Raw genomic sequence first — 57,453 nt, forward strand, 5'->3', positions numbered from 1 at the left:
AGGCCGCAGAGAAGAGGCCCAAGCGACTGTTTACCAAAAACACAGGTTTCTGCTAAGTCGAAAGACGAAGTATAGGAGCTGACGCCTGCCCGGTGCTGGAAGGTTAAGGGGAAGTGTGAAAGCACTGAACCGAAGCCCCAGTGAACGGCGGCCGTAACTATAACGGTCCTAAGGTAGCGAAATTCCTTGTCGGGTAAGTTCCGACCCGCACGAAAGGCGTAACGACTTGGGCGCTGTCTTGATGAGGGGCCCGGTGAAATTGTAGTACTCGTGAAGATGCGAGTTACCCGCGATTGGACAGAAAGACCCCGTGGAGCTTTACTGCAGCTTGCCACTGGATTTTGGTAATTTCTGTACAGGATAGGTGGGAGACAGGGAAGGTGGTGCGCCAGCATCACTGGAGTCGGCGTTGGGATACCACCCTGAGATTACCGAAATTCTAACCTAGCACCGTAAACCGGTGTAGGGACACTGGCAGGTGGGCAGTTTGACTGGGGCGGTCGCCTCCTAAAGAGTAACGGAGGCGCCCAAAGGTTACCTCAGCGCGGACGGGAATCGCGCGAGAGAGTGCAAAGGCAGAAGGTAGCCTGACTGCGAGAGAGACATCTCGAGCAGGGACGAAAGTCGGGCTTAGTGATCCGGCGGCAGTGAGTGGGAACGCCGTCGCTCAACGGATAAAAGCTACCCCGGGGATAACAGGCTGATCTCCCCCAAGAGTCCACATCGACGGGGAGGTTTGGCACCTCGATGTCGGCTCATCGCATCCTGGGGCTGAAGTAGGTCCCAAGGGTTGGGCTGTTCGCCCATTAAAGCGGTACGCGAGCTGGGTTCAGAACGTCGTGAGACAGTTCGGTCCCTATCCGTCGCGGGCGAAGGAAACTTGAGAGGCACTGCCCCTAGTACGAGAGGACCGGGGTGGACGAACCGATGGTGTACCAGTTGCACCACCAGGTGCACAGCTGGGTAGCCAAGTTCGGAGGGGATAAACGCTGAAAGCATCTAAGCGTGAAGCCCGCCTCAAGATAAGGTTTCCCACCCGTAAGGGGTAAGACACCTCGAAGACCACGAGGTAGATAGGCCGGGGGTGTAAGAGTGGAAACACTCTTAGCTGACCGGTACTAATCAGTCGAGGACTTGACCTTTGGCTTTGTGCAGTTTTGAGGGTCTAGATTTCCGGTGGCGATAGCGGAGGGGAAACACCCGTTCCCATTCCGAACACGGAAGTTAAGCCCTCCAGCGCCGATGGTACTGCTTTCGCGGGAGAGTAGGTCGCTGCCGGTAAAATTTTAATAAGCCCCCTTTATAAACTCCTTTTTAGGAGTTTATTTTTTTATATAAATTTCCCATACGCCAGTTAATACTTCATTTATTTTTAAAATACTACCTTGCACATAATCTTTTTTATAAAAGTATGATTCTATATTATCTAAAGAACATCTATGGTCTACGACTACTTTTAATATATCACCTTCTTTCATTTCTTCCAGTTTTTTTATAGTTTTTAAAAGAGGCAAGGGACAAATTTCACCCATACATATAATTTCTTGTTCCATTTTTACCACCTCAACAGAATAGATTTTGTCCGTTGATTTTTATAAAATCAATAAAATCTTTTTTTGATTTTTTATATATTTTTTTATTGTAAATGATAGAATAATTGTAAGTAAAGTCTATATCATCGACGTTTACTATAGATAAAGTTTTTGTATATAATTCTTTTTTTATTGCAATATAGGGCAAAATTGATAATCCATGTCCAGCTGCTACAGAAGATTTGATTGATTCGATTGATGGGGATTCCATTTCAATTTTTAATTTTTTAATATCAACACCATGTGACAAAAGTGTTTCTTCAATTATCTTTCTTAAGCTACATTTTTTGTGTATTACAAAAAAATTGTAGTGGAATAATTTGTTTTTTGACAACTTTTTATTTTCCCAACTACCATTAGCAACAAAATGCATTTTATATTCTCCTAATGATATACAGTCAATATTCTCATCTGAATAGCATCCTTCAATGAAACCTATGTCTATTCCTGCTTCTTTTACATTATAAATTACTTCCGGTGTAAAATTATGCTCAATATGCACAACCAGATTTTTCTGCCTTTTTTTAAACTCATGAATAGCACATGGGAGGGCATATTGTCCAATAGTAGGACAGCAGGAAATTGTGAGTCTATTTACACAGTCATTTTCATAACATTCTAAGTCTTTGATCATATTGTCATATAAATTTAATATTCTCTCGGCATATTGATATACTAATTCTCCTGCTAGAGTGGGGACAACACCTCTATTACTTCTTTTAAGGAGAGTGGCTTTTAAGTCTTTTTCTAAAGCTTTTATTTGCTGGCTTATGGCAGGTTGAGAAAGATATAATTCCTTTGCTGCGGAATAAATGCTTTTATAATATACAGTCTTATAAAATGCTTTTAAATTATCAATATTCATAAAAAACTCCCCCCTATTGTTAAAAACATATCTTTATGTAACGTTTAATTTTATTATACTATAATGTTTGTTATAAGTAAAACTAATGTTATATAAGAAAAACAAATGATAAAGAGCGAAAATTTTATAGTATAATAAAATTGAAATGTTAAAAATATAACAAAATTAAGAGGTGAAGTAAAATGAGTAATGAAGTTAAACCCACTTACACTTTAGATGAAAGAGGTGAAGTTTGTCCAGTTCCGGACGTGGACACCAGAAGAAAACTCAAAGAAATGAAGTCAGGTGAAGTTCTTGAAGTGCTTATCGATTATGCACTTTCAAAGGAAAGGATTCCAGCAGGAGTTAAAGACGTAGGTGGGGAAGTAATTTCAATTGAGGAGATTGGACCAAGCGAGTGGAGACTTCTCATTAAGAAGTTATAATTTAAGCTAAGGGGGAAGATGTATGGATCCCAGGTGGCAAGGACTTTTAGTTGGAATCCTCTTTGGCATAGTTTTACAAAGAGGAAGAATATGTTTTAACTCTGCTATTAGGGACGTTAAAATGACAAAAGATAACTACCTCATGAAGATGGCTTTGGTAGCAATACTTGTGGAAACAATTGGCTTTCAGCTGGCTGCGCAATTGGGTTGGATTAAATTAAATCCCCTTCCATTGATTCCTCTTGCGCAAATAATTGGCGGCTTTCTATTTGGCATGGGAATGGTTTTGGCAGGAGGATGTGCCAGTGGTATTACTTATAGGATAGGTGAGGGTTATGTAACTGCTTTTGTTGCTGCTGTTTTCTTTGGAGTTACAGCATCAGCAGTAAGAGGTGGCCCTCTTTCCTTTATAAATAATTGGCTTGGGAAGCCTATTACAACTACTAATAATCCAAATGGATTTTATGCAGCAAAAGATGGAGCAGTGAATCTGACAATTGCAAACTTGCTTAATATAAATCCATGGATTATTGCCATTATTTTTGCAATTTTGCTTTTAATAATAGTTATTTATTGGAAAACAACTGAAAGAAAAGTATCTGGGCTCAATTGGATTACCGGTGGCATTTCTCTTGGAATTGTAGGAATTATAGCCTATCTTTCACAAAAGACATATCCTCTTGGTATTACAGGCGGTTGGGTGAACCTTTTTAGAACAACTACTGCCAATCTTGACCTGACACAACCCATTCCATATAATTGGATGGGTATGGAAATAGTAGGAGTTATAATCGGAGCTTTTGTAGCAGCACTTATAGCAAAAGAATTTAGATTTAGAGCTCCTAAAGACCCAAAAACTTTTGCTCAGGTAGCTTTAGGTGGAATTTTAATGGGTATAGGTGCAGGAAGTGCAGGAGGCTGTAACATAGGCCATATTCTTTCTGGACTTCCACACCTCGCAATTAGCTCTATTATATTTACAATATTTGCTGTACTCGGCAACTGGCTGATGGTTTGGTATCTTTTTGAGAGGAGATAATTTTGGGAAGGGTTCTGCCCTTCCTATGAAATTTTGATAAATAGGAGGGAAATGTATGCATATAACGATACAGTTAAATGTACCGCCTTATACAAATGAAGATGTAGATACAGCGATCCATTTAGCGGAAACGCTTCTAAAAAAAGGACATAAAGTTTCAATATTTTTATTTGCTGATTCTGTTCTTGCAACGAATAAACTTGTTAAACCTATGAGGGCTGATAGAAATCTTCCTTCTAAGTTGCAAGAATTATCAAACAATGGAGCGGAAATTCACATTTGTGGTCTTTGTGCACAGTACAGAGGTATTACAGAAGACATGAAAATAGACAATTCAGTATTTTCAGGTCTACCAGAAATGGCCTCACTTATTTACAATTCTGACAGATATATAAATTTAATGCCCTAGGAGGTTAGAAAAATGAAAAAGGTATTGTTTGCAGTGTTCAATTCTCCTGTAGGAAGTATATGGATAAATGAGGCATTTAGAAGTGCATTTGGAATGTATGGAGAAGACTTAGAACCTACTGTGCTTTTTGTAAATGAAGCAGTTCTAGCAGTTAGAACGAGTTGTAAACCTTTTCTGTCTCTCTTTCAATTTTTTAAAAGATTCAGTTCTAGCAGTTAGAACGAGTTGTAAACCTGAGCTGATTGGATGCTTGCCATTATCCATGACCTTTAAGTATATAGAAAAATATAAGACAGAAGTTTATGCGATAAAAGAAGACATTGAAAAATATAACATACAACAAAGTGAAATTGATCCTCATTGGGATTTAAAAACAATAAAGGCAGAAGAACTGCCAGAATTTGTACATTCTTTTGACAAGGTAGTATTCTTTTAGGAGGGAAAAATATGGCATTAATAATTGTTAAGAAAAGTCCTGAGAATAAGATTTCGGAATTTTTATTAAAACTTGCTTTGCCTCATGATAAAGTTATTTTCATACAAGATGGGGTCATCTTTGCCATTGAAAAGAATTTGAAGACAATGGTAAAAGATGGGGTAGAACTCTTTGCACTTAAGGAAGATTTTATTGCAAGAGGATTTGAAGAGAGTGAAAGCCAAATTCCTTTGATAGATTATGAGGGATGGGCTGATCTTATAGAAAGGGATGAGAAAATAATTTCTTAGAGGTATGATTGGCTATCACGCTGGAGGTATGTCAAATGAATGGAGAGATAAAAGTGGCTGAATTCTCAGATGTCAAAGAATATGATTTAGCTGTAATAGGGGCAGGTCCTGGAGGATATGTTGCTGCTATTAAAGCTGCTAAAAAAGGTGCAAAAGTAGCTTTATTTGAAAAAGATAAATTAGGTGGTACCTGTTTAAACAGAGGATGTATACCGACAAAAGCTTATGCAAGAATTGCAGAAGTTTATGACATTTTAAAAAGAGCAGGGGAATTTGGATTTGATGTAAAAATAAACACTTTTGAATTTGCACAAGCTGTGAAAAGAAAAAATGAAATTGTAAATGAACTTACTGAAGGCATTAAGGCTTTACTTAAAGCCAATGGAGTAGATGTTTTTAATGCTGAAGCAAAAGTTGACAAAGAAAAGAATATACTATTTGGAGAAAATAAAATTAAAGCGAAAAACATTATTATTGCAACTGGGTCATCACCTGCTGAACTTCCTATTGAAGGCATTAATTCTAAAAATGTCATGAATAGTGATACTATTCTTGAAATGACTTCTTTGCCACAAAGTTTATGCATTATAGGTGGCGGAGTAATAGGCATGGAATTTGCTTTTATAATGAATCAATTTGGAGTAAAAGTGTCAGTTGTTGAAATGATGCCTAATATTCTTCCTACACTTGATAAAAAGATAAGTTCCTCTATTAAATTCGTTGCACAAAAAAGAGGAATCAAGATATATACTTCTTCAACGGTTGAGAGAATAGATGAAGAAGAAAACGGAGGGAGTATAGTAACAGTTAAAAATGGTGAAAATATAAAGCGCATATACGCAGACAAAGTATTTGTGTCTATAGGGAGGAAGTTAAATACGGATATTGGTCCAATTGTAGAACTATTAGAATTTGAAGGAAAAGCTATTAAAGTTGATGAGCACATGAAGACAAATGTAGAAGGAGTTTATGCAGTAGGTGATGTCACAGGCAAGATGATGTTAGCTCATGTTGCTTCAGCACAAGGGGAAGTAGCAGTTGACAACATTTTTGGTGAATCATCTACCATAGATTATATGAAAATACCTGCTGCAGTATTTACAGAACCAGAGATTGGATATTTTGGGTATACAGAAGAAGAGGCAAAAAAGAAATTTGGGGAAATAAAAGTAGGGAGATTTGATTTCAAGCACAACGGAAGAGCTAAAACCTATGGAGAAACAGAAGGATTTGCAAAGATAATTTCAAATGAAATTGGAGAAATAGTTGGTGCATGGGTAGTAGGAAATGGAGCTTCTGAACTTGTTCATGTACTTTCAACGGCTTGCCAAAGCGGAATAACTGCAGAAAATTTAAAGGAAGTTGTTTATGCACATCCAACCAGAAGCGAAACTATTATGGAAGCTGTTAAGGACATCTTTGGGGAGTCTATACACAAAGTGTAATTTTCTTAAATACAACTATTATTAAAAACTAAAGTTTGGTAGTTTTTTAAATGGACAAAATATTTCATGAAATAGGAGGTTTTCCAAAGTGGAAGTTTTGGAAGGATTGTACTATTCGAAAGACCATGTATGGCTCAAAATAGAGGGAGATAAAGCATATATAGGAATAACTGATTATGCACAGGATTCGGTTGGAGATATAGAATTTATTGATTTGCCTGAGGTTGGTGAAGAACTTGCAGCTGGCGATGTTTTAGGTGTAGTAGAATCTGCGAAAGCAGCTTCTGATGTGTATATGCCGGTGGACGGTAAAGTGCTTGAGATAAACAATAATGTTGTTGATGACCCTTCTCTTGTAAACAGCGATCCATATGGGAATTGGCTTATTGTAGTAGAAATTAAAAACAAATCACAACTTGAGGATTTGATGACGGCCGAAGAATATAAGAAATTATTAGATTAAAAAGGATGCCTGAGAGGCATTTTTCAGACTGTAGCCAAACCTTTTTTCATATAGAAGGGGCATTTTGCATTTGTGAAACGACTTGTTACAAAGCGGCAACTAAATTTAGTGAGACCGAAAGACGAAGGCAGGGCCGAAGCCAAGGATGGCGAAGGCGGGCACCTGAAGCATGGAAGCCGATTGTGCCCGGAACCTTGCCGGAATTTGAGGCCGAGCTTTAGTTTAGTCGCTTTGTAACTCTGGAGTGAACGATGCAAAATGCCCCTTTAAAAAATAATTTTGTCGACAAACCAAAAAATGCCTGAAATGGTATTCTTTTTTGTTCTATTGACTTTATTGATGATTTTAGCAATAATATAATTACTTTAAAGTTATTTTATTCAGTAAAATATACGAAATTCTTAAAAATAAGGATGTGGGCAATGGAGGGATAAAAATGGGGAAAATCCTATGCGGTGTGGACTTAGGGGGGACAAAGATAAGTACAGGGCTTGTAGATGAGAAGGGCAATATCATAAAGAGCATCAAAATACCTACTATGGCAGAAAAAGGGCCAGAAGAAGTAATTAAGCGAATCGAACAAAGTGTTTATGACGTTTTAAAAGAAGCAGGATTAAAAATATCTGATTTAAAAGGAGTTGGGATTGGATCTCCAGGGCCCCTTGATGCCAAAAGGGGGGTAGTTATAAGCCCACCTAATCTTCCAGGTTGGGACAATGTTCCCATTGTGGATATTTTATCTCATAAGCTGGGAGTTGAAGTAAAATTAGAGAATGATGCAAATGCCGCAGCTATTGGAGAACATTTATTTGGCGCAGGAAGAGGTATAGACAATTTTGTTTATATAACTGTAAGTACTGGGATTGGTGGTGGCGTGATAATTCAAGGAAAACTTTATAGCGGAGAAAATTCTAATGCAGCTGAGATTGGGCACCATACTATAAATTTTAATGGGCCTCGATGTAATTGCGGAAATTATGGGTGCTTTGAGGCTTTTGCTTCTGGTACGGCTATTGCGAGATTTGCTCAAGAAGGAATTCAAAATGGGAAAGATACAATGATAAGGGATTTAGCCAAAGATGGAGTAGTAAAATCGGAACATGTATTTGAAGCGGCAAAATTGGAAGATGAGTTTGCGGAAGAATTGGTTGACAATGAAGCTTTTTATCTTGGAGTGGGAATTTCAAATATCATGGCTTTTTATAATCCAAAAAGAATTGCCATAGGTGGTGGCGTATCCACTCAATGGGAGATGCTTTATGATAAAATGATGGAAACAATAAAGAAAAAAGCTTTAAAGCCTAATGCCGAAGTATGTGAAGTAGTAAAAGCAGAGCTTGGAGAAAACGTGGGTGTTTTAGGAGCGGCAGCATTACTTTTATAAGAGGTGAAATATGAATAGGTGTCCTTGGTGTCTTAGTGACGACATTTACATAAAATATCATGATGAAGAATGGGGAGTGCCTGTTCATGAGGATAAAAAACATTTTGAGTTTTTGGTTTTAGAATCGGCACAAGCAGGTCTTAGTTGGATTACTATTTTAAGAAAAAGAGAAAATTACAGAAAGGCCTATGCTGACTTTGACCCTATAAAAGTGTCACAATATGACGAAAAGAAAGTAGAAGAACTCATAAAAAATAGTGGAATTATAAAAAACAGAAAGAAAATAGAGGCTTCAATACACAATGCAAAAAGGTTTATAGAAATACAAAAGGAATTTGGAAGTTTTGATCAATATATTTGGGGTTTTGTAAATTATAAACCTATAATAAATGCGTGGGAAAAAATTGAAGATATACCTTCTAAAACTGAATTATCAGATAAAATCAGCCAAGACCTTAAAAAGAGAGGATTTATTTTTATAGGTTCTACTATTATATATTCCTATATGCAGGCGGTTGGAATAGTAAATGATCATTTAATAAGTTGCTTTAGATATAAGGAGTTAGTTGAGACTTTTAAATAATACAGGCAGGGCTTGGTGCAATTTGCATTGAGACTTGCTTTTTTTCTTTTACGAAAAAATATAATGAAATTAGGAAATACAAAAAAGGGTGAATATATTTTTGCACAAAAGGGAATAATTACATTAGAAAATTTTGAAAGATGGTGTTGCATATGGAAAGCATAGCAACGAAAAGGAAATGCTTTATATGCGAACAGGAATCACAAGATGGAATAGAAGTGTTAGGAAAGTTTCTCTGTACAGAATGTCAACATAAGCTGATAAACTTATCGCCATTGGATGAAGCTTATGACTTTTACAGGCGTAAAATGATAGACATATGGGAAGGATACATGAAAGATATAAAATATGAAAACCGGATGTGAATCCGGTTTTCATATTTTTATGGTATAATCAATATAACGAAAAATTATGATTATACGGAGGTATTGTATGACAGCTCCATTATATGAAGCACTTATGGATTATGCAAAAAACCAAATTATACCTTTTCACATGCCAGGTCATAAACAAGGAAGGACTTTTCCAGGAGAATATCTTGTTAATTTGGCAAAGATTGATCTAACAGAGGTACCAGGACTTGACAATCTTCACAACCCTGAAGGTCCCATACTTGAGGCACAAAAACTTGCAGCAAAAGCTTTTGGGGCAAGAGAGTCTTTTTTTCTTGTAAATGGGACGACATCCGGCATATATGCAGCGATGTATGCAGTGTTAAATCCTGACGATAAAATACTTATAATGAGAAATTCTCACAAATCTGTGTACAATGGCCTTGTATTGACAGGAACAGTGCCTGTCTATATAAACCCGGAAATTGATTATGAAGACGGTATTCCAATGGGAATTGACATAAACAAATTGGAAGAATATTTAAAAAAAGATGAGGCTATAAAAGCAGTTGTGATGACTTATCCCAATTATTACGGGTTCTGTAGCGATATCACAGGAATTTCTGACATTGTTCATAAATACAATAAAATTTTAATTGTAGATGAAGCCCATGGAGCTCACTTTCCTTTTTCTAATAATTTACCTCATTCTTCTTTACAAGCAGGAGCAGACATTGTGGTACAGAGTGTACACAAAACCTTGTCTTCTTTTACTCAAAGTTCTATACTTCATTTGAATTCTGATAGAGTAGATACAAATCGACTAAAATATTCTTTAAGCCTTTTTCAGTCAACTTCGCCTTCCTATATACTCATGTCCTCTCTTGACCTTGCGAGAGATTATATGGAGAAAGAAGGGAAAGAGAGGTTGAGAAAAGCGGTTCAACTGGCCGATTATGCGAGAGATGAGATAAACAAAATTGAAGGAATAAGGTGTTTGGGGAAAGAAATAATCGGGAAATACGGCATTGTGGATTTTGACAAAGCAAAATTGACTGTCAGCGTAAAAAATTTAGGCATAAAAGGACCAGAGGCAGAGAAATTTTTAAGAGATAATTTTAATATACAAGTAGAGATGTCTGATGCTTTTAACATTCTTGCCATGGTTACATTAGCGGATGATAAAAGTCATATTGATTCTTTTATAGAAGGGATAAAAAACCTTGTAGCTATTAAGAGAGATAAAGAGCCAGTTGAGGAAATAAAAAATTATCCTGATATTCCGGAGATGGTTTTAAAACCTTCTCAAGCAGTGACGAAAAAAGCTAAGTTGGTGCCTTTAGATGAGGCTATAAACTCTATTTCAGCAAATTTTATTATACCTTACCCGCCAGGTGTTCCGCTTGTTTGTCCAGGAGAGCGCATAAAAAAAGATATGGTAAAATATATAAATGTGTTATATAATAAAGGTATTAAGATATTAGGACTCAAAAATAATAACATATTGGTGTGTGAAATATGAAAGGCAAGTTTATAACTTTTGAAGGAATAGATGGCTGTGGCAAAACTACACAAATAAAACTTCTTAAAGAGTATCTTTTTAAAAAAGGTTATAATATTTTGGTATTAAGGGAGCCGGGAGGAACAAAAGTCGGAGAAAAAATTAGAGACATTCTTTTGGATAAAGATAATTTTATCTTTCCTATGACTGAAATGCTTTTATATGCTTCTTCAAGAGCCCAATTGGTGTCAGAAAAAATTATACCTGCTCTTCAAAAAGGTAAAATTGTAATAGCAGACAGATTTGTGGACAGTTCCTATGTCTATCAAGGATATGCGAGGGAGTTAGGAATTGAAACTGTTAAGGTTGTCAATGAAATAGCGACGATCGGGATTTTACCGGATATAACAATTTATATAGATATAACGCCAGAAGAGGCAATGAAAAGACGGGGGAAGAGAGAGGCTGACAGATTGGAAAAAGAGAGTATGGAGTTTCACGAAAAAGTCAGAGAAGGGTATGTTAAATTGATCAAACAACATCCTGAAAGATTTGTTATAATAGATGGAATGCAGGAAATATCGAAAGTACATCAATGTATAATTACTGTTATAAAAAAATATCTGTAAAGGAGGTCTAAATATGAAATTAGTGCTTGCCATTGTACAAGACGAAGACGTAAGAAGGCTTATGGATGGCTTAACTGAAGGGGGATTTAGTTTTACAAGAGTGGCATCTACAGGCGGATTTTTGAGGTCTGGCAATACAACTTTGATAATAGGTGTTGAAGACGAAAAATTAGATGATGTTATCAGCATAATAGAGAAGAAGTGTAAAACTCGTGACAGGATAATTACTTCCCCTACACCTATGGGAGGCGCAACAGATATATTCTTGCCACAGGCTGTTGAAGTTACAATTGGCGGAGCCACAGTATTTGTGCTGGATGTAGAAAAATTTTTCAGAATATAGGGTGTTGTTATGAGGATCCAAGAGATAAAATCTCTCAAAGTTTCTTCTGACATAAAAAGTGAATATCATAGGTATGATAAAGTCTCAAAGAAATTTATTGACTCTTTGGAAGAAGAATTAGAGCAATTTCGGCAGGATAAGCTAAATAGCATATTATCTGAATTAGATAGTGCAGCGCAAAAATTAAAAGAAACTTTAACTTTAGAAGACTTGCTTAACTACAAAAAGCTTGTCAAAAAGTTTTTGCAAGAAGCCACAAACGGTATGTTAAAGCACACTAAAAAGGAATACGTAGATTTAAGAGGAAGAAAGAAAATTTATTCTCTTGTGGAAAAGGTTAATGACAAATTAGAAAAACTTACAGAAGATTTTTTAAAGGATAGCAAGCATATAGAACTTTTGAAAATGATAGATGACATAAGAGGGCTTTTAATAGATATTTATTCATAGGTGATAGCGTGTATAGGATTTATGGTCATGAAAACATATTAAATATATTTAAAAGCATTGTTTTTAAAAACAAAATTTCAAATGCTTATTTGTTTGTAGGCGAAGAAGGATTGGGAAAAAAATTTATGGCAGAATATTTTGCCATGATGATAAATTGTAAAGACAATGTTTCAAAACCTTGCTTTAAGTGTAATTCTTGCATAAAAATGATATCAAAAAATCATCCGGATGTATTTTTTATAGAACCAGAGGGAAATTCTATAAAAGTGGACACTATAAGGTATATTACTAATGAAATTAATATAAAGCCTTATGAAGCGAATAAAAAAATTTTTATCATAGATGAAGCCCATAAAATGACTACAGCTGCTCAAAATGCTTTTCTTAAGACATTAGAAGAGCCTCCCTTATATGGACTTTTTATACTTATTGCGCCTCGGCAGGAGGAACTTTTGCCTACAATCGTATCCCGGTGCAATGTCATAAGGTTTAATAAAGAGGATAAAGATACTATAAAAAATTATTTAGTTTTTGAGCACAATATTCCAGAAAAAGAAGCAGAAACCTTAGCGTATATTGCTGACGGAAACTTTGAAGAAGCTGTTAAATTAGCTAAAGAGGAATATATAAACCTTAGGAATGAAACCATAAGAGAAATAGAAGGAGTAATAAATAAAAATGACTTCGATGTCTTAGATAAATTTACTTTTTTTGAGAAAAACAAGGATAATGTAGAAGAGATTTTAAAAATTTTGCTTTTGTATTTTAGAGACATATTGATTTATAAAACTACAGAGGAAAGAACCTTTATCAAAAACATTGATTTTTTAGAAAACATACAAAAGATGTCATCTAAATTGACTATTTACAAGCTTAATAATATAATTAATAGAATAGAGCAATTTAATTCTCAGCTTAAGTCAAATGTAAATTATCAATTGGCGGTAGAAAATTTACTCTTAGATATTGCGGGAGGTTTATAATTTTGGTTACGGTTGTAGGTGTCAGGTTTAAAAAAGCCGGTAAAATATATTATTTTGATCCAGCAGATTTACCTATAAAAGTTGGAGACAAAGTAATAGTAGAGACAATACGCGGGATAGAATTCGGAGAAGCTGTCGTCGGAATAAAGGAAGTCCCAGAGGAGGAAATTGTGGTTCCTCTCAAAAAAGTAATAAGAATCGCAACACCTGAAGATGTTGAACATTATTATGAAAACAAGAAAAAAGAAGCTCAGGCTTTTAATATATGTCTTGAAAAAATAAAGGAACATGGGTTGGAAATGAATTTAATTGATGTAGAATATACTTTTGACAACAACAAAGTAATATTCTATTTTACTGCAGAAGGGCGAGTAGACTTTAGAGAATTGGTGAAAGACCTTGCGGCAGTCTTTAGAATGAGAATAGAGTTAAGGCAGATTGGAGTAAGAGACGAAGCAAAGATAATAGGCGGATTAGGACCTTGTGGAAGGCCTCTTTGTTGCGCTACATTTTTAGGAGATTTTGAACCAGTTTCTATTAAAATGGCAAAAGACCAAAATCTGTCTTTAAATCCTACGAAAATATCCGGTATTTGCGGGAGGCTTATGTGTTGTTTAAAATATGAGCAAGAGATGTATGAAAGCATACGGGCGGAACTTCCTAAAGTTGGAAGCATAATTAGAGTAGGCGATAAAGAAATGAAAGTTACAGAAGTAGATGTTATTAGACGTAAACTCAAAGTGAAAATGAAAAATGCCGAAGGAATAGAGATAATAAAGGAGTACAACCCTCAGGAAGTAGAGGTTGTAGAAGAAAAATCAGAGGAAATTGAAGAAGTTTATGATGAGGAACTGTTTGAAGAAGATTTAGAAAAAATAGAGGAATGATTTCTCTATTTTTATTCTACTTTTCCGAGTATAAAACTTATTATGAGTATTATAAACACAAGAGTGGTTATTGCAGTGTATAAATAATCTTTCTCGTGTAAAAAAGTAATTATCGATACAGCTACCCTAAAAACTGGCGTAAGTATAAGCAGCAAAAGGCCTGTAAGAATTACAGCATAAGGCTTTAATGATATAAAACCTTTTAAAATTTCAACAGGAGATGTGGGATAAAATCCATGAGGATATCCACTGTTTCCTGTTATTATAAGCATTAAAAGGCCAATGAAAATCACAATTGCACTGGTTGTAATACCTATAGTTAGAGCTTTACTTATTATAAGCTCCATAGCTCTTAATTCTTCATTTTCTTTTTCCAACATTAAATCTCTATCAACTTTTTTTTCCATGGTTTTATACCCCCAGACCTTTTATGAGCATCTGTATTGAAATATAAGCAAGCACTGGTATAAATATTTTTCTTATGGTTGTATTTCTCATTTTTTGCATTATCCTTGTGCCCAAAGTGGCACCTAATAAAACTCCTAAAGCTACCGGACCTGCAATTTCAGGGTCTATGTAACCTCTCATCAAGTATACTCCTGCACTGGCAGCAGCTGTAACGCCAATCATGAAATTGCTTGTAGCAGTAGAGACCTTCATAGGAAGTTTCATCAACAAATCCATCGCCATAACTTTAAAAATACCACTTCCTATTCCTAGAAGCCCTGATATCACACCAGCAACGTACATTGTCCCAAATCCACTGTAGACTCCTGCTACGTTGTATTTTACTTCTTTATTTAAGACTTTATCAAAATAAGACCCTTCTAATTTCAATTTTTTAGCTAAAGGGTGAGATACGACATTTTGAGGCAATTCTTCATGCCTTTTTCTAAGCATAGCCAAAGCCGAATACAAAAGCACAATGCCAAAAATTATATAAAGATATTTTGGGCTTATCAATCCTGCAATGTAAGCTCCTGTTATAGCTCCTGTAGTTGTAGCGATTTCCAAAAACATCCCTATTCTCAAATTTGTAATTTTGTCTCTCACATATGCAACTGCTGCCCCACTGGAAGTTGCGATGACTGAAACTATACTTGCACCTATAGCGTATTTGATATCTACACCTAATAACAAAGTAAGAGCTGGAATTACAATTATTCCTCCTCCTAATCCTAAAAGGGCTCCAAAAATTCCTGCTATAAAAGAAAAGGCGAGAATTTCTAGAGAGGTTAAAACCACATTATCATCTCCTTGTTTTTGTTGGGTCAATTGCTACAATAACAATTATAACATACCATTTAAAAGGAGCCAAATATAAAGGCTACAGTGATTATTTATTATACCTTCCTTTGAAGGAGTAGTAAAATAGGAGGTATTGCGTATATACAGGTAGTGGCTGCTGCTACAATGCCAGCATCGTTGAAGGCAAGAGCAAAAAGCATACCTACGATACTGCCAAAAAATCCGTAATACACGTATTTATAATTTTTGAAGATGTTTTTAAGTACTCCCGTTGGTCTATAAGATAGTATAAATAGTACTAAAATAGATATTATAAGTACCCATGACCATATAGTGTATCTTATAAGGTTAAGCTCCATTTGAAGCTTTCTTGTAAAAATTTGGAACAAAGAATTTATACCTTCACTTTTTACAATAATAGCTGTTTGGGCCATATGGGTAGTAGTTCCAAAAAACATTGAAGCTATAAACATCAAAAATAGTAATATTACCATAGAGATAAACATTATTAAAAAAGTTTTTTTATTTATTTTTACTCCAAAGAGCATCAAAATTGTGGAACCAAAAGCCATAAAACCAGTTATAAATCCACCGACTTTTGCTCCAAATTGTGGTAGAACCATTAACCAAAATGCAACAGTAAAAAGGATAAAGCCTAAAATTTTTACGCTCTTGGTTTTATATTTTTCAATTAATGCCATAGTTCCCATAATTGAAGAACCTATCAAGACTCCCATGTATTCATTTCCTATTCCATAGAACCTAGCTCCGCTTATGACGTCATATCCTAATATAGAGTTTTTCATCAAAGGAGAATTAAGTAACAAATCTATTATTATTGTGATTGTGGTTACCAAACTTATTACCATTAGTCTATCTAAATCATTTTTTACAAAATACATGATTAACCCGTCAATTAATCCAGTTAAAACAACAACAGCCACAATGTTTAAGTAAAGAGATAAGGGGCCTAATAAAGGCAGAATTAAAAATGTCAGAGGAACAGTCATTATTCCTAAAATTATAGGTGTCAAATACTTTAAATATTCTTTTTTCAAGAACAATAGGCCTATATAAAGTATTAGCACAATGACTAAAAACAAAACGTAACTTTTCAATACCAATGGTTTAGCATTGTGGACAGAAACTATCATTTTATCTGCGTTGATAAGATAACCAAGGGCGTTTTGGTATTTGATGCTTTCAATTGGATGTCCCAACATTTCTACAGGGGGTTCTATGTTAAAGTATGATAATATTGTTGGTGCTATGTCTAAATTTGTAATAATTCCTTGGCGCTTTGTAGTATTAGAAGTCGCAAAGCCTTGTGAATAAGAAGGACCTGCTATTATTACAGGGGTAATTAAATTGTTATTTTGTATATCTTGATTAGAAGGATAAGGAGTCACGACAATAAATAAATCTTTAGACAAATCCAAATCAGATAATATTTTACCTATAAGTTTATCAGATTCATATAATGCCTTTTCTCTGTAACGCTGAGCCAAGGAAGGGGAAGTATATTTAGAAAATACATCTGCCCTTAAAATATCTCCAGGGTCTATAATAATGAGGCCACCATTTTTACTGTATTCTACAAATTTATTGTAAAGTTTTTCATAATCGGCTTTTACCATGTAAGGACTATTATCATCTTTTACTAATAAATCTTCGCTAATATCTCCCTCAGATATCCCGTTTTTGTCCATGCCAATTAAAGGGGCATATCTTTTATAGGATATTCCTGAGGGAGTCTTTATGTCAGAGTTCCCTAATACGTACACGTTAATTTCATTTCTTTTTAAAAGTTCACCTAACAATCCCGGCGTAACAGTATAATTTAAAGTAGAAGCTTGATTTATTAAATCTTGTATTCCTAAGTTAACTATATTACCTTCTTGTGGAAGTTTCCCAGTGTAAAGGTGATATAATTTTTCTGCAGAAGTATAGCCATAAACTTCATCATTGTTAAAACATAAGCTACCCATTTCACCAGCCGAAGCTCGGGTACCTGTTCCTATGGTGAGATAAGAAGAAGGTTCTGAATAACTTCCGGCTGCTCTTGTATTCATAAGTGCTAAGGAACCTATGTCTAATAACTTTTTTATATTTGGAAGATTGTATTTAGCAAGGTCATTAATACTTGTCCTATCTAAAATAAAGAGCACTGCTATTTTATTCTTTGTTGGAGATGCAAAAGAAATTGAAGGGGAAACTGCAAAGAAAATAAACACAAGACATAAAAAAATTGCAAAAAACTTTTTCATAGATTATCCTTCCTTTTCAATTAGTAAATTGACACCCAAACATTATACCATTAAATTATTAAAAATTTATTAACAACAGAAAGGTTAAATCTGTTAATTTGTTAATAACTTTTCAATGCAAATTAAAAAATCCCCTTTTTTATGCTTTAAATTTGTGCATAAAAAGGGGACTGTGATTTAATTTATTCTCTTAAAAGGGGCATAGTCATACAACGAGGGCCGCCTCTTCCTCTTGAAAGTTCCGACCCTTCAATAGGGATTACCTTTATTCCTTCTTTTTCCATTATTTTATTAGATATTTCATTTCTAGAATAGGTTACAATAACTCCCGGAGCGATAGCTAAAGTGTTTGTACTGTCATTCCATTGCTCTCTTGCAGAAGTTATTGCATTTAACCCGCCAGTTGGTATTATATCTATTGTGTAGAGATTTAGCGCATTTTTTAATGCTGTTTGCAAATCTTTTTCCTGATGTATAGAGAAACCTTTTTCCTCTTTTATGATGCTAAATACTCTCAACTCGTTTTTTATTCCTGGATAAAAAACAAATCTGTTTGTGTCAACCATGGTGAAAACTGTATCTAAATGCATATAAGAACGGTTTATAGGGATTTGCACTACCAATATTCTTTCGACAGAGGAACCTTTTTCAAATAAATTATGGGCTAATTGTTCTATTGCCTGAGGAGTTGTTCTTTCACTACATCCTACTGCAATTACTTTTTCGCTTAATACCAGCACATCTCCGCCCTCTATGGAATGAGGATAGCTATCATCATACCACCAAGGAATATTATTTTTTCTAAAAATTTCATGATATTTATAAATGTATTTTAATATTAGAGTTTCTGGTTTTCGCGCTGCTGTTTTCATAGAACTTATCATTAAGCCGCCATCTATCATTGCTCCGGGGTCTCTTGTAAAATAAAGGTTTGGTAAGGGCTTTATATAAAAATAATTATCTTGGTATATGTATTCTGCTAAACCCATCATAGATTTTTTTATCTTTATTTCATTTAGAGCCAAACCTGCAATTGCTATTTCGGCAACCTCGTTTGAAGATTTTTCTTTAAGGAATTCTTTTAAATAGTTATTGATTTTTGGAGAGGTAACTCCATTTACTTGAAGTAATTCCTCAATAAATTTTTCTTTTACATCTTCTTCTTTTAATATTTCTTCTAAGAGATTTTGTAAATACAGTACTTGGACTTCATTTTGCTGCAATACTTTTGCAAAGTTGTCGTGTTCTTCTTGGATCCTTCTAACCCAAGGGATATCGTCGAAAAGAAGCTCGGATAAATTTTGAGGGGTCAATCTTTCCAATTCTTTCCCTGGCCTGTGCAAAATCGTTGTTTTTAATTTATTTATTTCTGAATTTACGCGGGGAGCAGTAACTACTTTTGTCAACTTTTCATCCTCCTAATGTTTAAATTCTTTATATAGTATACTGTGCACTACTTCAATTTTCAATACGTATTTAAAAAGTTAATAAAAACTTTTGGCAATTGTGATAAAATAAATCAAGAATATTATAGAGGTGATAAAATGTTAAGAGATGGGGAAAGATTAGATGAATTAAACTTGAAAGATTTAGTTATAATTCAACACAAGGATAAATTTAAATTCGGAATGGATGCGGTATTGCTTGCTAATTTTGTTACTGCTAAAAAAGGAGATAAAATTGTAGATTTAGGATGTGGGTCTGGCATAATACCTATTTTAATTGCTGCTAAAACTCAAGATACCTTTATTTACGGTGTTGAGATACAAGAAGATATGGCGGATATGGCTACAAGAAGTGTAGTTATTAATAAAATGGAAGAAAGAATAAAAATAATAAAAGGCGATGTAAGAGGATTAGAAAAGATATTAGGATATGAAAAATTTGATATAGTGACTTCAAATCCTCCCTATATGCCAGTAAAAACGGGATTTGATAAAAAACAAAAGTCAGAAAATATCGCGAGATACGAAATATATGGAGGACTTGAGGAATTTATAAAGGCTGCTTCGAAACTTTTAAAATTTGGAGGAAAATTTTTTATGATTCATAGAACAGAAAGATTAGTTGACATTTTGTATTTTTTGAGAAAATACAATTTAGAACCTAAAAAATTGAGATTTGTGCATCCTTATGTAGATAGTAAACCCAATCTTTTGCTAATAGAATCAAAAAAAGGTTCTCAGCCAGGTTTAAACATATTGGCTCCCCTTTATGTGTATGAAAAAAGTGGGGAGTATACAAAAGAAATTATAGAAATATACTCTAAAATGCAATTAGAGGAGGAATAAAGATGGAAAATTATGGGGTATTATATTTATGTCCCACTCCTATTGGTAATTTAGAAGATATAACTTTAAGAGTTTTAAAAACTTTAAAAGAAGTTGATATTATAGCTGCCGAAGATACGAGGCAAACTCTTAAACTTTTAAATCATTTTGACATAAAAAAACCTCTTACCAGTTACCATGAACATAACAAAAGGACAAAAGGGGTAAAACTTATAGAGGAATTAAAAAAAGGGAAGTCAATTGCCTTAGTTACAGATGCAGGTACACCTGCAATCTCAGACCCTGGGGAAGACCTTGTGAAACTTTGCATAGAAGAAGACATAAAAGTTGTGTCATTGCCTGGTCCAACTGCTGCAATTACTGCTTTAGTTGCTTCAGGATTAAATACTTCTTCCTTTGTTTTTGAAGGTTTTTTGCCGACAAAAAATAAAGAAAGAGAAGAAAGGCTAAACCGTATTTCAAAAGAAGAGAGAACTGTCATACTTTATGAGGCACCTCATCGTTTAAAAGAAACTCTCCACGAATTGAAATCTTATGTAGCTGAAAGAAAGATTGTCATAGCAAGAGAACTTACTAAAATTCATGAAGAATTTATAAAAGGGACAATAGATGAGGTTTTAACGAAACTGGGGGATGAAATAAAAGGTGAAATTGTACTAATTATTGAAGGAGCACAAAAACAACAAGTTGAAGAAAAACCAGAGATATTAATTCAAAAATACCTTGCAGAGGGAATGGATAAAAAAGAGGTTATTAAAAAAGTTGCTAAGGAATTGGGAATACCCAAAAGTCAAGTGTATAAACTTACTATAGGAAAAAAGTAAAGAAGTTGGAAATAATAGTTATTATCAATTGAATTTGATTTTCAATATCCCAAATTAAAAATATTTGCATATTTTTCACCAATAAACTATAATATATATCAACAGTGAAATTTCAATTGAGAATATGGAGGATGTTATGAATAAACAAAACGCAGCTTTGCTATCTGTGGTTTCTAACAGTGTATTGATAGCTATAAAATTGTTGGCGGGAATACTAATGCATTCAGTAGGGGTAATTTCTGAAGCCATACATTCTTCAATTGATTTAATTGCTAGTCTAATTGCCTTTTTCTCCATACGAGTAGCAGTAAAACCCGCAGATGAGGACCACCCTTTTGGACACAGCAAATATGAGAACGTTTCTGGCTTTGTGGAAGCTATTTTAATTTTTTTTGCAGCTATACTTATCATATATGAGGCAGTGCGAAGAATAATTACTGGTACTTATGTAGAAAATTTAGGAATGGGCATTATTGTCATGATTTTTGCATCTTTTGTAAATGGAGTAGTATCATATTTTTTGTTTAAAGTATCTAAAGAAGAAAATTCTATTGCCTTAAAAGCAGATGCAATGCACCTTTTAACTGATGTATTTACGTCTTTGGGAGTTACACTAGGACTTGTTGCCATAAAAGTCACTAAATTGGATATTTTGGATCCAATCATAGCTATTTTTGTTGCATTGCTTATTATAAAAGCATCAATTGAGTTGACAAAGGAAGCTTTAAAAGATTTGACAGACACTAGTCTTCCAGAAGAGGAAGTTAAAGAAATAGAGAATATAATAAAATCAAATTCTGAAATTACAAGTTTTCACAAATTGAGAACGAGAAAATCGGGGCCTCGAAGAGAAATAGACGTTCATTTGAGAGTGGACAGAAATTACAACATAGTAGATGCCCATGAATTGTCCCATAAGGTTTCAAAACAAATAACTGATAAATTCCCTGATTCCCATGTGATAATCCATGTAGAACCGGAAAGAAAAAAAGAAGAGGATAAATAATAGGAGGACACACCCTCCTATTATTTATCCTGCTATTAGTCTACAGATTTCTTTAACTCTTCAAGGCAATTTTTACATATATTTTTGCCTTTGTAGTTTATTACATTCTCAGCGTTGCCGCAGAAAATGCAAGCAGGCTCATACTTTTTGAGGACTATTTGTTCCCCATCAACATAGATTTCAAGAGCATCTCTCTCTGCTATGTTAAGTGTCCTCCTGAGCTCGATTGGTATTACTACCCTTCCCAATTCGTCTACTTTTCTTACAATACCTGTGGATTTCAACATTTTTCTCCCCTCCTGAGTTACAAAATTCGACAACTAAACTTCACTTATAATAATACCAAGTTTTGAAAAATAAGTCAACACCTTTTTTGGAATTTTTTAAGGTTAATAACATAAATTTTATTACATAAGAAGAAAAGCATAAACGAAGTTTTTTTGGTAATTTGGGAGGGCTATACCATGATAAATTACATATGGTTTTTTATGATAGCGATAGGAGTTTTAGTAGGAATAATAAATGGCAGAATGGCAGAAGTATCCAAAGCTATAATTGATTCAGCACAGACTGCTGTTGCTATTTCGATAGGGTTAGTTGGTGTAATGTCTTTATGGCTTGGAATAATGAAAATTGCAGATAAGTCAGGCCTTACAGATATTATCGCAAAATTGCTAAAACCTACAATTATAAGGCTTTTTCCTGATGTGCCAAAAGACCACCCAGCTATTTCAGCGATGATAATGAATATATCAGCTAATATGTTGGGATTAGGTAATGCAGCAACACCTTTTGGGATTAAGGCTATGGAATACCTTCAAGAGCTTAATAAAAAAGACAGTGCTTCAAATGCAATGGGCCGTTTTTTAGTGATAAATACAGCTTCAATACAGCTTATACCTGCAGTAATGATTGGAATAAGGGCTTCTTTGGGAGCTAAAAATCCTGCGGATTTTGTGATTGTCAGCGTACTTTCAACTAGCACTGCACTTGTAGCTGGCCTTATTTTGAATAAATACCTTGAAAAAATGCCTATATTTAAGGAGTGAAAATAATGATGAAAATTATATCTGAATGGATTATTCCTATACTTGTTCTTCTTATTCCTTTTTATGGAATCATAAAAAATGTCAAAGTGTATGAAGTGTTCGTCGATGGGGCAAAAGAAGGAATTTCTGTAGTTATAAAAATTTTTCCAGCTCTTGTAGCAATGCTTGTGGCAATAGGTGTATTAAGAGCGTCAGGCGCCCTTGACTTATTGGGGGAATTTTTAATGCCTTTTACAAATAAAATAGGCATGCCACAGGAGCTTGTGCCTCTTGCTTTAATAAGGCCTCTTTCGGGAAGCGGTGCTTTGGGGATTGCGACTGAGATTATAAAAACTCATGGTGCTGATTCTCTAATCGGAAAAATGGCTTCTGCTATGTATGGATCTACTGAGACCACTTTTTATGTTCTTGCTGTTTACTATGGGGCAGTGGGAATAAAAAAGATGAGACATTCTGTTATCTCTGGAATTTTTGCAGATATTATCGCAATACTTTCTTGTGTATTTTATAGCAGATTATTTTTTTAATACTTGTACACTTTTTCACTTTTGTTATACTATATATTGTAATGTTGTTTTTGCCTTTTAAAAGGAAAGGAATGATTTTTTGTGGCAACAATACCAAAATTAATAAGAAAATTAGGAAAAGAAGCATATAATTTGTATATTGTTGGGGGATACATAAGGGACAGGATTTTAAATAGAGAAGCTAAAGATTATGATTTTGTAGTTCAGGAAGATGCAGAGAAAATCGCCAAATTAGCGGCAGAAAAATTAGGGGGTACTTTTGTGCCTTTTATGGAGGAAAAAGGCACATATAGGGTTGTTGTAGGAGATGAAATATTGGATTTTACTAATTTAAGAGGAGAAGACATATACATAGATTTAGCTCATAGAGACTTTACAATGAATGCTATGGCTATAAAACTGACGGATTATTTTGAATTTGAATATATTATTGACCCTTTTGGTGGCATGATGGACATAAAAAACAGGGAAATAAAGCATGTTGGTGTGATGACCTTTAAAGAAGACCCTTTAAGAGCTTTGAGGGCCGTAAGATTTGCTGCGACTTACAAATTTGATATTGATGAGGGTACAAAGGCTAAAATAAGAGAAGAAGCGGCCTTAATAAAACAAGTAGCGCCAGAGAGAATAATGAATGAAATTTTTATAATATTAAAAGAAAAGAATTCTCACAAATATTTAAGAATGATGGAAGATTTAAAACTTATGGAAAATATATTTGAAGAAGTTGCTAAAATGAAAGAAGTAGGAAAGTGCTATTATCACCTTACGAATGCTTGGATACATTCACTAAAAACCGTAGAAGAATACGAAAATATCATAAATTCTATGAGATTTCCCAAAGACGTATATGATATAGTTTCGGAGTATTTAGATAGAAAGCTTTCTTCTGACAACAAAGTAAAGGACATAATAAAACTTGGAGCTCTTTTTCACGATATAGGCAAACCAGAATCCATATACATTGATACTGAAAATAGAGTACATTTTTACAACCACGAGACAAAAGGAGCAGAAATCGTAAAAAAGATAGCATCAAGGATGAAAATGCCCAAAAAAGAGTCTTCTTTGCTAAAGAAGCTTGTCCTTTATCACATGAAGCCTTTAATGTACTATGTAAATGGCGGACCAACGAATAAATCTCTTTTTAGATTTTTTTCCGAACTTAAGGATGATTCAATAGCGATTCTACTTTTATCTCAGGCTGATTTTACTGCTACAAGGCTTAATTTAGGTAAAGAGGAAGAGATACCAAAGTTTACAGATTATATTACCAAGCTTTTAAAAAGATATGTAGAATTTAAAGAAACAGAAAAACCATTACTTTCGCCGCTGGATATAATAATAAATTTTGATGTAAAAGATGGGAAAAAATTAGGACAGATTTTATATGAGATAAGAAAAAATAGATTTTATGGAGAAATTCAAGATAAAGAAGATGCTGTAGAGTTTGTAAAAGAAAGAATGAAAATAAATAAAGTATAAGAGAAAAGGTAGTTGACAATACTTTTTATAAACGGTATATTAAAGAATAAATAGATATAGTAAAAGGCGATGAAGGAAAGAGTAAAAAGCTTGAACTTTCACAGAGAGTCGGGCGAGGTGCGAACCGATAAAGTTTGGGCTTTTGAAGATGGCTCCGGAGCCGTACTGCCGAAGGCTAGTAGGTTTTACCGGGAACTCCCGTTACAGGGTAGGAGTGTGTTAGCACTCTGTGAGGCATGCGTCGTGAGGCGCATGTGAAGAAGGGTGGTACCGCGAAAATCTCGCCCCTTATGTGGAGGCGAGTTTTTTATTTACAAAAAAAGAGGAGGATGGATATGAAAAAGACTTTTTACATTACGACACCTATCTATTATCCCAGTGATAAATTACATATTGGTCATTCATATACTACAGTTGCTGCAGATGCGATGGCAAGGTTTAAAAGGCTTACCGGATATGATGTCAAGTTTTTGACCGGTACTGATGAACATGGGCAAAAAATTCAAAGAATAGCAAGAGAAAAAGGGATGTCTCCTAAAGAATATGTAGACGGGATAGTTGAATGGATAAAAGATTTATGGAAGACAATGGATATAAGTAATGACCAATTTATTCGCACAACCGATAAATATCATGAGGAAATAGTACAAAAAATATTCACGAAATTGTATGAAAAAGGAGATATATACAAAAGCGAATATGAGGGATGGTACTGTACTCCTTGTGAATCTTTCTGGACAGAAAGCCAGCTTGTAGATGGGAAATGCCCAGACTGTGGTAGACCAGTAGAAAGGGTAAAAGAAGAAGGGTATTTTTTTAAATTGTCTAAATATGGGGATAGGCTGTTACAATATTATGATGAACATCCTGATTTTATACAGCCGGAGTCAAGGCGCAATGAGATGATAAACTTTATAAAATCAGGTTTGGAGGATTTGTTTGTCTCAAGGAGTTCGTTTGACTGGGGTATAAAGGTACCTTTTGACCCAAGACATGTGATTTATGTTTGGATAGATGCTTTGTCAAATTACATAACTGCTTTAGGATATTCTACAGACCATGACGACGACTTTAAAAAATACTGGCCAGCAGATGTTCATTTGGTTGGAAAAGAGATAATGAGGTTTCACACAATAATATGGCCAGCAATGCTTATGGCTCTTGACTTGCCCCTTCCTAAAAAAGTGTTTGGACACGGTTGGCTTATACTGGAAGGAGGCAAGATGTCAAAATCTAAAGGCAATGTAGTAGACCCTAAAGAGCTGGTTAGGAAATATGGCGTGGATGCTGTAAGATATTTTCTTTTGAGAGAAGTTCCTTTTGGGGCGGATGGAGTGTTTTCTAATGAAGCTTTGATAAACAGAATAAATTCAGACCTTGCTAATGACCTTGGAAACTTGCTGAGTAGGACTGTTACAATGATTGAAAAATACTTTGAGGGCATTCTGCCAAAGCCTTCACAAAAAGAAGAAGTAGATGATGACCTTATAAATACTGCACAGAATCTACCTAAAACTGTTGAAGAGTACATGGATAAACTTCAGTTTTCCAACGCTTTAATTGAAATATGGAAATTAGTAAGACGAGCTAATAAGTACATTGATGAAACAATGCCTTGGATTTTAGCGAAAGATGAAAGCAAAAAGGAAAGATTGGGTACTGTTTTGTATAATTTAGCGGAAGCTTTGAGATTTATTGCAATACTTATATCTCCTTTTATGCCAAATACCCCGCAAAAAATGTTTGAACAATTAGGAATAGAAAAAGATTTGACGACTTGGGAGAGCTTAAAGTTTGGTTTGTTAAAAGAAGGTACAAAAGTAAAAAGAGGAGAAATTATTTTCCCGAGAATAGATGTAAATAAGGAACTGAGTGCTATAGAAGAAAAAGCAGAGGAGGAAGAGAAAAAGATAGATTATATCACTATTGAGGATTTTGCAAAAATTCAGCTTAGGGTTGCAGAGATTTTGGAAGCCGAAAAAGTGGAAGGCTCTGACAAGCTTATAAAGATGAAGCTTAAAGTGGGAGAGGAGACAAGGCAAATTGTAGGAGGAATTGCTCGTTATTACACTCCTGAAGAGCTTATAGGAAAGAAAATAATTATTGTATATAATCTGGAGCCAAAGAAACTAAAGGGTATTGAGTCTCAAGGAATGCTTTTAGCAGCATCTACCGAAGGAAAAATGTCCCTTCTTACAGTGGACAGGGATATAGAAAGTGGGGCAAAGATAAGCTAAGGAGTGATAAAATTGTTGGTAGATTCTCACGCTCATCTTGAAGATGAGAAATACGATAGAGATAGAGAAAAAGTTATTGAAGAATGTAAAAAAGACCTCACATTTTTAATAAATGTGGGGTCTAACCTCTTAACTTCTAAACAGTCTATTGAGCTAACTCATAACTATGACTTTATATATGCTTCTGTTGGAATTCATCCCCATGATGCACAAAGGGAATTTGACAAAGTGGAAGAAATAGAGAGATTAGCTTTACAGGAAAAGGTTGTAGCAATAGGAGAAATAGGGTTAGATTATTATTACGACGACCCTCCCAAAGAGTTTCAAAAAGAGATTTTTATAAAGCAAATAAAGCTTGCAAAAAAGCTTAATCTTCCAATAATAATACACGACAGAGATGCTCATGGAGATATATTAGATATACTAAAAAAGGAGTGGACGAAAGATTTAAGAGGGGTTTTTCACAGCTATTCAGGAAGTATTGAAATGGCTTTTCAAGTAATTGAAATGAATTTTTACATTTCTTTAGGGGGACCTGTGACATTTAAAAATGCAAAAAAGCCAAAAGAAGTAGCAAAAGCTGTTCCCATCGAAAAACTTTTAATTGAGACAGATAGCCCCTATCTTACTCCTGAGCCTTATAGAGGGAAAAGGAATACACCGGTGTATGTGAAATTTGTAGCAGAAAAAATAGCAGAATTAAGAGAGATGTCTTATGAGGATGTTTGCAGGATCACTGCTGAAAATACCATAAAACTTTTTAACATCCCTATCAAATAAAAATTTTAAAAAAACAACCTCCTGCTTTTAGGGGATGTATTAAATGAGCAAATTTTGTATATAATATCATTAAGTTGTTTTTCCATATATGAAAATTGCTGCATAAAAATTTGACAAATTTATTTAATTGACTTAAAATTACTAAAAGACTCCCCTAATTAAATTTTTAACAGGAGGTTTTGGGATGAATACAGACAAGTTTAGAAAGCGACTTGGTGAAATGGTTAAAAAACCAGTTGCTCTTCTAACGTTGGCTGCAGTATTCCTCTTAGTTGTGAGTCTTGGAGCATACGCAAGCTTAAAGAAGGAAGTAACCATACAGGATGACAATAGAAAAATAGTTGTTACAACGCTAAAATATACAGTTAAAGATTTGTTAGAAGAGAAAAACATTAAGCTGAGAAAAGAAGATGTAGTATCACCTTCGTTAGATGCTGTTTTGAAAAATGGCATGAAAGTTACTATTAAAAGAGCGGTGCCCGTTACTCTTTGCGTTGATGGAAAAACTAAAGAAATTTACACTGCTGCATCAAACATAAAAGATGTGCTTACCCAAAATGGGATAACTTTAGGCCCAAAAGACAAAGTAAATATGGCATTGGACACATCAGTATTTAAGTACATGTACATCGATGTTACAAAAGTTACAGAAAAAATTATCACACAAGAAGTTGATATACCATATCAAACAGAAACAGTGAAGAATGACAACATGGAAAGAGGACAAGTGAAAGTAGTTCAACAAGGGGAGATGGGGAAAAAACAAGTTGTGATGAAAATTACATATGAAAATGGTAAAGAAGTGGCAAGAAACGTCATAGAAGAAAAGATAATAAAAAACCCCATAAACAAAATGGTACAGGTTGGAACATTAGGAATTCTCACTACATCAAGAGGAGAGACTTTTAGATACAGAGAAGTGAGAATGATGATTGCAACGGCTTACGATAGCAGCGAAGACAGTACAGGTAAGAAACCCTCCGACCCAGATTATGGAATAACGGCTACAGGTATCAAAGCTACACGGGGAGTAATAGCTGTAGACCCTAGAGTTATACCATTTGGTACGAGGATGTATGTGGAAGGATATGGATTCGGAATTGCTGCAGATACTGGAGGCGCTATAAAGGGCAATATAATTGACGTTTATTTTCCAACCCATGAAGAAGTCCAAAAATGGGGAAGAAGATATGTTAAAGTTTATATTTTAAAATAGACAGGGTTACCCTGTCTTGTTTTTTGAGGTGAAATATGAAAGTAAAAGGTGTTAATGTAAAGAAGAGATTGGGTCAAAACTTTATATTGGACAAAAACATTTTATCAAAAATTGTAAATGCTTCAGGTGTGACTTCAGAAGATTTTGTATTGGAAATAGGAGCAGGGCTTGGCACTTTGACAGAAGAGCTAGCTAAAAGAGTAAAAAAAGTGGTTACATTTGAAATTGACAAAGAGCTTTATGAAGTGTTGAAGGAGAAGCTAAGAATTTACGATAATGTCGTGGTTATAAATGAAGATATAATGAAGGTGGATTTAGAAAAATTAGCCCATGAATACTTTGAAGGGGAAAATTTCAAAGTAGTTGCCAATCTTCCCTATTATATTACATCTCCCATAATAATGCTACTTCTTGATTGCAAATTTATAAAAGATATAACTGTTTTAGTACAAAAAGAAGTAGCACAGAGAATTTGTGCAAGCCCCGGCACAAAAGAATATGGGATACTTACTGTTTTTATAAATTTTAAGGCGAAACCTAAAATACTTTTTAATCTTCCTCCTTCTGTTTTTATTCCTCCACCTAAAGTGCAGTCTTCTCTGATAAAATTTGAAATACTTGATAAGCCTGTTGCTCAGGTAAAAGACGAAAAATTATTTTCTGATGTGGTAAAAGCTGCTTTTGGACAGAGGCGAAAAGTTTTATCAAATGCTTTGAAAACTTTAAACATTGACAAGGAAATCATTGAAAGAGCCTTTGATTTATCAGGCTTATCTTTTAAGCGGCGGGGAGAGACTTTGACTGTAGAAGAGTTTGCACTTCTTGCGAATAATATATATGATTTAACAATTAAGTAATATTAATTCCCCTTTATTCATAATATATATTGCAAAAGTTATAATTTGAATAAGGGGGATAAATAAATGCCGCTAAGCATATATAAAAGGTCTTATATTATGTTTAACCCAGAGGAGAAAGGATGCTCTTTATATAAAGATAAGGAAGTAACAGGCTATCTAAAAGTAGAAGTCCGTGGAAACAGAGGGAGGTTGACTGCTGCTTTACAAAATCTCAATCCGGAGTTTTCATATAATGTTAAATTGTTAAAATATGATGATGAGATTGCTGTAGTAGATTTTGGCGCTGTAAAGGTGGACGATAAAGGGAGGGGAGGAGCAGAATGGACATTTAACGTGGAGGATGTAAAAGATACAGGAATCAAGTTGGGGGAGTTTTCTGTAGCTTTTGTTGAGGCAAATTATGGAGATAAAACTTTAATACCATTAGCGAGCGTTATTGATAAAAGGAGTTTGAACTGGAAGTCAGCTTATAAAAAATATTTATCAAATTCAATGCAAGAGGATAAATTAGAGGAAAAGAGTGAAAGAGATGATAGAGATGTTAAAGACGAAGAAGTTGAAAGTGAATTACCCTCAACCGATGAAAATAAGGAAAATGAGGTTTTTGAAAATGAAGTTGCTGAAGAAAATATCCCAGGAGAAGAAAAAAACGATGATGTTACTCAAACTGAAACTGATTCCAGTTTACAACATGAAGAAAAAACTTCAAGTAGCCATTTTAAAATCGAGGAAGAAGAGGGATATATAAAATATCTAAAGGAGTATGTCAATAATATAGTAAACTTTCTTGAAGAAGTGCAGCCTTTTGAAAAAAATTTGGAAGGCTATAGATGGTGGAAAATTAAAACAGGTTATAAAGAGGGAGCTTTTGACCATTATCTTGTCGGCTTTGTGAATGGTGAAGATGGTTCATTAAAGTACATTGTCTATGGAATGCCAGGATTTTTTACTCTTGCAGATCAACCTTTTGGCGGGATGACTGGATTTGTAGTATGGAAACCTGTTAAAGAGAACTTAAGAGGTTCAAGGGATGAAGGGTACTGGATTTTGCACATAGACGCAAAAACGGGGCAAATAGCTGTTCCAATAGAGCCTACTCCCCCACCTTTGGTATAAAAATAAAAGCGTAGTTTATACGCTTTTATTTTTATACCTTTTACACTGCAAATTCTTTTAAGTCCTCCTCTAATTTTTTCAAACTTTCTTCATCATTGGTGTGAGGTATTACAGTGAGGACGTTTTCTAAATTGAGGCTAAAGTAATTGTTTTCAAAAATAAAATCCCTCCGATGAGGGATTTTATTTAATATCCAAGCTTATATCAATATCCACAGAGATATTTATATTTTTATCTGTTTTAGCACTTATTTGTGTAATTTTACCATCATAAGTAAAACTTTTTATGTCATAAGGATAAGTGATAGCTGGTGTCACAATTGCGTCAGGAGAAGGGTCTACATATTTTACTTCAACTTCTAGTATGGTATCTTTCGATGTTTTTGTTATTTGGGCCTTTTGTATATTTATGATATATCCACCTGTTCGCATCATACCGCGGGTTGCGATTACATAATATACTCCATTTTCTTCTACTAATTTAACAGCAGGCTTATTTTTAATAGCTTCCACAGCAGATAACACTTTTTGAGGAGGATTTGTGACTTTTTTAAGTTCTATAGGAATCACTTCCTCACTTTTATTATTTAACACTTCCACAAATATTATATTATTTTTGGAATCTAATATTAATCTTATTTGATAACCGGTCTTTAGATAATCTATTCCTACGTACTCATTCCCATTGTACACTGGTGCATTTTTTAATATATTGAAGGTTTTTAGTACACCATTGACTTTTACCGTTATGGTATTGTTATCTATAGCATAAACAGTAGCAACGACATCACGGCCATTGAGGTCATTTTGTATCCTTTCGTCAAGCCTTTCAAGTAAGACAGCCATCTCTACTCTTTTGACGGGGTCGTTTGGTTTAAGTTTTTTTCCATCTCCTTTAATGAGGCCCTTTTGTACAGCTACATACATATAACCTCTTACATTTTTCGGAATTTTATCCCAATCTTTATAATTTAAAACTTTATCTATGTTTTCTTGGGCCTGTTTTTCAAAACCTAAAGCGCGAACTAAATATTTTGCTATTTCATATCTTTTTGCCTTTTCATTTGGGTTAAATTTTTTTAACTCGTCGTAAGTCAATATGCCCTTTTGATATGCCAGCGTGATAAAGCTTTTTCCCCAACTAAGTTTAGGACCTTTATACTCTTTAGGGAGTTCAGTTATTTTGTTAGCGTCTTCTTCATAACCCATTGCCCGCAAAATCATGACTAATGCCTCTAAATGAGTGACAGGCTTTGAAGGGTCAAATTTTTTATTTCCAACTCCTTTTATAAAGCCTTTTGCGTACATTTTTTCGATTGCTTTTACTGCCCATGTGAGGTTTTGAATGTCATCAAAAGAGTATTGGGGCTGAGGTTTTGCATAAGCTGCCGAAGAGAACAACAGTGAAAGGATTACAACTACTGAAATAAAAAGTCGAGATTTTTTTAGCATTTAATCTTTCACCTCCTTCATTTTTTCATTATATTCTTCGTTATTTTTGTTATCTTTTGGGGGATAGTTTTCTATTTCTTTTACATTTTTGTCAATATTTTTAACGGTAGTTTTATCAGAATTGTTAGATTTATTGTTATCAGAAACAGGTTTTGCTTTGCTTTCCTCTTTTTGACCAGAAGTATTGTTGTTTTGAGAAGCATTGCTGTTTTGTGATTGTGTGTTTGGTGCGCTTTCATTATCTTTCAGTTTAGATATATTATCATTATTCTCTTCTTTTTTAACTGGGGTATTTTGGTTTTTTACTTCTTTATCTTTTACATTTTTTATTTTTTGTGTAGTTTCCTCTTTGTAAAGTTCTTTTTCTTTTATTTTAATAGGTTTATCTGGAGTAATTTTAACTTTAGAAAGAGTTTTTTCTTTATTTTTTTCTATTTCTTTATTTTTAGAGTAATCTTTTATTTTTGTGTACGCTTCTTTTAACTCCTTAAAAAATTCAGAGCTATTTAATTTATCTTTTGGTATTTCTACTCCTTCTCTTTTGGCATTTTCCCACAAGATGAGTCTGCCAGGAGAAGTTTTTTCTTTTTTTGCTTCTTCTCTTTGCGCTTTACTGGATTTCAAAGTTTCTATTTGAATTTTGGCATTTGTCTTTTTGATGTTATTAACGGCTTTTTGTATGTCTTCATTTATAACTTGTGAATTTTTTACAGGAACAGTAGTTATTATTACTGTATCTTCTTCTTTTAAAAAACCAAGTTTTTGTGATTCTACCACTGTTTGAGCTAAAAAAGTTGTAATGTCAAGGCCTTTATAAGGGAGTTTATCTAAAATTTTTTTGCCATCTTCATTTAGAGGAACGGCATTTATTATTTTACCATTTTTATCTATTGAAACTTCTATGCTTGGGTTTATGTCTATATACACATAAGCGTAAACTTCTGGTGGTTTAAAATTTATAATGGCAAATATTAGAGCAAAAATAAGAGAAGCTGCTATTACAATTTTACCAATATTCTTATAAATTTCAAAATCTGGCTGTAATTCAATGGTTTCTCCTATCTGCACATTTTGCAAATTTTTTAAGCATTTAAACTGGCCATCTTGAGTCATGACATAGGTTCTATTTTTTTCTTTTTGGACTACTACAGCTCTCATATTTTTGCCACCTCACTTTCCGAACTTATGTACTGCTTAAGTATGGGCAAATCTTCCGAAAGGATTATTACCAACGCTATTATGTATTTTCTGTGCTTTTCTATGGTTTTGCGGCTTATATTCAAAATATGTACTAGTTCTTTAACGGGAAGCGTTTTCTTCGTCTTAAGAAATGCCAATAATTCACTGTTTTCACATATAGTGTAGGCAATTTTTACTGCTGTTTTTCGCGTGTCAGAATGTTTGGGGGATTGCTTGACTAAGTCATCTAAAGTTATGTTGTAAAGGCTCAGTAAACTGACAAAAGAAAACATTTCCAATTTTCTGTTTTCGCTTTCGTAATCTTCGCCGCTTTCTATATATAACTCTAATGGGATGGTCTCTGTGTGATTTTTTCTGAAAAAGTCTATAAGGCGTCTTTTTATTAACATGCTGGAAAAACTTAAAAATGAACCTTTAGTGTTGTCGTAATTGTCAATTGCCTCATTAAAAGCTAAGAGTCCTATGCTTAATTCGTCACTGTTTCTTTCATCTATGTATTTATTTGTCATTTGTGATAATTGCTTTATCACAAAGGGAGTGTATTCTTTGATTAATTTTTCTCTTTCGGTGGGGTCTTTTTTTGCTACGTATACTCTGTCGTTTATATCCACTTCAACCACCCCAATATATTATTCGAATTTATAAATTTTTTTAAGGGTATTCTATTAATAATGATTATATATTATAATATAAATGTCAACAAAAAAATACCAAGAGGGGGTATAAAATTGGTTACAAAAGAACAAGTACTAAACGCATTGAAAGAGGTTTATGACCCTGAGATAGGCAAAAGTATAGTCGACCTTAACATGGTTAAAAATGTCCAAATAGATGGTAGCAAAGTCATAGTTGACATAAATCTCACTGTGAAAGGTTGCCCCCTTCAAGATACCATTAAAAAGGATGCAATAGAAAAAGTATCCGCTATTGAAGGGGTAGCTGAAGTGGTGGTAAATTTAGGTGCTATGACTGAAAAAGAGAGGCAAGATTTAGCTAGAAAACTGTCTGGTGGCAAAAAGCCGTTGTTTGAAAATACTCGAGTGATAGTAGTAGGCAGTGGCAAAGGTGGAGTGGGTAAGTCCACTGTCTCTGTTAATTTAGCGGTAGCCCTTGCTCGATTAGGTTTTAAGGTAGGTCTTTTGGACGCTGATGTGTTGGGATTTAGCGTGCCAAGGCTTTTAGGCATTGTGGGTGAAAGACCTTATGCGTTGGATGAGCATACCATTTTGCCTCTTGAAAAGTATGGCATAAAAGTGATTTCAATGGGAAATTTTACTGACGAAGATACGCCTCTTATTTGGAGAGGTCCACTTTTAGGAGGTGTTCTCGATCAATTTTTTAACGATGTATATTGGGGAGATTTAGATTATCTTGTTTTGGATTTACCTCCAGGGACTGGGGATGTGCCTCTTACTGTAATGCAAAAATTGCCTGAGGCAAAATTTATACTTGTCACAACTCCTCAAGCATCAGCTTCCCATGTGGCTGGCAGAATTGGGTATATGGCTAAGAAAGTTAACTTAGAAGTTATAGGTATTGTGGAAAATATGTCTTATTTTGAATGTCCTAACTGCCACCAAAGATATAATATATTTGGCGAAGGGGAAACAGAAAAGTTGGCAGAAGATTTAGGGACAGAGATACTCGTAAAGATTCCAATAGAAATTAAAGTAAGGGAATTGAGCGATATAGGAACACCTGCTGCACTCAGTGATGGCGAAGAAGGATTACCTTATATGAAACTTGCGGAGAAAGTTGTGGAAAAAGTAAGGCCGATTAAATAAAATTAAGCCCTATATTGGGGCTTAATTTATTTATAGAGCTCTTCTTCAGGGATGAACTCAGTTAAATTTTCAATGCAAAAAGCCTCAGGTATAGTTATTACTACATCAGTTCCTTTGTCAAGAAGAAAATCTACAACAGCACTTCTCCTTCCTTCTTTTAAAGAATATCCGGGTTAACGTACTTTTCGGTATTTTGTTTTTGTGTGTCAAAAATAATTATATATGGACCGTTAGGCAGTTTTTAATATAACCTTCTTTTGTTATTGTGACAGCTATTCTCATAAGAATTTGCCTCCTTTTTTAAGTATAATTTAATTATACTTCTTTTGAATAGTAAAAAAATAAAATTTTTAATATTGTGTTCAATATATATTCTATGATATAATACAGTATATCACAGACAAGGAGTGAGAGCTTTGCTCAAGGGAATAAGATGGCAGATTGTTTTGATTACTTTTGCAGTAGTTTTTGGATTTTTGTTCGCCAGCTTTCAATTGTATCAAAACAAACTTCTACCAGATAAGATTTCAAAAGACGTAAGTACGGTTAAATTTGTTAAAATGGTAACAATTTCAACTGATACTAACGGATATATTATGAAAGTTAAATTGGATAAAGTGAAAGATTTAATGCAGACTTACAAGGATATAGAAGATAAAGTAAAAAAATATCCTGTCAAAATTAATATTTTGCTTATTGACAATCCCAATGACAAGTTAAATAATATTTATTATAATTGTCAGTTCGCAATTTACGAGGGCATACAAAATGGTGATTATATAAAAATGTACGAAACAATAAAGGATATTGCAAATAAAAATGGTGCAACATCTTATGTATACATTGATAAGCAAAACATTTATGTAGATTTGAGAGAGGGTTCTAATTATTTTTATAAAGTAATACCGCGGGAGTTTTACAAGGGGGAAAATTAGATGTTTAAAGAAATTTTACTCGGAATAACTATCGCTTTTGCGTTATTTGCAGCTTTTCTTGGTATAAATGGTGCTCCTTTGTTCTTTATTGCAGGGGTGTTCTTACTGCTCAACTATATTATGGAAAATAAAGGATTGATAACAAGTGCCAAAAATATTGGTAAGCCTGAATCAGAAATTTCTTTTGAAGATATTGGAGGGCAAAACACTGCGATTTCAGAGTTAAAAGAGGCTTTGGATTTTGTAATAAATAGGGACAAAATAGCTAAAATGGGCATAAGACCTATAAAAGGTATATTGTTAAGTGGACCTCCGGGAACAGGCAAAACCCTCCTTGCTAAGGCAGCAGCCAAATATACAAATTCCAGTTTTGTAGCGACTTCAGGCAGTGAGTTTATTGAAATGTATGCTGGAGTAGGTGCTCAAAGGGTTAGAAAACTCTTTGAAACGGCAAAAAATCTTGCTAAAAAAGAAAACAAAAACAGCGCAATAATATTTATTGACGAAATTGATATATTAGGTGCTAAAAGAGGCACTAATGAAAGTCATCACGAGTATGACCAAACCCTCAATCAACTGCTGGTGGAAATGGATGGCATTAAAAGTGATGGAGACATAAGTATTTTGGTAATTGCTGCTACTAATAGACCTGACTTATTAGATCCTGCTCTTTTGCGTCCTGGAAGATTTGACAGGCAAGTGGTAGTGGACTTACCGGATAAAAGCGGAAGACTTCAGATTCTTAAAATTCATACTAAAAACAAACCATTAGGAGAAGACGTCAATCTTGAGGCTATAGCTGAAGATACTTTTGGATTTTCAGGAGCACATTTGGAGAGCCTTTGCAATGAAGCGGCGATTCTCGCGATGAGGGATAATTCTGACGTTATTTTGCAAAAACATTTCGTAGAAGCAGTGGATAAAGTCATACTGGGAGAAAAAAGTGACCGAAAACCGACAGAAGAAGAAATATACAGGGTTTCTGTACACGAAGCAGGGCATGCCATCATAAGCGAGATGGTAAATCCAAATTCTGTCGCAACGGTTACGATTGTTCCAAGGGGGAAAGCCCTCGGATTTGTAAGGCAGACTGATAAAGAGGATACTCTTATTTACACAAAAGAACAATTAGAAAAAGACATAATGGTGTGCCTTGGGGGGACCGTTGCTGAGCTTTTAGTATTAGGTAACAGAAGTACAGGCTCTGCTAATGACTTTGAACAAGCTGTTGACATTGCAAAGAAGATAGTTTATACAGGGTTATCAAGTTTAGGCATAATTAGTAGAGACGACGTGTCGAAAGAAAAAGTCAATGATGAGATAAATGAGATTATGAGAGAACAGGAAGAAAAAGTTCAAAAAATGCTTGAGAAGAAACTTGGGCAGTTGAAAGAGATTGCAAATATTTTAAGAAAAGAAGAGACTATATCGGGAGATAAGTTAAGAGAGCTCATAAGTGAAAAAGAGGCTGCTATAGCGTGATTTGAATTAAAAGTAGTGTCTTTTTAAATGGCACTTTTTTTTTATTGTTTCTTTTATTAATGCACTTTGCGCATAAAAGCATAGACTTTTTCTTGTCATTCTGAGGCAAAGCCATGAGCCGAAGCCCTGAGCATAAGCGAAGGGGCAGCGAAGGACCTATGCGAAGAATCTCATACTTAAGAGGAATATTTAATAAGTTTATGTTTTTATTTATGCCATAGTGCAAGCTGTACGAGGAGAGTGTGTGCAATTGTTAAAATAATAACAATAAAAATTATCATTATTTAAAGATAAATATTCTTTGTTGTTATTGACATTAAGGGTATAAAACTTTATAATCAATTTAGGAAGGTTGCTATTAAATCAAAAAGGTGTATACAAAATGTATTACAATATGTCATGTAACTATTTTAAATTGTCTGAAAGAGGTGTTTTTATGCAGTCAAATATTGCTACTTAATATCGTCTTTCCAATTGTTGCTGGAATTATTACGTTTTTATAAATAAACCTTTAGTGAGAAAGGAGGTTGTTGCTGTATCTTTAACCCGTAATCGTTTTAACAACGCTTTTGATAATAAGAATTTAGAAGAAAAGAAAGTTTCTCCCACAAGGCAGCCTAGGTTCTTTTATTCCGAGTTTTGCGGTATCAGGTATTTAAACTATTAGGTTTTAAAATTTTGAAAGTGGGGAGGCAGTTAAATGACATCCTTTATACCCATAATGTTAGTTTTATGTATGATATGGACCTTCTTATTCGACCTTGGGGCTCTTTTGCAAAAGGATATAAGAAAAATGCTGATTTTTTCAAACATTGCTGGCCTTGGTTTTATTGGGGCGGGCTATTTGCTTGAAGAAGGCGGCAAGTTGCTGGGAACTCAGGAGTTACTCAATTATGTTATTATGCGTACTTTGATGTTTTTAACAATTGCATCTTTAGCAGGCAAGGCAAAGAATTTTGATATTGATAGTTTAAAAGGTAGAGGCACCATTTTAAAAGGTCAAGGGATTTTGTATACCCTTGCTGTTGTGGCTGTTCTTGGAGTTTCACCTATAAAGAGCTTAACAGCAAGACTTGATATATTTTACAATATGATAAAGGAAAGCGACATAATGGCAGCAGTAATAGGCTTTTTAGCAGTAATCATAGAATTTTGTTATTTTTTTAGAAGTGTGCAAAAGATTATGTTTGCGCCTTATGAAGGCGAAAAAGCTGACTTAAGGGATAATTTTTTAAGCTACTTTGTAGGAGCTTTAGCCATTTTAGCTTGTGTATTTAATCATGAGGTGCAGCATTATATACAGGATTTTGTTGGCGTAAATGCAGAATCTTTATCGGAACCATGGCCGAGGGAAATTGTAACCTTAGCTATATCAGCTTTTGTTGTATATACAGTGGCAAAATTCAGCAAATCATTTGGTGGAATTTTAGCAGTAGCTGCAACAGCTTATGCAGCAATGGATATCACGAAAGAGTATATTAATAACATCTCTTCAATAAAATATCTTATAGCTACTTTGATGCTCTGGCTGATAGTTCTTGTTGTGGTCTATATAATGGGTACTATAAGTAAAGAGAAAATAAGTGGACTTCTCTTTTTTATCATCTATTTAAGCGCCTCTATTATAGGTCTTGTTAAAGCTGAAAGCTCAATAGAGTTTTATGAATTTTGGGAATTGTTCACTATCTCTTCATATTTTATGGCAGTAATGCCATCAACCAAAGAAGCAAGAAAATCATCTTTGACGTATTTGTTAGCGGCGGTTTTTGTTGGTTATGCTATGTTTACTGGTTTTGTTGTTTTGTCTAAAAATGCTGGCAGTTTTGAATTTGACAAAATGGGAGAATATTTAACATCTCCTGCTTCGATAACAGTGGCAGTTTTTGCTTTGCTTGCCATAATTGCAGGTCTTGGTCTAAAAGCAGAGTTGTTCCCGCTTTATGGATGGGTGCCAGGTTTATACGCAAGTGCTGATTCATCTGTTTCAGCCCTCTTTGCCGGTGTAATGAGTAAGGCTGGTATTATAGGTTTGATAACCGTTTTATATGTTCTTTTAAAAGATTTTGAAAAAGCCGATAGTGTTTATATGCTTGTTGCATGGTTGGGTGCGTTTACCATGCTTTTCGGGACAATGAGGGCTTTGATGGAGAGCGATGCAAAAAGGCTTTTAGCATATTGCTCAATCAGCCAAATGGGATATGTCATAACTGCATTGGCTATTAAAAATTCGTCTCTTGGATTTTCAGCCGGTATATACCATGCTGTGAACCATATGATGTTCAAAACATTGCTTTTCCTTTGCGTTGGAGCTGTTGTCCTAAAAGCCGGAACATCTGACATGAATAAACTTGGTGGCTTAGCAAGGAAAATGCCTGTTACGACAGTGTCTGCATTGATAGGGGCTTTTGCAGCAGCCGGATTACCTCTGTTTTCAGGTTTTAACTCTAAATGGATGATTTATCAGGCACTTATTTCAGAAAAAAATCCGAATTATGTTGTGATAGGCATAATAGCAATGGTTGCAAGCGCTGGTACATTGCTTTATATGCTTAAATTCATTCATTCTATATTTTTTGGAAGATTACCCGAAAACTTGCAAAATATTAAAGAAGATAGCTTGTTAACAAAACTTTCAATGCTTATATTAGCATTTGTAAATATTGTTCTCGGCATAGCGCCAAATGTTATTCTTAAGCCTATTTCTGATGGAATGCGTGAACTTGGATTAGAAGGCGTGTCAGATTTTAGTATAGTTAAATCATTAGAAACTTATAATACTGGAGTGCTCATTTTTGTACTTGTTGTTGGTATTTTAATCGCACTCTTTCTTCTCAGTATTAAGCCTAAGAAAGAAATACGCAAAACAGTACCGGTTTTTGCCGGTGGTGATGAGACGAAATACAATAATATTACAAATCAAGAGATGCAGATTGCAGGTATCAATTTATTTGATAGTATAGTTTACGTAATTAAAGAATTTTTCGATGCATGGTCGTTTATAGATAAGATCTTTTTACCCATTCGTAAGCTGCTCAATGCAGGGGAAAATTAAAGGAGGGATTTGAATTGTCGGAAATACTTATAAAATTATTAAATGTGCTAATTTTCCCCGGATTTTTGTATACAGCAATTGTAGGGCTTTTATTCTATGGCATTCACATGAAGATATTGGCAAAGATACAGAGAAGGATAGGACCTCCTATATCTCAGCCATTTAAAGATTTTGCAAAGTTAATGCTAAAAGATACCTTAGAAATAGAAGGAGCGACAGGCTGGCTTTTTAAATTAGCACCTCTTATAATGATAGTAGCTATTGTTATAGCAATGATGTTTGTACCGGTTGGTATGTCAGCAGTTTTTACAGGACCTGGTGCCATTATAGTGCTTCTATATTTAATTTCTGCAGCGGCTGTTGGTATTATACTTGGAGGTTCTGCTTCTTCATCGCCTTATTCTGTAGTGGGAGCTTCAAGAGAACTTGCTTTGATGCTTTCTTATGATATATCGCTTGTCGTAATTTTTGTTACCGTTGCATTAAAAGCAGGGATGGGCTTAGGTTTGACAGCAGACTTTTCACTTATGGATATAGTTAAGTATCAATTAGAACATGGAGCTTTTATAACTAATTGGGTGATGATACCCGCATTCCTTGCGTTTATGATGATAATACCCGCAAACTTAGGATTACCTCCTTTTGATGTGGTAGAGGCAGAAACAGAGATTGCAGGAGGACCAATGGCTGAATATACAGGGAAAAGACTCGGACTTTTTTATTTGGCAAACGCTATGAAAATAGTGTTGCTTACATCAACAATTGTTGCTATGTTCTTACCTTCGCCTACAACTGGGAATATCTTTTTGAATGCGGTCTGTTTTACAATCAAAGCATGGCTTATATACTTTATAGGTGGTACATTGGTTGCTGCTTTTACTGGTAGAAGAAGAATTGATCAGGCTGTGAGATTTTACTTAACAGTTCCCCTCGGACTTTCCATTTTAAGTTTTGCGCTTGTTCTATTAGGGCTTTAAAGGGAGGTGAGTTTATTGAGCATTAAAGAAAAGCTGGAAGATCTTGCTGCAGGTTCACCATGGGTTTACCGATTAAATACCGGTTCGTGTAATGGCTGTGATGTAGAGGTGGCTACTACCGTCTTATGTCCAAGGTATGATTTGTCAAGATTTGGTGTAAGACTGGTTGGAAGTCCTAAGCATGCTGATATTGTTCTGATTACAGGGCCTGTTACCGAAAGATGTAAAGATGCTGTCTTGAGGATATTAGAACAGGTGCCTGAACCAAGGGTAATTTTGACCATAGGGAATTGTCCAGCCTCGGGTAATGTTTATCAAGGTAGCTATTCCTTAGCGGGTCCTGTGAGTGAGTTAATACCTGTTGATGTAAGCGTACTTGGCTGTCTACCAAGTCCCTGGGCAATAATTGATGGAGTTGTAAAGGCAAAGGAGATTTGGAAAAAGAAACTCAGAGAATATCAAATCAAGGAAAGAAAAGAGGGGTAAATGATGTTAAAGACCATTGGAGCGGTTTTATCAGCTCTAAAAAAAGGCAGAGCTACGGTAAATTATCCATATGAGCCTATAACTCCGCCACAAAATTATAGAGGAAAAGTGCAGTATGATTCTACAAAGTGTATTGGATGTGGTACATGTCAATATGTTTGTGGAGGAAAGGCTATAAAGATAGATACTTATAATGACCATTTTGATTATATTTTGTGGGATGCTGCATGCACAAGATGTGGTATGTGTGTGGAGTTTTGTCCGACAGGCGCATTGACGATGTCAGAAAATCTGCACAATGCTATATTAGGGGAAGAGATTTTAGAAAGAATTCATTACAAAAACATACCTTATGTGCGCTGTGATATATGCAAAAAATACATCAAACCTTTACCTGATGTTGTATATCAGGAAATTTTAAAAGGCAATAATTATGCCTTTAAGGAGAATGAGCATATATGTCCAGATTGCAGGAGAAAACTTCATGCAGAGAAATTATTTAAAGGTATAAATACTTTGGTCAATAGATAAATGTAGAGGAGGTAATTATAGATGTCTAAAAAAGTATTGTTTGAGCCTAACATATGTGTAGGCTGTGAAGAGTGTGTAAGGGCATGCGCAAGATGGCATGAAGGAGAGACAAATGCTTATGTAGAACAAGTAGGTGTTTATAACATTCCTATGAGATGTATGCATTGTGCTGATGCACCCTGTGCCCAGATCTGTCCTGTTAAGGCGATTTCTATCAATGAAGATGGCATTGTGCTTGTGGATAAGAGCAAGTGTATAGGCTGCGGAAGCTGTTTGCTTGTTTGTCCTTTTGGTATACCAAGGATTGACCTTTCCTCAAAGATTATGAGAAAATGTGATCTTTGTATTGACAGACTGAAAGAAGGCAAGCAACCGGCTTGTGTTCAATTTTGTAGCGTAGGGGCATTGCAACTTGTTGATCCTGAGGAGATAGAAAAGAGAAGAAGACAGAAAGTTGCTTCAAAGCTTAATGAACTTCAGAATCAACCTAATGTTCTTCCGGAGGTGAAATAACAATGGTAAAATCAAAACTTTTGCCGCTAGATAAGATACTTTCTCAACTTGATAAGAGTGATAGGATTGCAATAGTCGCTTGTAACAACTGCGCAAGGGTTTGTGGAGTTGGTGGAAAAGAAAATGCTGAGAAGATGGAAGAGATATTGGATAAAGAGGGTTATAATGTTGTAAGTGTTTGTGATGTTATTGCAGCTTGTAATGCTTATTATTATGATGATGCAAATATCAGCCCTGCAGCAAATACAATTTTGGTGTTGAGTTGTCCATCAGGTATAAGACTTGTGAAGAGGTTGTTTACAGATAAAAAAGTTATTACTACAACAGAAATAGAAGGCGGTATAATTGCTTCACCAACTTTAGGAAGATACAAAGTTGTAGAAGTCTTTACTGGTAAAGAAGCTTTAAAAGGAAAAGAATACAAGATTTATACTGATGTTGAATTGAAAGACACAAAGTTATAATAAAGGGGGAATGAAAATATGGAAATTGTTGTAAGAACAAAGACTTATGATGACCTCAAGGCATGGTTAAAACCCGATGATAAGATAATTCTTATGAGCTGTAATGTATGTGCAAAAGGCTGTGGTGTTGGCGGAGAAAGAATACTTGAAAGATTGCAGAAGAAGCTTGAAAAGGACGGTTTTAATGTGATATATAGCACATTAGCTGGTTTTACATGCAACAGAGATATTTTAGAGGATTTGAAAACATGTCCTTTTACAGCTAAGTATTTCGAAGAGGCTACAGTGATTATTCCTATTGCATGTCATGATGGTATAGAGAATGTTGAGCATGTATTTACAGACAAAAGAGTATTTCATGGCTATAAGTCCTTGGGTGTAGGATCTGTTTCTGTAAAAGAAGGTATAAAATTAGAAATACCTTTTGATGCAAGCCTCATTGAAAAGCTTGGTATTGGTGAAGATGGAATACCAATAAAGGATGCTGCTGCAAAACTTGGCTACTATACAGGTCCATTTTGATATTATTAAATTTTAAAATGAATTTGAAACTGCTGAGTGTGCACTGGTGGATAGCTGTGTGTTATGCGGTAAATAATATTGTTTGGTGGTCATCACACGATGAAGCAGAAAGTTTTCATTTTTGTTAAAGGGTATTTGACAGTCCCGTTGTAAAAAAGGAGTGATGGATTTGTACCCTAATTTAAAAGAAGCTTTGTTAAAGATTGTTGGGAAAGACGTAGAAGTTTTTGAGAGCAAGGGAAGTTATTGGGCGGTTCTTGAAGATGTCACAAAACTTAGAGAAATCGCAAAATGGATTAAAGCTATTCCTGGTAGGTGTGTTACAATTTCTCCTTTGATGAGAGATGAAATAAAAGAGCTTATATATATATTTGATTTTTATGAAGGTCCTACGTTTAATTTAAAAGTTAGATTTAAAAATGGAGAAGAAATTGATTCAATAAGTGATATTTTAAAAAGTGCCTATTTTACCGAGTTGGAGTTGGCGGAAACGTGGGCTGTTCCTTATAGGAATTTGCCACAGATACGATGGGGAAGATGGATATTAGAAGATACCATTGAGAAAGGTGTATTATATGCAGGACTATCCGAGACATTAAGTCCTGAAACCGAGACAAAAATGTGGCAAAAAATAAGAGAGAATATAAAAATAAATGAGGAAAAAGGTGAAACCAATGGCTAAGTATGCATTGCCTATAGGACCAATTCATCCTGCCTTGGATGAACCCTTGTATTTCCGTTTTGAGATGGAAGGGGAAACAATTAAAAATACTGAGATCATGTTTGGTCATGTTCATCGAGGTATGGAAAAGCTTGCTATGACAAATACCATCTCACAGAACGTCATACTCTGTGAGAGGACCTGTGGTCTTTGCTCAAGCAATCATGGTCTTTCATATTGCAGAGTTATGGAGACCATAGGAGATATAAAGGTGCCAGAAAGAGCTGAATATATAAGAGTGATAACTGATGAATTGAAAAGGATAGCCTCTCATGCGTTTGCAGTTGCACTTATTGCACACGTGATAGGTTTTGATACGCTGTTTTTATACGCATTCCAAGAAAGGGAAAAAGTATTGGATTTGATAGAGGCATTTACTGGAAATCGTTTCCACACAAGTGTAAATGTAATTGGCGGGGTAAAAAGGGATATAGATGAGGAGTTGGCAAATAGGATATCTAAAGACTTAGAGGAGTTTAAGCATAGTTGGGAAAAAGTTGCTGAGATTTATTCAACAGATCCGAATATTTTGTCAAGGACAAAAAATGTGGGTGTGCTGACTAAAGAAAAGGCTATTGAATATGGTACAATGGGACCAATTGCAAGAGCCTCTGGGATAGCATTTGATGTAAGAAAGCAGAGTCCGTATCTTGTCTATGATGAGTTGGATTTTAAGCTTATAACCGAAACAAGTGGAGATGTTTATGCAAGGACAATGGTCCGAATAAGAGAAATTTTTGAGAGCATAAATCTAATACAACAATGTATCAAGAGAATGCCTAAAGGTCCTATAAATTTAGGATTAATCCCCAGGATACCGCCAGGTGAAGCATCTGTAAGGACTGAAGCACCTCGTGGCGAGCTTATATACTATGCAAGAACAAATGGAACTCAAAACCCTGTGCTTGTAAAATGGAGGGTGCCTTCTGTTGTAAATCTGCCTTCTTTGGTTGAGATGTTTAAAGAAAACAAGATAGCAGACATACCTGTAATAGTTGCTTCTATTGATCCATGTATTTCTTGTACTGAGAGATAAGAAGGTGAATAATATGTGTATTGCTGTTCCTATGAAGATTTTAAGTATAGAGAATAACAAAGCAGTTGTAGAATTAGGCGGCATAACAAGAAAGGCGAGAATTGATTTGATACCTGACCTAAAGGTTGGGGATTATGTAATTGTTTATGCAGGTTTTGCTATTGAAAAAGTTGATGAAAAAATGGCAAAAGAAGTTCAAGAAATTTTCGATGAAATACAAGAATATGAATAAGCTGTTGAAAAATTATAAATAAATTAAAAAATTAAGATAAGAACTCCCCACCTGATGTTTAGGGTGGGGGTAGTTTATAACATAAAAGATGGGGGATAATTTTTAATGCATGAGCTGAGCATAGCTGAAAATATATTATCAATTATTACAGGAGAGGCTAAAAAATACAATTTGAAAAAGATAAAAGAGATTACCGTAAAAGCGGGTGAACTTGCTGGTATCGTTCCGGAAAACCTTATATATTGTTTTGAGATAATCAGCAAGGGTTCTATTGCCGAAGGAGCTGAAATCAAGATTGAAAGAGTGCCTTTAAAGGTATTGTGTCTTGATTGTGGTGAAGAGTTTGTGGCATCTTTGCCAAACATACAATGTGTTAAGTGTGGCAGCAGAAATCTCAAGATTGTTGGGGGAAAAGAATTTTTTATTGAGAGTATGGAGGGTGAATGAAATGGGGATTAAAGTACTTCGTAATATTTTTGAGAGCAATATAAAACGCAGTGATGAGTTAAAAAAGATTTTTAAAGAAAAAGGGATATATGTTATAAATGTCATGGGTTCGCCAGGAGCAGGAAAGACAAGTGTTATAGTTGAGATTATAAAAAGCCTCAAGGATGATTTGAGGATAGGGGTTATTGAGGCAGATTGTGAAGGTAAGTATGATGCTGAAAAGATAGATAGTATGGGGATTCCTGTTGTTCAGTTGAATTCAGAAGGGGCATGTCATATTGAGGCGGTTTCGGTTGATAAAGCTATGAGCAATTTCCCAACTTGGGATATTGACTTGCTTTTAATTGAAAATATTGGTAACCTTGTATGTCCTGCTGGATTTGAAATAGGGGAAGATTTGAGAATGGTTATTTTAAGTGTCCCTGAGGGAGACGATAAAGTTGCTAAATACCCTTCTATGTTTTATAGATGTGATGTTATGGTTATAAATAAGATAGACGTGAAAGACTATTTTGATTTCAATATGCAGAGGATTTTAACAGATATTCAAGGCCTTAATCCTAAAGTAGAGGTTTTTCCTGTGTCTTGCAAAACAGAATATGGTATTGACAAGCTTTCAGCGTGGATAAAAAGAAAGGTGCTGGATAAAAAGAAATCAAATTGAAATGGATTTTGAAAATTTACTTTGAATATTCAAAATTGGTTTGTCACCTGGATTGTTAAATTTTAAGCAATCAAAAAATAAGTATGATAGTTTTCAGGAGAAATAAAAAAAGGGGGATTATTTTCCCCTTTGCTCAATCAATGTTCTTATCACTAAAGAGTATTTTATATGCATTTTCTCCGTTGATTTTCATTTTTTCTTCTTCGGTCAGATTTGTTTTGCTCCATTCCCTGTAATACCTCGCAGGAGACAGCAGAGGAAAATCACTTCCTAGCACGACCTTATCTAATACTCCTGCCGATCTTGCAGCTTCATATACCTGAGGTTTGTAAAGATAAGGAGATGCAGCGTTGTCGTAATATACATTTTTTAAATTTTTTCGCACTTCAGGCATTAGCTCATAGAAGAAAAGGCCTCCGCCCCAATGGGCGTATATGATTGTGTTTTCGGGATTATTTACTGCGAAGAGATAGGCTTGTTCAGGTCCCATTTTTCCTTTGCCGGGATAATAGTGACCTATAAGCTCGTTGGCGTGCATGAGGATGGGGAATTTAAGTTTTTGACATACGGCCGCAAATTTTCCAATTTCATCTTGTTTGCTTATATCAACATGGACAGCATCAGGTATTATTTCACCAACGCCTTTTAATCCTGCTTCAGCACAGCGTATAAGTTCTTTTTCCATTTCTGGGTGATTAGGGGGGACGATGGCAAAACCGATAAATCGGTCAGGATATCGCTTAACAACATCAATGATGTAATCATTAGCTTCCTTAGACATCCCCATATCTAAACATGAAAAGCCGAAAATTACAGATTTGTCTATACCTGTCTTATCCATTTCCATTAGCACATCTTCTGCTGTGGCAAATTTAGCTTTAGGGTTCGAATGAAGGAGTTTAAAATGCGCGTCCCTTTCTATGTTCTTCTTAATGTCTTTTATAAAATCAGGTGACAGGATATGCACATGCATGTCTATTTTCATCGCAAAATCTCCACCTTTTTTATTTTTTTTTTATAATTATACCACAAAAAGATTGCAATAATAATAATTAGCAATAAAAAAGCCTGACCATTTTGAAAACCCCCTTTTTTTTTTTAAGATTAAGTGTTAAACTTATATTATAGAGATTCTACTTTCTGTTAATATTTTAACACTTAAATTTTATCATAAAAAGGGTAATTTCCATTATGATGGAATACAAGCTTTGAATCCAGATGCACCAATCTTTTAAGTTTCTGCAAGGACTGGAGAAGGCTTTGGAGGGTTTGCAAAATGGTTAGAGGAACAGTACGAAAAATACAGACAAAACAAATAGAAATATCTGGTATTGTACAGGGCGTAGGTTTTCGCCCTTTTGTATTTACACTTGCAAAGAAGTATCATTTAGGAGGCATAGTCTATAACACCTCTTCAGGTGTTTATATAGAAGTAGAAGGGGAGGAGGAAAATGTCAACAGTTTTATAAAAGAATTAAAAAATAATCCTCCTCCACTTGCTGTTATAGATGAGGTAAAAGTAAAAGATTTAGAAGTTAAGGGTTATGAGGATTTCGAAATTATATCGAGTCAAGAAAATGATGGATTTGTACCTGTATCTCCTGATATGGGGGTATGCGACGACTGTTTAAGAGAAATGAGAGACCCAAATGACAGAAGATATAGGTATCCTTTTATAAATTGCACTAATTGTGGTCCAAGGTTTTCTATAATAGAGGATATTCCTTATGACAGACCCAAAACTTCTATGAAGGTATTTCCTATGTGCGAAAAATGCGAAAAAGAGTACAATGACCCCAATGACAGGAGATTTCACGCGCAGCCGGTAGCCTGTTTTGACTGCGGGCCTAAGTTGGAATTTGTAGGAGCTGATTGTCAGCAAGATGAAATAAAATGTGCTATAGATTCCCTTAAAAAAGGCAAAATTGTCGCTATTAAGGGAATAGGGGGTTTTCACTTAGCAGTAAATGCCCTTAGCGATGAAGCTGTCTCTACCTTGAGAAGTCGAAAAAAGAGGTATGGAAAGCCTTTCGCTGTCATGATGAAAGACATAGAACAGGTAGAAAAGTATTGTGTTGTAAGTGAAGAAGAAAAAAAGCTTCTTTTAAGCCAGAGAAGGCCGATTGTGCTTTTAAAGAAAAAAGGAGAAAAACTTGCGAAGGGCATTGCTGATGGCTTAGATACTTTGGGAGTAATACTTCCATATGCTCCTATACATTATCTTTTAATGGACCAAATAGACTTTCCTATTGTGATGACAAGTGGGAATGTCAGTGAAGAGCCACTGTGCAAAGACAATGAAGAGGCTATAAAAAATTTAAAAGACATAGCAGATGTTTTTCTTTTAAACAATAGGGATATAGTAAATAGAATAGATGATTCAGTTACTTCTTTTAATGCGGGTTATGAGAGGATTATAAGAAGGGCGAGAGGTTATGCTCCTCAACCTATTTTGCTTAAAAAAGATACTAAGGTCAATGTGCTGGCGGTAGGAGGTTTTTACAAAAATACTTTTTGCTTTACCAAAGGGCATTATGCCTTCATAAGTCATCACATAGGAGATTTGGACAATGAAAAGACTTTTGAGTATTACAAAGAAGAAATAGAAAAATATAAACGGCTTTTTAAAGTGACACCTGAGGTAGTAGCTCATGACATGCATAAAGGATATCTTTCGACGCAGTATGCTTTATTGTGTGGTTTGCCTCTTGTTGAGGTTCAACACCATCATGCTCATATCGCTAGCTGTATGGCGGAGTACAACATTACAGATAAAGTAATAGGGATAGCCTATGACGGTACTGGATATGGTACTGACGGTAATATATGGGGTGCAGAATTTTTTATATGCGACTTAAAAGATTTTATAAGAGTAGGGCATCTCGAGTATAAACCGCTTCCAGGCGGTGAACTGGCAATAAAAAAGATATACAGAACAGCTTTGGGATTTATTTCAGAAGATATAGGAAGTTATGGAGATTTTTTGGAAAGGTTTGACCAAAAAGAGGTTGAGATAATTTTGAAACAAATTAAGAGAAAAATTAATACTCCTTATGTGTCCAGCATGGGCAGGTTTTTTGATGCTGCTTCTTCTCTACTTGGATTAAGAGATGAGGTGCTCTTTGAAGGACAAGGTGCTATGGAGCTGGAAAGTTTGATAGTTGACACTGACAGCTTTTATGAATTTGAAATTTCTCATAAAGATGGCTATATAATAAACACAGATATAATATTACAGCAATTGTACAATGACTATAAAAAAAGAGTAGACAAAAGAATAATTGCAGCAAAATTTCATAATTCCATTGTAGAATTTACCCATTATTTGGCTTTGGAATTGAGAAAAGAATTTGGAATTAACAAAGTAGTATTGAGTGGTGGCAGTTTTCAAAATAGGTATTTGCTAAAAAAACTATTATCAAAACTTAGTGATTCAGGCTTTGAGGCTTATTCTAACAGTAGAGTTCCTTGTAACGATGGGGGAATTTCGTTAGGGCAAGCTGTTATTGCAAATAAAAAACTGGAGGGATAATCATGTGTATTGCTGTGCCATCAAAAGCGATAAAAATTGAAGGTAAAGTTGCAGAGACAGAGCTTGGTGGCGTCATAAGAAGGGTATCCATAGAAATGGTTCCAGATGTTAAAGTTGGAGATTATGTTATGGTTTATGCGGGACTTGCCATAAGCGTTGTAGACAAGGAAGAAGCGGAAATGGAAAGGGAGCTTTGGGAAGAGGTTACGGAGGTTTTAAAGGATGCAGCAAACCGAAATGATTAAAAAAGCTAAAGAAATAATTGATATTTTAAATCCGGGTATGCAATTTAACATAATGGAAGTCTGCGGCTCCCACACAATGGCTATTTCAAAATACGGTTTAAGGCAAATTCTGCCTAAAAATATAAGGCTTATATCAGGGCCAGGATGTCCTGTGTGTGTGACAGCGCAGAATGAAATAGACAGTGTTATAGAACTTGCTAATAAAAATGTTGTAATTGCCACTTTTGGAGACCTCATAAGGGTTCCGGGTAACAAGTCATCACTGCAGGCAGAAAGAGCAGCTGGCAAAGATGTAAAAGTGTTTTATTCGCCTCTTGATGCTTTAGAATACGCTGAGAAAAATCCAAGTAAAGAGGTAGTTTTTATAGGGATAGGATTTGAAACCACTATTCCCACTGTGGCTGTCACTATTAAAGAGGCAGAAGAGAAAAACATAAAAAATTACAGCGTTTACTGCCTCCATAAGACAATGCCTGAGGCTTTAAGAGCACTTCTTGAAGGTGGTTCAAAGGTACAAGGCTTTTTGCTTCCAGGTCACGTAAGTGCAATAACGGGAAGCAAAATATATAAATTTCTTGCTGAGGAATTTGGTGTCGGCGGTGTAATCTCAGGATTTGAAGCATTGGATATTTTAATGAGCATAATAATGCTTCTTAAAAATTACAAAAGTCCTTCAATCGAAATTCAATATAAGAGAGTGGTAAGAGAAGAAGGAAATGTTGAAGCGCAGAAGATAATTGAGGAAATTTTTGAGCCTTGTGACAGCACGTGGAGAGGTCTTGGGGAGATTAAAGGTTCAGGACTTAAGATAAAAGACAAGTATAAAGACTTTGATGCGGCGTTAAAATTTGATATAAAACCAATTGGAGAAGAAATCGAGATAAAAGGTTGCCGATGTGGAGATGTTTTAAAAGGAAATATCTATCCCAACGAATGTCCTCTCTTTGGGAGAGTGTGTACTTCTGAAAATCCTGTGGGACCTTGTATGGTTTCTTCAGAGGGTTCTTGTGCAGCTTTTTATAAGTACGGTGCTTAATGAAAGGATGAGAAGCGATGGATAAAGTTTTGCTGTCCCATGGCGGCGGCGGGACCATGATGGAAAGATTAATTGAAGAAGTTTTTGCTAAAACCTTTGACAATGAATATTTAAATGCAATGGAAGATGCGGCATTGCTTTTTGGAAATATCACTCTTACCACTGACAGCTTCACAGTGAAGCCTATTTTCTTCCCCGGGGGAGATATAGGGCGGTTGGCTGTGTGCGGCACAGTAAATGATGCTTCCATGAGGGGAGCAAAGCCTTTGTTTTTGACTTGCGCTTTTATAATTGAGGAAGGATACCCTATAGAAGAATTAAGACGTATAGTAAAATCTATGGCTGAGGCAGCAGAGGAAGCAGGTGTGAAAATAGTTGCGGGAGACACTAAAGTCGTAGAAAAAGGTGGTGTTGACGGAATATTTATAAACACTTCCGGCATAGGTGTGGTATACGAAAATGCAGATGTATCGATTAAAAATGCGAGGCCAGGAGATGTGGTGTTGATTTCCGGCACAATAGGAGACCATGGAATGGCTATTATGAGTGCGAGAGAAGAATTGCAATTTGACCCTCCCATTTTGTCGGATGTTTCACCTCTTAACAAGTTGATAGAAAAGCTTATGACTTTGGGGAAAGCCGTTAAGGTGCTGAGAGACCCTACAAGAGGGGGAGTAGCAGAAGTACTTTACGAAATATCAAAAATGAGCGGTGTCGGCATTAAAATATATGAAGATAAATTGCCTGTAAAAGCAAGCGTAAAATCTGCCTGCGATTTGATGGGATTTGATTTTTTGCACCTTGCAAATGAAGGAAAGTTAATTGCAGTCGTTGACAGGAAATACGCTGATGAAGCTTTAGAAATCATGAAATCAGATAAATATGGAAAAGATGCAGCGATAATTGGTGAAGTAAATGATTCAAAGCTTGTTACAATCGACACGTTTTACGGTACTTCAAGAATTATTGACAGGCCAATAGGAGAACTGCTTCCAAGAATATGTTAAAATGGGTAAGGAACGGGATAGTTGCCTTTTCTCAGGCCGTAGGCAAAGTCATTTTTAATAAGTCTCCGCTTTTATGTGCAAAGTGCATTGCGGAAGTATCTTAGTGTGCCTGCATTTAATCATAAAAGCAGGAGACTTTAAATACAATAAAAAGGTTTGTCAACAAACCGGGAACGGGATAATTTCCCGTTCTATTTTTATCATTTTATTTTACGTGTACATATATATTGAATGTACTATACAGATATGGTAATATAACGTTAATATAAATTGCTTGTTACAACAAACAATTAATAACTTCTAAGTTTTAAGAAAAGGGTGAAGTAACTTGTTTACAGGCGAGAAGGTAAGACTTAGGGCTTATAGAAAGGAGGATGTGGAATTGGCTTTGAAATATATAAATGATCCAGAGTTAAAAAGGTATTTGAAGCCAGGAATTCCATATCCTTTAACATTGGAGGATGAATACAGATGGTTTGAAAATTTATCTTCTTCAAAGGACACATATAGTTTTGCAATCGAGACGCTTGAGGATGGAAAGTACATAGGAGGCTGTGGAATAAATAAAGTTGACTGGAAAAATAAAGTTGCAGTCGTGGGAATTTTTATCGGTGACAAGGAATATTGGGGAAAGGGATATGGAACAGATGCAATGAAAGTACTGATAAGATTTATATTTGAACAGATGAACATGAACAGAGTAGAATTATACGTGTATTCTTTCAACACTCGTGCTATAAAATCTTACGAAAAATGTGGGTTTGTAAAAGAAGGTGTGTTAAGAAAAAGGTTGTTTAGAGATGGCAAATATTATGATGAGTATGTAATGAGCATATTAAAAGAAGAATTTGATGAGAAATATAACAAAGCATAGTAATCATAGGTTTGGTTATAAATGCATAAATTGGCATTAGTGAGTGGCGATATTACAAAAAATCCCGAGCATGTGAAGCGAAATTTAGATTTATTAGAGATGGATATTGACGAAAAAATAGTAGACAAAGCAATAGTAATTGCTAATGCCTAAATTTTTTTAATAAATTTTTAATTTAAAAAGAGGAATATTTATTTTTTTGTAGAATATTAATTATTGTGTGTTAAAAAAAGATTATGGATGTAAAAAGGTGGCAAAGATGGGCAGGATTTTGGTTTTAGATGACAACAAGGGAATTTGTAATTTATTAGAGGAGATTTTTACAATGGATGGTCACGAAGTAAAAGCCTACAGTGATATTAGCCATTTTGACAGAGAATTAGACAAATTCAAACCAGATGTAGGCTTATTTGACTTACACATGGCAAGCGATATGTTAAAAATTGTTAGAAAGATTAAAAAAATCCACCCAAATATAAAAAGTATCATTATGTCGGCTGATGAACCCGAGGCACCTTTTACGGAATTCCCTTTTATATCTAAACCTTTTGACATAATAGCGTTAAAAAATTTAGTTTATGATAACCTAAAAGAGCAAATGGTTGTATAAAAGGTACGCATGTACCTTTTTTATAATTTTCTTGAGCTGTTTTCAAACAAATGTTATAATGAAAAAGTAAAGTTACATAATAAAGATAGTATTTTGAAATCAGGTCTAACAAAGGAGTTGTTTGAAATGTTGGTAACAGGTATAGAAATACTAAGCAAAGCTCATAAAGAGGGATATGCAGTTGGCGCTTTTAACACCAGCAATTTAGAGATTACTCAAGCAATTGTTGAGGCGGCAGAAGAGACAAAATCTCCTGTTATTATTCAAGTCAGTGAGGGAGGATTAAAATACGCCGGCATTGAGACGATTTCAGCGATAGTAAGGACAATGGCTGAAAAAGCTTCTGTTCCGATTGCGCTTCATCTTGACCATGGTACAGATTTTGATATTGTGATGAAGTGCTTGCGAAATGGTTGGACTTCTGTCATGATGGATGCGTCTAAATTACCCCTTGAAGAAAATATTAGAGTTACAAAAAACGTGGTACAAATTGCCCATGGCATGGGAGTTTCTGTTGAAGCTGAAATTGGCAAAATCGGTGGTACAGAGGATAATATCACGGTAGATGAGAGAGAAGCGGCTATGACTGACCCTGAAGAAGCCTTAAAATTTGCGAAAGAAACAGGAATAGATTATTTAGCTATAGCCATCGGAACAGCCCATGGACCTTATAAAGGAGAGCCCAAACTTGACTTCGAGAGGCTTAAAAAGATAAAGGAAATGCTCAATATTCCGCTGGTTTTGCACGGAGCTTCAGGTGTCCCTGAAGATGCTATAAAAAAAGCCGTAAGCTTCGGCATAAACAAAATAAATATAGATACAGACATAAGGCAGGCTTTTGCGCGCAGACTTAGAGAATTATTAGAGAAAGACCAAGAGGTATATGACCCCAGAAAAATTTTAGGGCCTTGCAAAGAGGCGATGAAAGAAGTAATTAAGCAAAAGATGATATTGTTTGGCGCAGCAGGAAGAGCGTAAAATATTGGCGGGTGCAGACCCGTTTTTTTATATTTTATGTATATTTTTTTATAAATTGTCAATTATAAATTTAAAAGAGAGCAAAAAAGAAGAAATAAATACTTGACATTCCCAAAAAATATAAATAAAATAAAATAAGTACGGTATTATACGTATTCATTTCCCTTCGAAGTTTTTTCAGTCTGCTTGTTTTAATTTTGTAGGTGATTAATCTCTTGAAAAGCCTTTGTATGGCGAAATTCTTCTTTATTACCCAATTTAAGTTTTAGACAAACAATTTTTAGTAATTTAAATTTTTTATTTATAAAAATCTAATTTTTGGGAGGTGTGCTTTTGGACTTTAACATTAATAATTTGGAAAATTTAAGCTTGATGGAGCTTCGAGAAATTGCAAAAGAATTAGGTGTTAAAAGCATCACAAAGTACAGAAAACAAGAACTGCGGGAAAAGATTTTAGAAAAAGCCAATCAGCTCAAAATTGAAGATGTAATTAAAAATGAGCCTAAAGAAGAAGATAAAAATTTAAAACAAAAGGAAGCTGAAGAAAATAAAGAAGGTAGTCTAAAAAACTCTTATGATAAAAATTCAGTTAAAACAGCTGATGTTTCAAAAAATGGCCATGCCAAACTTGTAACTTCTGAAAATACCAAAAACGAGTTGGCAATTCAACCCGCTTCTTCAAAAGAAAATTTGCCACTCATAAAAGAAATTTCTGATCCGTTGAAAGAACTCATAGAGACGCAGGGAGACGTTGTTGCAGAAGGCGTTCTCGATATAATGCCAGATGGTTACGGTTTTTTGAGGGTGGAAAATTTTGTTCAAGGGCCTAAGGATATATACATTTCTCAATCTCAGATAAGACGTTTTAATTTGAAAGTGGGAGATAAAGTAAGAGGTATAACAAGAATTCCAAGAGAAGGAGAAAAATATTCGGCTATATTATATGTGGAATCCATAAATGGCGAAAACCCTGAAAATGCTAAAAAGAGGATTCCTTTCGATGAACTAACTCCTATTTTCCCAAATGAAAAATTAAGATTGGAAACATCACCTACGGAATTTGCTATGAGATTAGTAGATATCATTGCACCGATAGGAAAAGGACAAAGAGGTATGATTGTAGCGCCTCCCAAAGCAGGTAAGACTACTCTTCTCAAAAAAATCGCCAATAGCATTTCAGAAAATCATCCAGAGGTTGTCCTTATTGTCCTTTTGATTGATGAGAGGCCAGAAGAAGTTACTGATATGAAAAGGTCTATAAAAGGTGAAGTAGTGTATTCCACATTTGATGAACTTCCAGAACATCATACAAAAGTAGCTGAAATGGTATTAGAATATGCTAAAAGACTAGTGGAATATAAAAAGGATGTAGTCATTCTCATGGATAGCATTACAAGACTGGCAAGGGCTTACAACCTTATAACGCCTCCTTCTGGAAGAACCCTTTCCGGTGGCATTGACCCCTCTGCATTACACCCTCCAAAGAGGTTTTTTGGAGCTGCAAGGAATATAGAAGAAGGTGGCAGTTTGACTATTCTTGCTACGGCTTTAATTGAAACAGGAAGCCGTATGGATGATGTAATATTTGAAGAATTTAAAGGAACAGGAAATATGGAACTCCATCTTGACAGAAAACTACAAGAACGTAGGATATTCCCTGCAATTGATATATACAAATCAGGTACCAGAAAAGAAGAATTATTGCTTACACA

Annotated in this window: 64 protein-coding genes, 2 rRNA genes, 1 pseudogene and 1 other annotated feature (2 of these 68 running past the window's edge); of the genes and pseudogenes, 55 read left to right on the forward strand and 12 right to left on the reverse strand. The window is 34.9% G+C overall.

What is annotated here, in order from left to right; translation table 11 throughout:
* Positions 1–1,142, forward strand: a 23S ribosomal RNA gene (locus TKV_RS00405) (it extends 1,872 nt beyond the left edge of the window).
* A 30-nt stretch (positions 1,143–1,172) separates the two neighbouring features.
* A 5S ribosomal RNA gene (gene rrf / locus TKV_RS00410) occupies positions 1,173–1,281 on the forward strand.
* 41 nt (positions 1,282–1,322) lie between these two features.
* On the opposite strand, the gene TKV_RS00415 is transcribed toward rrf, so the two are convergent.
* Both TKV_RS00415 and TKV_RS00420 read right to left on the reverse strand, forming a co-directional pair.
* Positions 1,323–1,553, reverse strand: a complete 231-nt coding sequence (locus tag TKV_RS00415; RefSeq protein WP_049684297.1) for a sulfurtransferase TusA family protein — start codon at positions 1,551–1,553, stop codon at positions 1,323–1,325.
* A 10-nt stretch (positions 1,554–1,563) separates the two neighbouring features.
* Complete coding sequence (locus TKV_RS00420; RefSeq protein WP_049684298.1) at positions 1,564–2,457, reverse strand: LysR substrate-binding domain-containing protein; 894 nt, start codon at positions 2,455–2,457, stop codon at positions 1,564–1,566.
* A 182-nt stretch (positions 2,458–2,639) separates the two neighbouring features.
* Between TKV_RS00420 and TKV_RS00425 the strand changes: the two genes are divergently transcribed.
* The 17 genes from TKV_RS00425 (at position 2,640) to TKV_RS00500 (ending at position 14,056) form a co-directional block, all read left to right on the forward strand.
* Positions 2,640–2,882: a sulfurtransferase TusA family protein gene (locus TKV_RS00425; protein ID WP_049684299.1), complete on the forward strand. Its 243-nt coding sequence runs from the start codon at positions 2,640–2,642 to the stop codon at positions 2,880–2,882.
* A gap of 22 nt (positions 2,883–2,904) precedes the next feature.
* Positions 2,905–3,921, forward strand: a complete 1,017-nt coding sequence (locus TKV_RS00430) for a YeeE/YedE family protein (protein ID WP_049684300.1) — start codon at positions 2,905–2,907, stop codon at positions 3,919–3,921.
* A 55-nt stretch (positions 3,922–3,976) separates the two neighbouring features.
* Positions 3,977–4,330: a DsrE/DsrF/TusD sulfur relay family protein gene (locus TKV_RS00435; protein ID WP_049684301.1), complete on the forward strand. Its 354-nt coding sequence runs from the start codon at positions 3,977–3,979 to the stop codon at positions 4,328–4,330.
* Positions 4,331–4,342: 12 nt separating this feature from the next.
* A complete protein-coding gene (locus tag TKV_RS14220) occupies positions 4,343–4,549 on the forward strand; it encodes a hypothetical protein (RefSeq protein WP_236617284.1) in 207 nt (68 codons plus the stop codon).
* A gap of 43 nt (positions 4,550–4,592) precedes the next feature.
* On the forward strand, positions 4,593–4,766 hold the full coding sequence (locus tag TKV_RS14225; RefSeq protein ID WP_236617285.1) for a hypothetical protein: 174 nt from the start codon (positions 4,593–4,595) through the stop codon (positions 4,764–4,766).
* A gap of 11 nt (positions 4,767–4,777) precedes the next feature.
* The gene (gene tusB, locus TKV_RS00445; RefSeq protein WP_049684302.1) at positions 4,778–5,056 is read left to right on the forward strand and encodes a sulfurtransferase complex subunit TusB; all 279 of its coding nucleotides are present in this window, start codon (positions 4,778–4,780) and stop codon (positions 5,054–5,056) included.
* Positions 5,057–5,091: 35 nt separating this feature from the next.
* Positions 5,092–6,501, forward strand: coding sequence for a dihydrolipoyl dehydrogenase (gene lpdA / locus TKV_RS00450; protein ID WP_049684303.1), 1,410 nt, complete (start codon positions 5,092–5,094; stop codon positions 6,499–6,501).
* 88 nt (positions 6,502–6,589) lie between these two features.
* Positions 6,590–6,964, forward strand: coding sequence for a glycine cleavage system protein GcvH (gene gcvH / locus TKV_RS00455; protein ID WP_049684304.1), 375 nt, complete (start codon positions 6,590–6,592; stop codon positions 6,962–6,964).
* Positions 6,965–7,400: 436 nt separating this feature from the next.
* A complete protein-coding gene (locus tag TKV_RS00460; RefSeq protein WP_049684305.1) occupies positions 7,401–8,348 on the forward strand; it encodes an ROK family protein in 948 nt (315 codons plus the stop codon).
* 10 nt (positions 8,349–8,358) lie between these two features.
* Entirely contained in the window at positions 8,359–8,931 is a 573-nt protein-coding gene (locus TKV_RS00465; protein ID WP_003871546.1) for a DNA-3-methyladenine glycosylase I, read from the forward strand.
* Positions 8,932–9,071: 140 nt separating this feature from the next.
* Positions 9,072–9,296, forward strand: a complete 225-nt coding sequence (locus tag TKV_RS00470) for a sigma factor G inhibitor Gin (protein WP_084574141.1) — start codon at positions 9,072–9,074, stop codon at positions 9,294–9,296.
* 67 nt (positions 9,297–9,363) lie between these two features.
* The gene (locus TKV_RS00475) at positions 9,364–10,785 is read left to right on the forward strand and encodes an aminotransferase class I/II-fold pyridoxal phosphate-dependent enzyme (protein WP_049684307.1); all 1,422 of its coding nucleotides are present in this window, start codon (positions 9,364–9,366) and stop codon (positions 10,783–10,785) included.
* On the forward strand, positions 10,782–11,393 hold the full coding sequence (gene tmk, locus TKV_RS00480) for a dTMP kinase (RefSeq protein ID WP_049684308.1): 612 nt from the start codon (positions 10,782–10,784) through the stop codon (positions 11,391–11,393). The genes TKV_RS00475 and tmk overlap by 4 nt, the downstream gene beginning before the upstream one ends.
* 13 nt (positions 11,394–11,406) lie before the next feature.
* Positions 11,407–11,736, forward strand: a complete 330-nt coding sequence (locus tag TKV_RS00485) for a cyclic-di-AMP receptor (protein ID WP_049684309.1) — start codon at positions 11,407–11,409, stop codon at positions 11,734–11,736.
* Positions 11,737–11,745: 9 nt separating this feature from the next.
* Complete coding sequence (locus tag TKV_RS00490) at positions 11,746–12,186, forward strand: YaaR family protein (protein ID WP_049684310.1); 441 nt, start codon at positions 11,746–11,748, stop codon at positions 12,184–12,186.
* Between the two features lie 8 nt (positions 12,187–12,194).
* Complete coding sequence (holB, locus tag TKV_RS00495; RefSeq protein ID WP_049684311.1) at positions 12,195–13,169, forward strand: DNA polymerase III subunit delta'; 975 nt, start codon at positions 12,195–12,197, stop codon at positions 13,167–13,169.
* Positions 13,170–13,171: 2 nt separating this feature from the next.
* The gene (locus TKV_RS00500; protein WP_049684312.1) at positions 13,172–14,056 is read left to right on the forward strand and encodes a PSP1 domain-containing protein; all 885 of its coding nucleotides are present in this window, start codon (positions 13,172–13,174) and stop codon (positions 14,054–14,056) included.
* Between the two features lie 11 nt (positions 14,057–14,067).
* On the opposite strand, the gene TKV_RS00505 is transcribed toward TKV_RS00500, so the two are convergent.
* The 4 genes from TKV_RS00505 to arcA all read right to left on the reverse strand — a co-directional run bounded on the left by TKV_RS00505 (position 14,068) and on the right by arcA (position 18,977).
* The gene (locus TKV_RS00505) at positions 14,068–14,463 is read right to left on the reverse strand and encodes a DUF1634 domain-containing protein (RefSeq protein ID WP_084574143.1); all 396 of its coding nucleotides are present in this window, start codon (positions 14,461–14,463) and stop codon (positions 14,068–14,070) included.
* Between the two features lie 4 nt (positions 14,464–14,467).
* Positions 14,468–15,301, reverse strand: coding sequence for a sulfite exporter TauE/SafE family protein (locus TKV_RS00510; protein ID WP_049684313.1), 834 nt, complete (start codon positions 15,299–15,301; stop codon positions 14,468–14,470).
* Positions 15,302–15,399: 98 nt separating this feature from the next.
* Positions 15,400–17,571: an alkaline phosphatase family protein gene (locus TKV_RS00515; RefSeq protein ID WP_049684314.1), complete on the reverse strand. Its 2,172-nt coding sequence runs from the start codon at positions 17,569–17,571 to the stop codon at positions 15,400–15,402.
* Positions 17,572–17,753: 182 nt separating this feature from the next.
* A complete protein-coding gene (gene arcA / locus TKV_RS00520) occupies positions 17,754–18,977 on the reverse strand; it encodes an arginine deiminase (protein WP_003868916.1) in 1,224 nt (407 codons plus the stop codon).
* Positions 18,978–19,115: 138 nt separating this feature from the next.
* Here arcA and TKV_RS00525 point away from each other — a divergent pair, with 138 nt between their 5' ends.
* The 3 genes from TKV_RS00525 to TKV_RS00535 all read left to right on the forward strand — a co-directional run bounded on the left by TKV_RS00525 (position 19,116) and on the right by TKV_RS00535 (position 21,692).
* Positions 19,116–19,862 carry a tRNA1(Val) (adenine(37)-N6)-methyltransferase gene (locus tag TKV_RS00525; protein WP_019907180.1) on the forward strand — a complete coding sequence of 249 codons (747 nt, stop codon included), beginning with the start codon at positions 19,116–19,118 and terminating at the stop codon, positions 19,860–19,862.
* Between the two features lie 2 nt (positions 19,863–19,864).
* A complete protein-coding gene (rsmI, locus tag TKV_RS00530) occupies positions 19,865–20,686 on the forward strand; it encodes a 16S rRNA (cytidine(1402)-2'-O)-methyltransferase (protein WP_049684315.1) in 822 nt (273 codons plus the stop codon).
* A 136-nt stretch (positions 20,687–20,822) separates the two neighbouring features.
* Positions 20,823–21,692 (forward strand): cation diffusion facilitator family transporter, encoded by an 870-nt coding sequence (locus TKV_RS00535; RefSeq protein WP_019907181.1) that lies wholly within the window; start codon positions 20,823–20,825, stop codon positions 21,690–21,692.
* A gap of 35 nt (positions 21,693–21,727) precedes the next feature.
* On the opposite strand, the gene TKV_RS00540 is transcribed toward TKV_RS00535, so the two are convergent.
* Positions 21,728–21,979, reverse strand: a complete 252-nt coding sequence (locus TKV_RS00540) for an AbrB/MazE/SpoVT family DNA-binding domain-containing protein (protein WP_003867347.1) — start codon at positions 21,977–21,979, stop codon at positions 21,728–21,730.
* A gap of 177 nt (positions 21,980–22,156) precedes the next feature.
* Between TKV_RS00540 and TKV_RS00545 the strand changes: the two genes are divergently transcribed.
* The 8 genes from TKV_RS00545 (at position 22,157) to TKV_RS00580 (ending at position 30,962) form a co-directional block, all read left to right on the forward strand.
* On the forward strand, positions 22,157–22,741 hold the full coding sequence (locus tag TKV_RS00545) for a nucleoside recognition domain-containing protein (protein ID WP_004402243.1): 585 nt from the start codon (positions 22,157–22,159) through the stop codon (positions 22,739–22,741).
* A 5-nt stretch (positions 22,742–22,746) separates the two neighbouring features.
* The gene (locus TKV_RS00550; protein WP_004402241.1) at positions 22,747–23,268 is read left to right on the forward strand and encodes a spore maturation protein; all 522 of its coding nucleotides are present in this window, start codon (positions 22,747–22,749) and stop codon (positions 23,266–23,268) included.
* An 81-nt stretch (positions 23,269–23,349) separates the two neighbouring features.
* Positions 23,350–24,753, forward strand: a complete 1,404-nt coding sequence (locus TKV_RS00555; RefSeq protein ID WP_049684316.1) for a CCA tRNA nucleotidyltransferase — start codon at positions 23,350–23,352, stop codon at positions 24,751–24,753.
* Positions 24,754–24,813: 60 nt separating this feature from the next.
* Positions 24,814–25,045 (forward strand) — a binding site (T-box leader).
* Complete coding sequence (metG, locus tag TKV_RS00560) at positions 25,044–26,990, forward strand: methionine--tRNA ligase (protein WP_074592786.1); 1,947 nt, start codon at positions 25,044–25,046, stop codon at positions 26,988–26,990. (Overlaps the previous feature by 2 nt.)
* 12 nt (positions 26,991–27,002) lie before the next feature.
* Positions 27,003–27,770, forward strand: coding sequence for a TatD family hydrolase (locus tag TKV_RS00565; RefSeq protein WP_049684317.1), 768 nt, complete (start codon positions 27,003–27,005; stop codon positions 27,768–27,770).
* A 184-nt stretch (positions 27,771–27,954) separates the two neighbouring features.
* Positions 27,955–28,986 (forward strand): ubiquitin-like domain-containing protein, encoded by a 1,032-nt coding sequence (locus TKV_RS00570; RefSeq protein WP_049684318.1) that lies wholly within the window; start codon positions 27,955–27,957, stop codon positions 28,984–28,986.
* 35 nt (positions 28,987–29,021) lie between these two features.
* Entirely contained in the window at positions 29,022–29,843 is an 822-nt protein-coding gene (rsmA, locus tag TKV_RS00575; RefSeq protein WP_049684319.1) for a 16S rRNA (adenine(1518)-N(6)/adenine(1519)-N(6))-dimethyltransferase RsmA, read from the forward strand.
* Positions 29,844–29,909: 66 nt separating this feature from the next.
* Positions 29,910–30,962 (forward strand): hypothetical protein, encoded by a 1,053-nt coding sequence (locus TKV_RS00580; protein WP_049684320.1) that lies wholly within the window; start codon positions 29,910–29,912, stop codon positions 30,960–30,962.
* A 40-nt stretch (positions 30,963–31,002) separates the two neighbouring features.
* Here the strand turns inward: TKV_RS00580 and TKV_RS13885 are convergent.
* From TKV_RS13885 to sigI, 4 genes and pseudogenes are all read right to left on the reverse strand, one after another.
* A pseudogene (locus tag TKV_RS13885) lies at positions 31,003–31,104 on the reverse strand (HPr family phosphocarrier protein); the annotation flags it as partial.
* Between the two features lie 40 nt (positions 31,105–31,144).
* Positions 31,145–32,413, reverse strand: coding sequence for an S-layer homology domain-containing protein (locus TKV_RS00585; RefSeq protein ID WP_049684321.1), 1,269 nt, complete (start codon positions 32,411–32,413; stop codon positions 31,145–31,147).
* A complete protein-coding gene (locus tag TKV_RS00590) occupies positions 32,414–33,571 on the reverse strand; it encodes an anti-sigma factor domain-containing protein (RefSeq protein WP_049684322.1) in 1,158 nt (385 codons plus the stop codon).
* Positions 33,568–34,224 carry an RNA polymerase sigma factor SigI gene (gene sigI / locus TKV_RS00595; protein ID WP_049684323.1) on the reverse strand — a complete coding sequence of 219 codons (657 nt, stop codon included), beginning with the start codon at positions 34,222–34,224 and terminating at the stop codon, positions 33,568–33,570. Before sigI ends, TKV_RS00590 begins: the two co-directional genes overlap by 4 nt.
* 60 nt (positions 34,225–34,284) lie before the next feature.
* Here sigI and TKV_RS00600 point away from each other — a divergent pair, with 60 nt between their 5' ends.
* The 16 genes from TKV_RS00600 to hypB all read left to right on the forward strand — a co-directional run bounded on the left by TKV_RS00600 (position 34,285) and on the right by hypB (position 47,459).
* The gene (locus TKV_RS00600; protein ID WP_173402314.1) at positions 34,285–35,397 is read left to right on the forward strand and encodes an Mrp/NBP35 family ATP-binding protein; all 1,113 of its coding nucleotides are present in this window, start codon (positions 34,285–34,287) and stop codon (positions 35,395–35,397) included.
* A gap of 51 nt (positions 35,398–35,448) precedes the next feature.
* Positions 35,449–35,574, forward strand: coding sequence for a hypothetical protein (locus TKV_RS13740; protein ID WP_268870083.1), 126 nt, complete (start codon positions 35,449–35,451; stop codon positions 35,572–35,574).
* 239 nt (positions 35,575–35,813) lie between these two features.
* Positions 35,814–36,332 carry a hypothetical protein gene (locus TKV_RS00605; RefSeq protein ID WP_049684324.1) on the forward strand — a complete coding sequence of 173 codons (519 nt, stop codon included), beginning with the start codon at positions 35,814–35,816 and terminating at the stop codon, positions 36,330–36,332.
* Positions 36,333–37,814, forward strand: coding sequence for an AAA family ATPase (locus tag TKV_RS00610; protein WP_049684325.1), 1,482 nt, complete (start codon positions 36,333–36,335; stop codon positions 37,812–37,814).
* A 700-nt stretch (positions 37,815–38,514) separates the two neighbouring features.
* Entirely contained in the window at positions 38,515–40,866 is a 2,352-nt protein-coding gene (locus tag TKV_RS00615; RefSeq protein ID WP_049684326.1) for a proton-conducting transporter transmembrane domain-containing protein, read from the forward strand.
* Between the two features lie 14 nt (positions 40,867–40,880).
* Positions 40,881–41,843, forward strand: coding sequence for a respiratory chain complex I subunit 1 family protein (locus tag TKV_RS00620; RefSeq protein WP_049684327.1), 963 nt, complete (start codon positions 40,881–40,883; stop codon positions 41,841–41,843).
* Between the two features lie 15 nt (positions 41,844–41,858).
* Positions 41,859–42,329: an NADH-quinone oxidoreductase subunit B family protein gene (locus TKV_RS00625; protein ID WP_236617289.1), complete on the forward strand. Its 471-nt coding sequence runs from the start codon at positions 41,859–41,861 to the stop codon at positions 42,327–42,329.
* Positions 42,330–42,332: 3 nt separating this feature from the next.
* Positions 42,333–42,860, forward strand: a complete 528-nt coding sequence (locus TKV_RS00630) for a 4Fe-4S binding protein (RefSeq protein ID WP_049684328.1) — start codon at positions 42,333–42,335, stop codon at positions 42,858–42,860.
* Between the two features lie 21 nt (positions 42,861–42,881).
* The gene (locus tag TKV_RS00635) at positions 42,882–43,373 is read left to right on the forward strand and encodes a 4Fe-4S dicluster domain-containing protein (RefSeq protein ID WP_049684329.1); all 492 of its coding nucleotides are present in this window, start codon (positions 42,882–42,884) and stop codon (positions 43,371–43,373) included.
* Between the two features lie 2 nt (positions 43,374–43,375).
* Positions 43,376–43,837 (forward strand): hypothetical protein, encoded by a 462-nt coding sequence (locus TKV_RS00640; RefSeq protein ID WP_049684330.1) that lies wholly within the window; start codon positions 43,376–43,378, stop codon positions 43,835–43,837.
* 18 nt (positions 43,838–43,855) lie between these two features.
* On the forward strand, positions 43,856–44,359 hold the full coding sequence (locus TKV_RS00645) for a hypothetical protein (protein ID WP_049684331.1): 504 nt from the start codon (positions 43,856–43,858) through the stop codon (positions 44,357–44,359).
* A gap of 160 nt (positions 44,360–44,519) precedes the next feature.
* Positions 44,520–45,041 carry a hypothetical protein gene (locus tag TKV_RS00650; RefSeq protein WP_148307231.1) on the forward strand — a complete coding sequence of 174 codons (522 nt, stop codon included), beginning with the start codon at positions 44,520–44,522 and terminating at the stop codon, positions 45,039–45,041.
* Positions 45,034–46,116 carry a hydrogenase large subunit gene (locus TKV_RS00655; protein ID WP_049686155.1) on the forward strand — a complete coding sequence of 361 codons (1,083 nt, stop codon included), beginning with the start codon at positions 45,034–45,036 and terminating at the stop codon, positions 46,114–46,116. Before TKV_RS00650 ends, TKV_RS00655 begins: the two co-directional genes overlap by 8 nt.
* A 13-nt stretch (positions 46,117–46,129) precedes the next feature.
* Positions 46,130–46,348 carry a HypC/HybG/HupF family hydrogenase formation chaperone gene (locus TKV_RS00660; RefSeq protein WP_049684333.1) on the forward strand — a complete coding sequence of 73 codons (219 nt, stop codon included), beginning with the start codon at positions 46,130–46,132 and terminating at the stop codon, positions 46,346–46,348.
* 105 nt (positions 46,349–46,453) lie between these two features.
* On the forward strand, positions 46,454–46,795 hold the full coding sequence (hypA, locus tag TKV_RS00665) for a hydrogenase maturation nickel metallochaperone HypA (RefSeq protein WP_049684334.1): 342 nt from the start codon (positions 46,454–46,456) through the stop codon (positions 46,793–46,795).
* A 1-nt stretch (position 46,796) separates the two neighbouring features.
* Positions 46,797–47,459: a hydrogenase nickel incorporation protein HypB gene (hypB, locus tag TKV_RS00670; protein ID WP_049684335.1), complete on the forward strand. Its 663-nt coding sequence runs from the start codon at positions 46,797–46,799 to the stop codon at positions 47,457–47,459.
* Positions 47,460–47,592: 133 nt separating this feature from the next.
* Here the strand turns inward: hypB and TKV_RS00675 are convergent, their stop codons facing one another.
* Positions 47,593–48,444, reverse strand: coding sequence for an amidohydrolase family protein (locus TKV_RS00675; RefSeq protein WP_049684336.1), 852 nt, complete (start codon positions 48,442–48,444; stop codon positions 47,593–47,595).
* Positions 48,445–48,735: 291 nt separating this feature from the next.
* Here TKV_RS00675 and hypF point away from each other — a divergent pair, with 291 nt between their 5' ends.
* From hypF to rho, 9 genes are all read left to right on the forward strand, one after another.
* Positions 48,736–50,991, forward strand: coding sequence for a carbamoyltransferase HypF (hypF, locus tag TKV_RS00680; RefSeq protein WP_049684337.1), 2,256 nt, complete (start codon positions 48,736–48,738; stop codon positions 50,989–50,991).
* Between the two features lie 2 nt (positions 50,992–50,993).
* Positions 50,994–51,236, forward strand: a complete 243-nt coding sequence (locus TKV_RS00685) for a HypC/HybG/HupF family hydrogenase formation chaperone (protein ID WP_049684338.1) — start codon at positions 50,994–50,996, stop codon at positions 51,234–51,236.
* Entirely contained in the window at positions 51,214–52,272 is a 1,059-nt protein-coding gene (gene hypD, locus TKV_RS00690; RefSeq protein ID WP_049684339.1) for a hydrogenase formation protein HypD, read from the forward strand. Before TKV_RS00685 ends, hypD begins: the two co-directional genes overlap by 23 nt.
* A 17-nt stretch (positions 52,273–52,289) precedes the next feature.
* Positions 52,290–53,279: a hydrogenase expression/formation protein HypE gene (hypE, locus tag TKV_RS00695; protein WP_049684340.1), complete on the forward strand. Its 990-nt coding sequence runs from the start codon at positions 52,290–52,292 to the stop codon at positions 53,277–53,279.
* Between the two features lie 328 nt (positions 53,280–53,607).
* The gene (locus TKV_RS00700; RefSeq protein ID WP_049684341.1) at positions 53,608–54,153 is read left to right on the forward strand and encodes a GNAT family N-acetyltransferase; all 546 of its coding nucleotides are present in this window, start codon (positions 53,608–53,610) and stop codon (positions 54,151–54,153) included.
* A 21-nt stretch (positions 54,154–54,174) separates the two neighbouring features.
* The gene (locus TKV_RS13745) at positions 54,175–54,306 is read left to right on the forward strand and encodes a hypothetical protein (RefSeq protein ID WP_268870084.1); all 132 of its coding nucleotides are present in this window, start codon (positions 54,175–54,177) and stop codon (positions 54,304–54,306) included.
* A 106-nt stretch (positions 54,307–54,412) separates the two neighbouring features.
* Positions 54,413–54,763 (forward strand): response regulator, encoded by a 351-nt coding sequence (locus TKV_RS00705; RefSeq protein WP_049686156.1) that lies wholly within the window; start codon positions 54,413–54,415, stop codon positions 54,761–54,763.
* Positions 54,764–54,889: 126 nt separating this feature from the next.
* Positions 54,890–55,741: a class II fructose-1,6-bisphosphate aldolase gene (locus TKV_RS00710; protein ID WP_049684342.1), complete on the forward strand. Its 852-nt coding sequence runs from the start codon at positions 54,890–54,892 to the stop codon at positions 55,739–55,741.
* A 333-nt stretch (positions 55,742–56,074) separates the two neighbouring features.
* Positions 56,075–57,453: the 5' portion of a transcription termination factor Rho gene (gene rho, locus TKV_RS00715; protein ID WP_049684343.1), read on the forward strand. The gene runs 160 nt beyond the window's last position; only the first 1,379 of its 1,539 coding nucleotides appear in the window; the start codon lies at positions 56,075–56,077; the stop codon falls past the right edge of the window.

Origin of the sequence: Thermoanaerobacter kivui, assembly GCF_000763575.1 — a bacterium.
Taxonomy (GTDB): Bacteria; Bacillota; Thermoanaerobacteria; order Thermoanaerobacterales; family Thermoanaerobacteraceae; genus Thermoanaerobacter; species Thermoanaerobacter kivui.

Bases quoted from the DNA above. Each gene is read 5' to 3' on its own strand.
- TKV_RS00415 (WP_049684297.1), bottom strand. From the start codon at position 1,553: ATGGAACAAGAAATTATATGTATGGGTGAAATTTGTCCCTTGCCTCTT.
- TKV_RS00420 (WP_049684298.1), bottom strand. From the start codon at position 2,457: ATGAATATTGATAATTTAAAAGCATTTTATAAGACTGTATATTATAAA.
- TKV_RS00425 (WP_049684299.1), top strand. From the start codon at position 2,640: ATGAGTAATGAAGTTAAACCCACTTACACTTTAGATGAAAGAGGTGAA.
- TKV_RS00430 (WP_049684300.1), top strand. From the start codon at position 2,905: ATGGATCCCAGGTGGCAAGGACTTTTAGTTGGAATCCTCTTTGGCATA.
- TKV_RS00435 (WP_049684301.1), top strand. From the start codon at position 3,977: ATGCATATAACGATACAGTTAAATGTACCGCCTTATACAAATGAAGAT.
- TKV_RS14220 (WP_236617284.1), top strand. From the start codon at position 4,343: ATGAAAAAGGTATTGTTTGCAGTGTTCAATTCTCCTGTAGGAAGTATA.
- TKV_RS14225 (WP_236617285.1), top strand. From the start codon at position 4,593: ATGACCTTTAAGTATATAGAAAAATATAAGACAGAAGTTTATGCGATA.
- tusB (WP_049684302.1), top strand. From the start codon at position 4,778: ATGGCATTAATAATTGTTAAGAAAAGTCCTGAGAATAAGATTTCGGAA.
- lpdA (WP_049684303.1), top strand. From the start codon at position 5,092: ATGAATGGAGAGATAAAAGTGGCTGAATTCTCAGATGTCAAAGAATAT.
- TKV_RS00460 (WP_049684305.1), top strand. From the start codon at position 7,401: ATGGGGAAAATCCTATGCGGTGTGGACTTAGGGGGGACAAAGATAAGT.
- TKV_RS00465 (WP_003871546.1), top strand. From the start codon at position 8,359: ATGAATAGGTGTCCTTGGTGTCTTAGTGACGACATTTACATAAAATAT.
- TKV_RS00470 (WP_084574141.1), top strand. From the start codon at position 9,072: ATGGTGTTGCATATGGAAAGCATAGCAACGAAAAGGAAATGCTTTATA.
- TKV_RS00475 (WP_049684307.1), top strand. From the start codon at position 9,364: ATGACAGCTCCATTATATGAAGCACTTATGGATTATGCAAAAAACCAA.
- tmk (WP_049684308.1), top strand. From the start codon at position 10,782: ATGAAAGGCAAGTTTATAACTTTTGAAGGAATAGATGGCTGTGGCAAA.
- TKV_RS00485 (WP_049684309.1), top strand. From the start codon at position 11,407: ATGAAATTAGTGCTTGCCATTGTACAAGACGAAGACGTAAGAAGGCTT.
- TKV_RS00490 (WP_049684310.1), top strand. From the start codon at position 11,746: ATGAGGATCCAAGAGATAAAATCTCTCAAAGTTTCTTCTGACATAAAA.
- TKV_RS00505 (WP_084574143.1), bottom strand. From the start codon at position 14,463: ATGGAAAAAAAAGTTGATAGAGATTTAATGTTGGAAAAAGAAAATGAA.
- TKV_RS00515 (WP_049684314.1), bottom strand. From the start codon at position 17,571: ATGAAAAAGTTTTTTGCAATTTTTTTATGTCTTGTGTTTATTTTCTTT.
- TKV_RS00525 (WP_019907180.1), top strand. From the start codon at position 19,116: ATGTTAAGAGATGGGGAAAGATTAGATGAATTAAACTTGAAAGATTTA.
- rsmI (WP_049684315.1), top strand. From the start codon at position 19,865: ATGGAAAATTATGGGGTATTATATTTATGTCCCACTCCTATTGGTAAT.
- TKV_RS00535 (WP_019907181.1), top strand. From the start codon at position 20,823: ATGAATAAACAAAACGCAGCTTTGCTATCTGTGGTTTCTAACAGTGTA.
- TKV_RS00540 (WP_003867347.1), bottom strand. From the start codon at position 21,979: ATGTTGAAATCCACAGGTATTGTAAGAAAAGTAGACGAATTGGGAAGG.
- TKV_RS00545 (WP_004402243.1), top strand. From the start codon at position 22,157: ATGATAAATTACATATGGTTTTTTATGATAGCGATAGGAGTTTTAGTA.
- TKV_RS00550 (WP_004402241.1), top strand. From the start codon at position 22,747: ATGATGAAAATTATATCTGAATGGATTATTCCTATACTTGTTCTTCTT.
- metG (WP_074592786.1), top strand. From the start codon at position 25,044: ATGTGGAGGCGAGTTTTTTATTTACAAAAAAAGAGGAGGATGGATATG.
- TKV_RS00570 (WP_049684318.1), top strand. From the start codon at position 27,955: ATGAATACAGACAAGTTTAGAAAGCGACTTGGTGAAATGGTTAAAAAA.
- rsmA (WP_049684319.1), top strand. From the start codon at position 29,022: ATGAAAGTAAAAGGTGTTAATGTAAAGAAGAGATTGGGTCAAAACTTT.
- TKV_RS00580 (WP_049684320.1), top strand. From the start codon at position 29,910: ATGCCGCTAAGCATATATAAAAGGTCTTATATTATGTTTAACCCAGAG.
- TKV_RS00585 (WP_049684321.1), bottom strand. From the start codon at position 32,413: ATGCTAAAAAAATCTCGACTTTTTATTTCAGTAGTTGTAATCCTTTCA.
- TKV_RS00590 (WP_049684322.1), bottom strand. From the start codon at position 33,571: ATGAGAGCTGTAGTAGTCCAAAAAGAAAAAAATAGAACCTATGTCATG.
- TKV_RS00600 (WP_173402314.1), top strand. From the start codon at position 34,285: ATGATTATATATTATAATATAAATGTCAACAAAAAAATACCAAGAGGG.
- TKV_RS13740 (WP_268870083.1), top strand. From the start codon at position 35,449: ATGAACTCAGTTAAATTTTCAATGCAAAAAGCCTCAGGTATAGTTATT.
- TKV_RS00610 (WP_049684325.1), top strand. From the start codon at position 36,333: ATGTTTAAAGAAATTTTACTCGGAATAACTATCGCTTTTGCGTTATTT.
- TKV_RS00615 (WP_049684326.1), top strand. From the start codon at position 38,515: ATGACATCCTTTATACCCATAATGTTAGTTTTATGTATGATATGGACC.
- TKV_RS00630 (WP_049684328.1), top strand. From the start codon at position 42,333: ATGTTAAAGACCATTGGAGCGGTTTTATCAGCTCTAAAAAAAGGCAGA.
- TKV_RS00635 (WP_049684329.1), top strand. From the start codon at position 42,882: ATGTCTAAAAAAGTATTGTTTGAGCCTAACATATGTGTAGGCTGTGAA.
- TKV_RS00640 (WP_049684330.1), top strand. From the start codon at position 43,376: ATGGTAAAATCAAAACTTTTGCCGCTAGATAAGATACTTTCTCAACTT.
- TKV_RS00645 (WP_049684331.1), top strand. From the start codon at position 43,856: ATGGAAATTGTTGTAAGAACAAAGACTTATGATGACCTCAAGGCATGG.
- TKV_RS00655 (WP_049686155.1), top strand. From the start codon at position 45,034: ATGGCTAAGTATGCATTGCCTATAGGACCAATTCATCCTGCCTTGGAT.
- TKV_RS00660 (WP_049684333.1), top strand. From the start codon at position 46,130: ATGTGTATTGCTGTTCCTATGAAGATTTTAAGTATAGAGAATAACAAA.
- hypA (WP_049684334.1), top strand. From the start codon at position 46,454: ATGCATGAGCTGAGCATAGCTGAAAATATATTATCAATTATTACAGGA.
- hypB (WP_049684335.1), top strand. From the start codon at position 46,797: ATGGGGATTAAAGTACTTCGTAATATTTTTGAGAGCAATATAAAACGC.
- TKV_RS00675 (WP_049684336.1), bottom strand. From the start codon at position 48,444: ATGAAAATAGACATGCATGTGCATATCCTGTCACCTGATTTTATAAAA.
- hypF (WP_049684337.1), top strand. From the start codon at position 48,736: ATGGTTAGAGGAACAGTACGAAAAATACAGACAAAACAAATAGAAATA.
- TKV_RS00685 (WP_049684338.1), top strand. From the start codon at position 50,994: ATGTGTATTGCTGTGCCATCAAAAGCGATAAAAATTGAAGGTAAAGTT.
- hypD (WP_049684339.1), top strand. From the start codon at position 51,214: ATGCAGCAAACCGAAATGATTAAAAAAGCTAAAGAAATAATTGATATT.
- hypE (WP_049684340.1), top strand. From the start codon at position 52,290: ATGGATAAAGTTTTGCTGTCCCATGGCGGCGGCGGGACCATGATGGAA.
- TKV_RS13745 (WP_268870084.1), top strand. From the start codon at position 54,175: ATGCATAAATTGGCATTAGTGAGTGGCGATATTACAAAAAATCCCGAG.
- TKV_RS00705 (WP_049686156.1), top strand. From the start codon at position 54,413: ATGGGCAGGATTTTGGTTTTAGATGACAACAAGGGAATTTGTAATTTA.
- TKV_RS00710 (WP_049684342.1), top strand. From the start codon at position 54,890: ATGTTGGTAACAGGTATAGAAATACTAAGCAAAGCTCATAAAGAGGGA.